The sequence below is a fragment of the Comamonas avium genome, assembly GCF_014836675.1.
Taxonomy (GTDB): domain Bacteria; phylum Pseudomonadota; class Gammaproteobacteria; order Burkholderiales; family Burkholderiaceae_C; genus Comamonas; species Comamonas avium.
On sequence record NZ_JACSQK010000008.1, the window covers coordinates 1 to 57,017 of the forward strand.

A 57,017-nucleotide genomic window follows, 5' to 3' on the forward strand; every position below is an offset into this window, starting at 1 on the left:
GGTATCCGCGTGGGTACACCGGCCATGACCACCCGTGGTTTCAAGGAAGAAGAGACCCGCATTACCGCCAACTTGGTAGCTGATGTGCTGGAGAACCCCAGCGACGAAGCCAACCTGGCGCGTGTGCGTGAGCAAGTGGCTGCGCTGACAGCGCGCTTTCCTGTTTATGCCGCGTAAGCAACGAAGCAATAAAGTGAAGCAATAAATAGCGCTGCCTGTCAGCAGGACGCATGAGACAAAGACAAAAGCCGTTGCTTGATTAGCGCAGAGGCTTTTGTCTTGATTGTTTTGCAGGTGGCTCTTTGCTTATTCGTAGCGCTTTTCCAGTGCATCCCAGCTTTCTTTGCGCACCAGATGCTGGCGCGCTTGGAACGTAGCCACCAGGCCGCTGTTTTCATGCAATGCATGCGTGGCCTGCAAATGCTGCAACGCATTTTGAATGCCAACCACAGCGCCTTGCAGCGCAGCGTTGGCATACAGCACGATGCCGTAGCCCATGTCAGCCAGCTCGGTGGTGCTGGTGATGGGGGTTTTGCCTCCAATCACCATGTTCATCAGTTGCGGGGTTTGCAAACGTTGCGGCAGAGCGCGTATGTGTGCGCTGTCTGTGACAGCTTCCACAAACAGGATGTCAGCGCCGGCATCGGCATAAGCCTGTGCGCGCTGCACTGCGGCTTCGAAACCATGAATGGCGGCCGCATCGGTGCGGGCCATGATCAGTGTTTCGGGGTTACGGCGTGCATCGCAGGCGGCTTTGATCTTGCCAATCATCTCGCTGGTCTCAATGACTTCCTTGCCGCTGAAGTGCCCGCACCGCTTGGGGTTGACCTGGTCTTCCAGCTGAATGCAGTCAGCCCCCGCGCGCTCCAGCGTGCGTACCGTGTGGTAGGTGTTGAGTGCGTTGCCAAAGCCGGTATCGGCATCCACGATCAGTGGCAGCTCGACGGCCTCACGAATGCGGGCTGTGTGCTCGGCAATGTCGGTCAGGCCCATGAAGCCTTGGTCCGGCAGGCCGAACCACATGTTGGTGACTCCGGCACCCGTTACGTACAGGGCTTCAAAGCCCATGTCAGCCACCAGCCGGGCACTGAGGGCGTTGAAAACGCCGGGAACGATAGCGCCACGGCGTGCATGGACGAGGGCTTTGAGGGTTTGCTTTGTACATTTCATTGTGGTTTGTCTCCAAATATCTAGGCTTTGGCTTGTGCCAGCTGCAGCCTGCTTTGCGCTATGCGCAGCATGCTGCTGGCTAGGCTGTCGGTGTCTGGCTGTGCCGCTGGGCTGTTGAGGAAGTCGAGCAGCAGTTCGGTTAAGGCCTGTGCTTCGGCAATTTGTGCTTTAGACAGGGTGGCAATGCGCATGCCACGCCGGGGCAGGGCTTGCAGCAAGCCTTCCTGAGCGAGCAGTTTCATGGCTTCTCGCACGGGGGTGCGGCTGACGCCATAACCCATGGCAATTTCCCCTTCGTTCAAGTCTGCGCCAGGCAGCCACTCGCGATGCAAGATGCGTGTGCGCAGTTTGTCGGCAATCGCCGTGCTCAGGGAGCAGGGTTGTAAGGGCAGGCGTTGCATGGGCAGAAAAGATCGCTGGATGGTTTTAAAAATAAGAGCTTCTAGTGCTTATTGAGTGAGCAATAGAGCCTATTTGTGTGGTGATTTTTAGGCACGCTCGGCAATCGGCACAAAGGCCTGATCGTCGGGGCCGATGTAGTTGGCGCTGGGGCGAATGATCTTGTTGTCCATGCGCTGCTCAATGATGTGCGCGGCCCAGCCACTGGTGCGTGCAATCACAAACAGCGGGGTGAACATGGCCGTGGGCACACCCATCATGTGGTAGCTCACCGCACTGAACCAGTCCAGATTGGGGAACATGTTTTTGACCTCCCACATCACCGACTCCAGCCGCTCGGCAATGTCATACATCTTGGTGGAGCCAGCATCTTCGGACAGTTGCCGGGCCACGCCTTTGATGACCACGTTGCGAGGGTCGCTGATGGTGTAGACGGGGTGACCAAAGCCAATCACGACCTCTTTGGCATGCACGCGCTGGCGGATGTCGGCTTCTGCCTCATCGGCACTGTCGTAGCGCTTCTGGATTTCAAAAGCCACTTCATTGGCGCCCCCGTGCTTGGGACCACGCAGCGCACCAATGGCTCCGGTAATGGCCGAGTACATGTCGCTGCCCGTACCGGCCACCACGCGGGCGGTGAAGGTCGAAGCATTGAATTCGTGCTCGGCATACAGGTTCAGCGATGTGTGCATGGCGCGTACCCAGCTGGCACTGGGCTTTTGACCGTGCAGCAGGTGCAGAAAATGCTCGCCGATGGAGTCATCATCGGTTTGCACCTCAATGCGCCGGCCCGAGTTGCTGAAGTGGTACCAGTACAGCAGCATGCTGCCCAGCGAGGCCATCAGCCTGTCGGCAATATCACGCGCACCGGGCAGGTTGTGGTCGTCTTTTTCTGGCAAGGCGCAGCCCAGTGTGGAGACCCCGGTGCGCATTACATCCATGGGGTGGCTGGCGGCAGGTAGTTGTTCGAGCGCAGCCTTGACGCTGCCCGGCAGGCCGCGCAAGGCTTTGAGCTTGGCTTTGTATGCTTTGAGTTCGGCACTGCTGGGCAGCTTGCCGTGTACCAGCAGGTGAGCAATTTCTTCAAACTCGCAGACCTGGGCAATGTCCAGAATGTCGTAACCGCGGTAGTGCAAGTCGTTGCCGCTTTTGCCGACGGTGCACAGCGCGGTATTACCTGCGGTCACGCCCGACAGGGCCACTGATTTCTTGGGCTTGAATGCCGAAGCGGCGGGTGCCATGTTGGCTGCAGATATTGTGGTGGTCATGGTGCGGTCTCCTTGTGGCGAAAAATGGGCAAAGCAGCGGCTTGGCCCATCGCAATGGGCGTGAAAAACAGGGGGGAAGGTCAGGTTTGTGCTCAGCGCCGCGTGAAGCGCTCTAAGCGGTGGTGGTGGTTTTGGGTGGAGGAGCGGGCTGCAGACAATCTGCAGGCACGCGCACCCAGCCTTGCATGAGAATGCGGGCGCTACGGCTCATCAGGGCTTTGGTGACTTGCCATTGGCCATTGACGCACTGCGCTTGCGCACCCACGCGCAGCGTGCCTGATGGGTGGCCAAAGCGCACGGCGTTGCGCTCTGCCCCGCCGGCGGCCAGATTGACCAGCGTACCGGGCACGGCAGCCGCAGTGCCAATGGCCACGGCAGCGGTGCCCATCATGGCGTGGTGCAGCTTGCCCATGGACAGGGCGCGCACCAGCAAGTCGATGTCTTGCGCCGCAATCTGTTTGCCGCTGGATGCGGTGTAGCCGGCTGCGGGGGCCACGAAAGCCACCTTGGGTGTGTGCTGGCGCTGCGCGGCCTCGGCCACGTCAGCAATCAGCCCCATCTTGACGGCACCGTGGGCGCGAATGGCTTCAAAGCGTGCCAGCGCTGCAGCATCACCGTTGATGGCGTCTTGCAGTTCGCTACCCGTGTAGCCCAGATCGGCTGCATTCACAAAGATGGTGGGAATGCCTGCGTTGATCAGGGTGGCAGCAAAGCTGCCAACGCCTGGCACATCCAGCGTATCTACCAGATGTCCCGTGGGGAACATGGCGCCGCCATCAGCACCTTCGTGAGAGCCTTCATCGGCAGGGTCGACAAATTCCAGTGCGACTTCGGCGGCGGCAAAGGTCACTCCATCCAGTACGAAGTCACCGGTTTCCTGCACCTGCCCATCTGTGATTGGCACATGGGCAATGATGGTTTTGCCAATGTTGGCTTGCCAGATGCGCAGGGTGGCAATGCCATTGGCAGGAATGCGGTCAGCATCCACCAGCCCCATATGAATAGCGGCGGGGCCAACGGCGGCTGACAGGTTGCCACAGTTGCCGCTCCAGTCCACAAAGTGCTGATCGATGGAGATCTGGCCGAACAGGTAGTCCACATCGTGATCCGGGCGTGCGCTGCGGCTGAGGATGACGGCCTTGCTGGTGCTCGATGAGGCATTGCCCATGCCATCGATCTGTTTGCCATAGGGGTCGGGGCTGCCCAGCACGCGCAGCAGCAGCGCATCGCGCACCGGGCCGGACTGCTGTGCGACGGCTGGCAGCTCGTCCTGGCGAAAGAACACGCCTTTGCTGGTGCCGCCGCGCATGTAGGTGGCTGCAATCTTGATCTGGGGGGCATGACTCATTGCACTGGCTCCTTGTTTTTTATAGCGGTATGCTTATATGTATCGGGCGATATGGCGTGATTTGTCTGATTTTCTGTTTCCTGGTTCTGTGCCAGAAAATCTTGGGCAAAGCGCTGCAGTACGCCTCCGGCTTCGTAAATGCTGACTTCTTCTGCTGTATCCAGGCGGCACAGCACGGGCACCTGGGTGCGTGTTCCGGTCGCGGCAACAATGCTCAGCAGCAGTGTGGCGCGGGGCTGGCACTCGCCCAGTACATCGTAGGTCTCGGTGCCGTCCAGCCCCAGCGTAAGGCGGGTGGTGCCCGGCAAAAACTCCAGTGGCAGCACGCCCATGCCAATCAGGTTGGTGCGGTGTATGCGCTCAAAGCCCTCTGCCACGATGGCTTCCACCCCCGCCAGACGCACGCCTTTGGCGGCCCAGTCGCGTGAGCTGCCCTGCCCGTAGTCGGCACCCGCCACAATGATCAGTGGTTGCTTGCGGCCCATATAGGTCTCAATCGCCTCCCACATGCGCATGACTTGCCCTTCTGGCTCGACACGCGCCAGTGAGCCTTGGACCACCTGGCCATTTACCACCGCCATTTCGTTGATCAGCTGCGGGTTGGCAAAGGTGGCGCGCTGGGCGGTCAAATGGTCGCCTCGGTGGGTGGCGTAGGAGTTGAAGTCTTCCTGCGGCACACCCATGTGGGCCAGATACTCGCCCGCCGCAGAATCGGCCAGGATGGCGTTGGAAGGCGAGAGGTGATCGGTGGTGATGTTGTCTGGCAGCAGGGCCAAGGGGCGCATGCCGCGCAGGGTGCGCTTACGGGCCAGCGCGCCTTCCCAGTACGGCGGGCGGCGGATATAGGTGGACGTGGCGCGCCAGTCATACAGCGGGCTGGCCGCTTGCTGTACCTCCTGGTGCGCAAACATGGGGATATAGACCTTGCGAAACTGCTCAGGCTTGACGCTGGCGGCCACGATGGCGTCGATCTGGGCATCGCTGGGCCACAGGTCTTTGAGGGTAATGGGCTGGCCAGCCGCGTCGTGTCCCAGCGTGTCGTTCTCAATATCAAAACGCACCGTGCCAGCAATGGCGTAGGCCACCACCAAGGGCGGTGATGCCAGAAATGCTTGTTTGGCATACGGGTGAATGCGCCCGTCAAAGTTGCGGTTGCCTGAGAGCACGGCGGTGGTGTACAGGTCACGCTCAATAATTTCCTGCTCAATCAGCGGCTCCAGCGCGCCGCTCATGCCGTTGCAGGTGGTACAGGCATACGCCACGATGCCAAAGCCCAGTTGCTCCAGCTCGCTCAGCAGACCCGCTTCTTCCAGATACAGCTTGGCCACCTTGGAGCCGGGAGCGAACGAGGTTTTGACCCAGGGCTTGCGCACCAAGCCCAGTGCATTGGCTTTTTTGGCCAGCAGGGCAGCGGCCACTACGTTGCGGGGGTTGCTGGTGTTGGTGCAACTGGTGATGGCGGCAATGATGACGGCGCCATCGGGCATCTGGCCGCTGGCCTCTTGTTGCATTGCTGAGTGCAGCTTGGCCGCGTCAGCAATGCCGCGCTCTGCCAGTGCCTGCGTGGGCAAGCGGCGGTGGGGGTTGCTGGGGCCAGCCATGTTGCGCACTACGCTGCCCAGGTCAAAGCGCAGCACCCGCTCGTACTGTGCGGTTTGCAGGGCGTCGGCCCACAGCCCTGTGGTTTTAGCGTAGTGCTCTACCAGCTTGACCTGTTGTGGCTCCCGGCCTGTCAGCGTCAGGTAGTCAATGGTTTGCTGATCGATATAGAACATGGCTGCAGTGGCACCATATTCCGGGCACATGTTGGAGATGGTGGCGCGGTCACCAATCGTCAGGCTGTCGGCCCCTTCACCAAAAAACTCCACATACGCACCCACCACCCGTTCATTGCGCAGGAACTCGGTAATGGCCAGCACCAGGTCGGTGGCGGTAATGCCAGCTCGTCGCAGCCCGGTCAATTGCACGCCCACAATGTCTGGCAGGCGCATCATGCTGGCGCGCCCAAGCATCACGGTTTCAGCCTCCAGTCCACCCACGCCAATGGCAATCACCCCCAGGGCATCAACGTGCGGGGTGTGGCTGTCGGTGCCCACGCAGGTGTCGGGAAAGGCAATGCCATCTTGCACCTGCACCACGGGGCTCATCTTCTCCAGATTGATCTGGTGCATGATGCCGTTGCCAGCGGGAATTACGTCCACATTGCGAAACGCCGACTTGCACCAGTCGATGAAGTCAAAGCGATCGGCGTTGCGACGGTCTTCTACGGCACGGTTCTTGTCAAAAGCCTCAGGGTCAAAACCTGCGTATTCCACGGCCAGCGAATGGTCCACGATCAACTGTGTGGGCACCACCGGATTGACCTGCGATGGGTCGCCGCCTTGCTCGGCAATTGCATCACGCAAACCTGCCAGATCGACCAGAGCGGTCTGTCCCAGGATGTCATGGCACACCACCCGTGCCGGGTACCAGGGAAAGTCAAGATCACGCTTGCGTTCAATGAGTTGCTTCAAGGCATCGGTCAGCAGCTCAGGCGCGCAGCGGCGCACCAGATTTTCAGCCAGCACCCGGCTGGTGTAAGGCAAACCGTCATAGGCGTTCGCCTGTAACGCATTCACGGCAGAGCGTGCGTCGTAGTAACGCAAGGTGGTGCCTGGCAGGTTTTTGCAAAAAACGGTCATGGGGTGCTTGTCTCTCATCGGTGCTCTTGATAGATTCGCAATTTACGCAAATGTGCAGGCTGACAGAAGTACTGAATTTGCGAAACATAGCGAATGACAAAGTGTGAGTTTGCAAATTTTGCAAATTTCACAGAGCTGGAGACGTGCGGCATGGCAAAAATTTTTATGGGCGTACGCCTGCGTTCCCTGCGGCAAGAGCGCGGCATGACGCAGGTGGCTCTGGCGCAGGCTCTGGGCCTGTCGCCCAGTTATCTCAATCAGCTGGAGCAAGACCAGCGGCCCTTCACCGTTCCTGTGCTGCTCAAGGTGCACAAGGCGCTGGGGGTAGACATTCAGCAGTTTTCCGAGGATGAAGAGGCCCGGCGTGTGGCGCAGTTGCGCGATGCGGTAGCGGCGTTGCCAGAGCTGCCGTCAGTGCCCGATGCCGAGTTGCGCGAGATGGCGCACAAGCTGCCACAGTTGTCAGAAGTTGTGCTGGCACTGCACCGCCGCCACCACGAAGACCAGCAAAGGCTGGAAGCCTTGGTGGATAGGTTGAGTGACCGTAACGATCTGTCGGAGCGCAACTGGCACACCGCGCCATTGCGGCAAATGCCGTTTGAAGCCGTGCGCGACTTCTTTTTTGCGCACCGCAACTATTTTGATGCACTGGACCGCGCTGCCGAGGCCCAGGCGCAGCAAGCCAGCCAAAGTGGCAGGCCGTTGAAAGACTGGCTGGTGGAGCATTTGCGCCAGCAGCATGGCGTAGAGGTCGTGGTGGATACCACCCGCGCTCCCCATGACCCGGGTGCCCACCGTCAATTCGATCCGGCCAGCCGGCGTTTGCGCTTGCTGGGCAGCTTGAACACTGGACAGCAGGCGTTTGAGCTGGCCACGCAGCTGGCATTGCTGGAGCTGGCGCCGCTAATGCAACAGGCACTGGCCAGCCATGCCTGGCAAGATGGAGCTACAGAGCAACTGGCGCGCATTGGTCTGGCCAACTATGTGGCTGGGGCCACGGTGCTGCCTTACGGCGTTTTTTTGCAGGCGGCCGAGCGCTTGCACTACGACATTGGTGTGCTGGCCACCCAGTTTGGCGTGGGGTTTGAAACGGTCTGCCACAGACTGTCAACACTGCAGCGCGAGGATGCCCCTGGCATTCCTTTTTTCTTTATCCGCGTGGACCGGGCAGGCAACATCAGCAAGCGCCAGTCGGCCACCCATTTTCACTTTTCCAAAACGGGGGGCACTTGTCCCCTGTGGAATATTTATGAGGCGTTTGCACAGCCGGGGCGCATCTTGCCGCAGCTGGCCAGCATGCCTGATGGCCGTGTGTACCTGTGGGTGGCAAGGTGCATCACCCACGAAGGGCGGGGCTGGGGTGAGCCAGGTAAAACGTTCTCGATTGGCCTGGGCTGTGACGTGCAGCATGCGCACAGGCTGGTGTATTCCCAAGGCCTGGATTTGCGCGGTCTGGCGGCGGCCACACCGATTGGCATGGGCTGCAAAGTGTGTGAACGCAGCGCTTGTCCGCAGCGCGCATTTCCGTTTGTGGGCAAACCATTGCAGGTCAATGAGAACCTCAGTGGCTTTGTGCCCTACGCATGACAACTGGGGGCAGTTGGCAGGGCGGTTGGTTGACACCCCCGGGCCAATCGGCGCGGGAAGAAAATTTGCAAATACTTGCTGTGTGGGCTGGTGCACGTGCTGCCCGCAGCGATGAGGGCATATAAAAACAATTTAGGATGGCAGCCATGCTTTCTCCGCATTTTTTTTGAAATGTATCTGAGGGGGCGAAAAATCAAAACAGGGAGATGACAAGCATGGTGGACAAGGTCGATAGCATCGTCATTGGTGCGGGGGTTGTGGGGTTGGCGGTAGGGCGCGCACTGGCCATGTCGGGCCGCGAGGTGATTGTTCTGGAGGCTGCGGATGCGATTGGCACCGGCACCAGTTCACGCAACAGTGAAGTCATTCACGCAGGCATTTATTACCCCGCAGGCTCTTTGAAGGCGCAGTTGTGTGTCAAAGGCAAAGAGCTGCTTTATGACTATTGTGCGCAAAAGGGTCTGGAGTTTCGCCGCTGTGGCAAGTTGATTGTGGCCACCAGCCCAGCACAGGTGGCGCAGCTCGAGCAGATTAGGAAGAAAGCAGAAATCAACGGTGTGCACGACATGCAAATGCTCAGCCGCGAGCAGGCCAAAGCGCTGGAGCCTGCACTGGAGTGCCATGCTGCATTGCTGTCGCCCAGCACGGGCATTGTGGATAGCCATGGCTTGATGCTGGCCCTGCAAGGCGACATGGAAAACGCAGGTGGTGCGCTGGCCTTGATGTCGCCAGTGGATTCTGCGCAGGTGCAGACAGACGGTATTTTGATCCGCACCCCCGATGGCACCGAACTGCTGGCCAGCGAGGTTGTCAATGCCGCAGGCTTGTACGCCCCCAGCGTGGCCTCGCGCATGCAGGGGCTGGATGCGCAGTACGTTCCGCAGGCTTACTTTGCCAAAGGCAACTATTTCACTTTGACAGGGCGTGCACCGTTTTCGCACCTGATCTATCCCGTGCCCGAAGCAGCGGGTCTGGGTGTGCACCTGACGCTGGACATGGGCGGTCAAGCCAAGTTTGGCCCTGATGTGCAGTGGGTGGATGACCCTGAGCCACTTGCCGTGGACCCCCAGCGCGGCCAGGGCTTTTACGCAGAGGTGCACAAATACTGGCCCGGGCTTCAACCCGGCACTCTGGCACCAGGGTATGCCGGCATTCGCCCCAAAATTTCTGGCCCCAAAGACGAGGCTGCTGACTTTTGCATTCAGGGGCCTGAAGTCCATGGCATTGCAGGGCTGGTCAACTTATTTGGGATTGAGTCGCCCGGTCTGACCAGTTGCCTGGCCATTGCGCAGGAAGTTTTGCAAAAATTGCAGCCAAAGACTTGATCTTGCGCGGCATCGACTTACTTGGTAAGCCATGCTGCATTGGCTAAGATGACAACCAGCATCGCGAGTTCGGCAGTTTTTCTGCCGCAAACTATTTCTTCATCGACATAAGAAAGGCTTTCATCATGGCATTTTCTGTTTCTGACACCGTTTCTTCTGCGCAAGCCGATCTGGAAAAGCTGGTCACCGACGTGCGCGGTTTGCTGGCCAACAAGGATCTGGACGCGATTCCCCAAATCAATGTGCTGCGCCAAAAGCTCGATGACGGTGTGTATCAGGCCCGCGAATCTGCGCTGAACGCGGCGCACGAGGCAGCTCGTCAGGCCAAGGAAGCTGCCTACGTGGCAGACCGTTATGCACACGATGAGCCATGGCGCGTTGCTGGCGCTGCGTTGGCCGTAGGTGCTTTAGTCGGCTTCTTGCTGGCTCGTCGCTAAACGACGATTTACCTTCCCCCCTTCAGCAACGTGCCCAGCAAAGGAAATCTGCCGTGAATTGGATGTCAGCCCTTGGGTTGGAAAACGTGTCTGCTCGCATGCGGGCCAATCTCAATGAAGGCGCCATGGCGGCAGAGGACCGCATGGAGCTCGCCCGCCTGGAATGGAGCGCGCAGAAAAAACGCCTGCAAACCATTTTGGTACTGGGCATTGTGATGGGTGGACTGACGATTGTTGCCCTGGTGCTGCTGTCGCTGGCCATCTTGATCCACTTCTGGGATTCTCCCGAACGCTCGGTGGTGGCCTGGGTAATTGCTGGCGTGTGGGTGGTGGCCTGGGCAAGTGCGCTGGTGGTCTTGCTGGCAGCGCTGCGCAAATCCAGCCATCCATTTGCATTGACACGTGCTGAACTGGCCCGCGACTGGGCTTTCATCAAGGAGAAGCTGTGAACACTTCTGCAGCACCTCAATCTGTGCGCAGCTCAGAGACGCCGTTGCCAGTGACTGCACTGGCTGCACTGGAGCAAGATGGGCGCTGGCTCACGGCCGGTGATGCCGAGCGTGCGGTGATGAAGCGCATTGCCATGCAGCGTGACCGCTTGGCTGCTGCCAAACTGGCCAGACACCAGTCGCAGGCCTTGCATGCCGCGCCCCAGGCGGTGCCCGCTGACGCGCCACTGCTCGAGCGTCTGGCCGTGTTTGCCAGATTGCACCCTGTGGCCACAGCGGCAGTGGCAGGCTTGGCGCTGATGATAGGGCCGCGCAAACTGCTGCGTTATGGCGGCATGGCGCTGCCGTTGATTGCCAAGTTCAAGCGCTAGCGCGGTAAACACGTGCAACACAAAAAAGCCCGGCATGCCGGGCTTTTTTTTATAGCTGTTAACGCAAGCTGGGTAACACTTTCAAAGTGAAAACATGCTGAAAGTGAGATGTGGTAAGCGCTGATAGCTCATTTTATTGAATATGCTGCAGCTTTGAAGCCGTTAGCAGCCTGCCGTGCAGCCCATCGAGGATGCGCGATATTGATACTGGACGCGCACCAGCCAAGCCGCTGCCATTGCAGCGCGTGCACCCAGCAAGGCCGGGCTTGTCGCGTATCAAAGGTGATGCTTGCCGGTGGTTAGCGCAGGGCCTTGATGGCCTTGGCTGCAGCGCTGACCAGGCCGGGGCCTTCATAGATCAAGCCACTGTAAATCTGCACCACATCAGCGCCAGCGCGAATTTTGGCCGCTGCGTCTGCACCGCTCATGATGCCGCCTACGCCAATGATGGGGTAGCCTGCGCCCAGCGCTGCACGCAGTTGTGTGATGACGCGGTTGCTGGCTGCAAAGGCGGGGGCGCCACTGAGGCCGCCGGCCTCTTCGGCGTGGGGCATGCCCTGAACGGCATCGCGGTTGAGCGTGGTGTTGGTGGCAATTACGCCGTCCATGCCGTGGCGCTGCAAGGTGGCGGCAATGACGTTGACCTGTGCTTCATCCAGATCTGGGGCAATCTTGACAAAGATGGGCACGCGGCGGCCTTGCTGCGTGGCCAGTTGTTCACGGCGCTGCGCAATGGCACCGAGCAGGCTGTCCAGCGCCTCGTCGCTTTGCAGGGCGCGCAGGTTTTTGGTGTTGGGCGAGCTGATGTTCACCGTCACGTAGTCAGCGTGCGGGTACACACCTTCCAGACAGGTCAGGTAGTCGCTGGTGGCGTCTTCAATGGGGGTGGCTGCGTTCTTGCCAATGTTCAAGCCCAGCAGCATGGGCTTGCCCTGCGCCCGCACGGTCGATTGCCTGACGTTGGCGATGAAGGCATCGAGCCCGTCGTTGTTAAAGCCCAGCCGGTTGATCAGGCCCTTGGCAGCAGGGATGCGGAACATGCGGGGCTTGGGGTTGCCCGGCTGGCCCTTGGGGGTGACGGTGCCCACTTCAACAAAACCAAAGCCCATGGCGGCCAGCGCATCAATGCAGCGGGCGTTCTTGTCCAGCCCCGCGGCCATGCCCACACGGTTGGGGAACTTCAGGCCCGCCAATATGATGGGGTCGTCCACCAGCGGTGCAGACCAGGCCAGCTGCAGCGGTGTGCCCTGGCCTTTGGCAAGGGTGTTCATGGTGAAGTCGTGGGCCTTTTCAGGGTCCATACCAAAGAGAAAGGGGCGAACGAGGGCGTAAGGGATAAGCGACATAAGGAATAATTCGAAGGATTAACTGGATTTTCCCCCATGACGACACCTACTGCACCCCTGTCCCAAGATGAACTGAAAACTTTGGTCGGCCAAGCCGCACTGCAATACGTGGTGCCGGGCGAAATTGTGGGCGTGGGCACGGGCTCCACGGTCAACAAGTTCATTGATGCACTGGCCTCGATGAAAGACCAGATCAAGGGCGCGGTGTCCAGCTCGGTGGCAAGCACCGAGCGCTTGAAGGCGCTGGGCATTACCGTGTTTGATGCCAACGAAGTCAACGCCCTTGCTGTCTACATTGATGGTGCGGATGAAATTGATGGACAAGGCCACATGGTCAAGGGTGGTGGCGCAGCACTGACGCGCGAGAAAATTGTGGCGGCGCTGGCCAAGCAGTTTGTCTGCATTGCCGATGCGTCCAAGCTGGTCGATGCGCTGGGCCACTTTCCGCTGCCCGTGGAGGTGATTCCCATGGCCGCTGGCCAGATTGCGCGCCGCTTTGAAGCCATGGGTGCTACGGCGTCCCTGCGTTTGAAGGATGGCCAGCCTTTGGTGACAGACAATGGCCAGCACATTCTGGATGTGCGTGGTTTGACGATCAGCGCGCCCCTGGCATTTGAAAGCGAAGTGAACCAGTGGCCCGGCGTGGTCACCGTGGGTGTGTTTGCCCACCAAAAGGCCCATGTCTGCTTGCTGGGTACAGCAGCAGGCGTGAAAACCATCACCTACTAATCCTTCTTCGGGCGAACACCATGCTCAACATGCTCTGGTTGAGCTTTTTTCTGGTGGCTGCGGTGGCCGCGCTGGCCCAATGGCTGGTAGGCGGGCAGCCGCAGGTGTTTGCTGCCATGGTGCAGGCGCTGTTTGCCATGGCCAAGCTGTCGGTCGAGGTGATGGTGCTGCTGTTTGGCACCCTGACTCTGTGGCTGGGTTTTTTGCGCATTGCCGAAGAGGCGGGCGTGGTGCAGTGGCTGGCCAAAGTGCTGGGGCCACTGTTTGGCAAGCTGATGCCCGGAGTGCCGCGTGGTCACCCCGCACTGGGTTTGATCACGCTGAACTTTGCGGCCAACGGGCTGGGGCTGGACAACGCAGCCACGCCCATGGGGCTGAAAGCCATGAAGGCGCTGCAAACCCTCAACCCCCGGCCTGATACCGCAACCAACGCACAAATTCTGTTTCTGGTGCTCAACGCGTCGTCACTGACGCTGCTGCCGGTGACGGTGTTCATGTACCGCATGCAGCAAGGCGCAGCGGACCCCACGCTGGTGTTTCTGCCCATCTTGCTGGCCACATCGGCATCCACATTGGCGGGATTGCTGGCGGTGGCCATGGTGCAGCGCCTGCCCATTTTCAGCCCTGTGGTGCTGGCGTATTTGCTGCCTGCGGCTCTGGGGTTAGGGGCTTTCATGGCACTGCTGACCACGCTGAGTGCCGCAGCGCTGGCATCACTGTCTGCGCTGCTGGGCAACTTCACCCTGTTTGCCTTGATTGTGCTGTTCGTCAGTCTGGGTGCGTATAAAAAAGTGCCGGTGTACGACAGCTTTATCAACGGTGCCAAAGAAGGCTTTGATGTCGCCAGGGGCTTGCTGCCCTATCTGGTGGCCATGCTGTGTGCGGTGGGCGTGTTTCGCGCCTCGGGCGCGCTGGATTATGTGCTGGATGGCATTCGCTGGTGCGTCAGTTTCTGGGGCATGGATGAGCGCTTTGTGGACGCTTTACCCACGGCCTTGGTCAAACCATTTTCTGGCAGTGCAGCGCGTGCCATGCTGATTGAGACCATGCAGACACAAGGGGTCGACAGCTTTGCTGCGCTGGCTGCGGCCACCATTCAGGGCAGTACCGAGACCACCTTTTACGTGCTGGCCGTGTACTTTGGTGCGGTGGGCATTCAACGGGCACGCCATGCTGTAGCGTGCGCCTTGGTGGCTGAGCTGGCTGGTGTGGTGGCTGCCATTGCGGTGTGTTACTGGTTCTTTGGCTGAGGCTGACTGACAACGTCACACGGCTGTCATTGGCTATTCACACAATGTTGCAGATAAGACAGGTCTGCACACATGCTTTTTCTAGCCCAGCGCTTGCGCGCACTGATCGCTACCCGGATTCTTGGCCCAGTCAGCTTCAGCTGGCGCAGTCGCCAGCAGTCATCACATGGGGTCATGCTGCTCATCGTCTTGCTGGGCCTGTGTGCGTCATGGTGGTTCACGGCCAAGCATTTGAGAGTGCAGCTGGCGCATGTGGAGCAATCGGCACGCATGCAGCAAGCGGGCTGGGCGGCGCTGGTTTCTGAAAATCTGCGTCAGGTGATCGAGAAGGCTCAGCTCATGGGCGTGGTGGCTATGCAAGGCGCGCACAGCAACAGCGCCTGGCAGCAACAGCTGACACACATGCTCGAGCGTGATCCGGTTTTTGTGCGCTTTGCCTTGTTCGACCACAACCTGCAATTGCTGGCTGGGCACGCACAGGCGCAGCAGGAGCTGCAGGAGCTGCTTGTTCACCAGCAGGGTTCCTGCGAAGAGGGCGAGGGTGCTTTGCTGCTGCACCAGCATGTGCCCGTACCCACACCAGCGAACACCGCAGCGGTGCCCTTGCTGCTTTGTGTCACCGATGGGCGGGGTGCGTCGCAAGGCTATTTGCTGCTGCACATGGATATGGGCTACTTTTTGCGTTTGCACACTGACATGGATCTGGGGCAAAGCGGCACCTTGCATCTGCTGGCTCCGGATGGCAGCCAACTAGCAGCCATGTCCGGGGGAGGCTGGCTGGCATCCAGGCCCCAATATCGGCTGGACGCTTTCAAGCAGGTCAAACAAGGGGCTGGAGCAGCCAGTTTTTTTCTGGAACCCGGCAGGGAGCGTCTGGGCAGCTACCACCGCGCAAAGTTCATGCCGCTGACGGTGGTGGTCAGCCGTGACTGGCAAGAAATCCGCCAGGCCCATGCTGAGCATGCACAGCGCCTGTGGGGGCTGGCAGTGACCGTGTCGGTGCTGATGTTGCTGGCCACGTGGGCACTGTTTCGGAGCATGGTGCGCCGCCAGCACTTGCTGGAGGGGCTGACTCTGGCAGATCAAAAGCAGCAGGCGCTGATTGCACAGCTGGAAAGTGAAAAGCAGCGAGCCCTGGAACTGGCGGCCAGTGATCCGCTGACAGGGCTGCACAACCGGCGCATGTTTTACGAGCTGGTATCCAGCCATCTGGCGCTGGCCCGCCGCAGTCGCAAGCATTACGCCTTGCTGTATCTGGATCTGGACCATTTCAAGCAGATTAACGACACCTTGGGCCACCATGCGGGAGACGCCTTGCTGCAGGCTGTGGCAGATCGTCTGCGCAGCATGCTGCGGGGCTCGGACATCATTGCCCGCATGGGTGGCGATGAGTTTGCCGTGCTGGTGACCGCCATGGATGACATGCAGGACATGGATGGCCTGGCGCAAGAGCTGGTGTCAGGGCTGAGCGCCCCTTATGACGGCATTGCTGACCAGGTGGTGCATACCTCCACCAGCATGGGCATTGCTTTTTTCCCCAGAGATGGGCATGACGTGCAGGTGCTGTGCCGCCACGCGGATACGGCCATGTATGCCTCCAAGAAGTCGGGGCGCAACCGCTTTACCTACTATGACCGCGTGAACAACGCCGACAACGAACGTCGCTACCGCTTGCTGCGGCAATTGCCACAGGCGATTGCTGATGAGCAGCTGGTGCTGCATTTTCAGCCCAAGGTGCGGCTGGAAGACTGCGCAATTGTCGGGATGGAGGCGCTGGTGCGCTGGCAGCACCCGGAGTATGGATTGATCTATCCCGGCGATTTCATTGCCATGGCTGAAGAGCATGGTCATATTCAGGCTCTGGGCGACTGGGTCATGCAAGCTTGCTGCCGGCAGATCGCGGCGTGGCGCATGCAGGGCATGGATGTGGTGCCGCTGGCATTCAATGTGTCACCCTTGCAGCTCAAGGACTGTGCTTTCCCAACGCGCATTGCCACCTGTCTGCAGCACTATGGGGTGCGAGCGTCTGACATTGAGGTGGAAGTCACTGAAAGCTGTCTGGTAGAGCCCGATGGTCTGTCTGCGCGCGTGCTCTATCAGTTGCAGAACATGGGGGTGCATATTGCGCTGGACGACTTTGGCACGGGCTTTTCCAGCCTGAGCCAAATTCGTGCGCTGCCAATTGGCACCATCAAGCTGGACAAGTCCTTTGTCAATGCACTGCGCAGCAGCCATGAAGCGGGTGTGCTGGTGACTTCCATCATCACCTTGGCGCACAACCTGAAGATGCAGGTGGTGGCCGAAGGGGTGGAGCTGATGGACCAGCTGGTGTACCTGAAAACGGCAGGCTGTGATGTGGTGCAGGGCTACTTTCTCAGCCGCCCGGTGCCCGCGCAGCAGGCAGAGGTTTTGCTCAGGCAAGGCGTGCTGGAGCCTGCTTGATATGCACAAGGCTTTGCGATGGCTCAGGGCGTAGCCCCGTGATGCAGCCATTAAGCTGCGTCGCTCCATCGCCGGCCTGCAGTTTACGGCTGCGTCTTCAGGCGCAGCAGCTGGCCGTTGCTGCGATCGGTCAGCACGTACAGCCAGCCATCCGGGCCTTGCCGTACATCGCGTACACGCTGGCCTAACTGGGGCAGCAAGGGTTCAACCCCTGTGACCTTGCCTGCCGCAAGCGTAATGCGCTCCAGCCTTTGTGCCTTGAGTGCGCCCACCACCATGTTCCCTTTCCAGCCAGGGTAGCGGTCTGAGGTGATGAAGGCCATGCCAGACACGGCAATAGAAGGTGTCCACTGGTGCACCGGCTGCTCCATGCCTTTTTGGTGAGTGATGCCAGCGCCAATGCGGCCGCCGCCATAGTTTTCACCGTAGGTGATGACCGGCCAGCCATAGTTTTTACCGGGCTCGGGGCGATTGATTTCATCGCCGCCTTGCGGGCCGTGCTCGTTCATCCAGAAAGTGCCGTCAGGTGCCAGTGCAGCGCCCTGGGGGCTGCGGTGGCCATAGCTCCAGATCTCGGGCAGTGCATCGCGGCGGCCGACAAAGGGGTTGTCCTTGGGAACGCTGCCGTCTTTGCCAATGCGCACTATCTTGCCCAGATGGCTTTGCAGGTTCTGCGCTTCTTCCTTGAAGTGAGAGCGCTCGCCCAGCGTCAAAAGCAGGCTGCCATCAGGCCGCTCCACAATGCGGCAGCCAAAATGCAGCTGGCTGGCTTTCTTGGGCTTTTGGCTGAAGAGCACTTGCAGATCTTCAAGCTGGCGTTGATCGCTGGAGAGCCGGGCTTTGGCCAGTGCCGTGCTGTTGCTGGCGTTGTTGCCGGGTTCTGAATAGCAAAAGTACAGCGTGCGGTTTTGTGCAAAATCGCTGTCCAGCACCACATCCAGCAGGCCGCCTTGGCCACCCGCGGCAATCGCAGGCAGACCGGACAAGGGCTGGCCCAGTGCACCCTTGCTGTCAATCACGCGCATGCGGCCGGGGCGCTCGGTCACCAAAAAAGAGCCGTCTGGCAGGAAAGCGACTGCCCAGGGGTTTTGCAGACCCTGGGCAACCACTTCGGGCTCAATCTCCAGCGCCGGCGCCGCTGTGGCAAACAAACTAAGCGCCAGTGCAGGGTAGGCAATAGGGTGCAAGCGCATGGTGGTGGCTCCTTGTAAGGGGGTTGCATCAACGCCAGCGCAAATCGATGGCAGAAAAAGTTGGCATTGAAGGCGCCGTGGCCTATGCCACAGGTGTATAAAACGCCTTGATTTATTCTATGCCGGCCTTGTGCGCGGCATTTTTTGTTCTTTTTCGAAGAAAGGCCCCCCATGGGAGCGCAATGGAAAGCCAAGGGCAAGGCCCTGGCAGCGGACGCCAAAGGCAAGCTGTTCGGCAAGCTGGTCAAGGAAATTACAGTTGCTGCCCGTCTGGGTGGTGGCGATCCGTCGAGCAATGCGCGCCTGCGCATGGCGGTTGAAGCTGCCCGCAAGGCTTCCATGTCCAAAGAAACATTGGACCGTGCAGTCAAAAAAGGTTCGGGCGTGGGTGCTGATGCCGTCAACTACACCAGCGTGATCTATGAAGGCTACGCACCCCACCGCGTGCCAGTGATGGTGGAATGCCTGACCGACAACCCCAACCGCACTGCACCCAATATGCGTGTGTGCTTTCGCAAGGGCCAGATGAGCGCTGTGGCGTGGGACTTTGACCACGTGGGCATGATCGAAGGCGAAGCCGAAAATGGCGCAGATGTTGAGCTGGCCGCCATTGAAGCGGGCGCACAAGACTTTGAAGCCGGCGACGAAGAAGGCGTGACCTTGTTCATTACCGACCCTTCTGACCTGGATACCGTGAGCAAGGCGCTGCCTGCACAAGGCATCAAGGTGCTGTCGGTCAAGCTGGGCTACAAGGCCAAGAACCCGGTGAGCATGTCCAGTCTGACGGCAGAGCAGCAAGAAGAAGTGCAGGACTTTCTGGCGGGCCTGGACAACGACGACGATGTGCAGCACGTGTTTGCCGGTCTGGTCGATTGATTGCCGCCTCTGCGGTTTTCACCAAAAAAAGGACTGCGCCAGGCAGTCCTTTTTTTATGCGTGCCTTAAACGCATGGCGTTTGGCGTTGTTCAAGCATGGCTTTGGCTTTGGATATTTCTTAGCCAGACCAGGCACATGCTTCAGAGCAAGGCGCAGCGCTGCACCTGCACAGACCTGTCGCAGCAAAGCTGGCGGACAGGGCTGCCTGGTTTTTCTAATCGATCAGGCCATGCTGGCGCGCCATGTGGATGGCGCGGGTGCGTGAGGAGACTGCCATTTTTTGGTAAATCTTCTTGACGTGGCATTCCACCGTGTATTTGGACAGATTTAAGTGCTCAGCAATTTCCCGGTTGGTCATGCCCTGGGCGACCAGCTGCAAAATTTCTAGCTCACGCCCGCTCAAGGGCTGCGCAGGGGCATCGGTAGCTTCTGTTGTGGCTGCAGCTCTGGGGGCTGCCGCAAACTCTTGCATGATGCGCTTGGCAATGAACGGATCAATCGGTGCGCCACCACGCAAGGTGCTGGCAATGCCCAGCCGCAGCTCCAGATCATCACGCTCCTTGAGCAGATAACCCGTCGCACCGGCGCGCAGCGCACCCAAGATCGCGTCTTCCGTGCTCCAGGCAGAGATGACCAAAATCATCATCGCCGGATCGCGTGCGCGCAGCTCTTCAATCACCGTGTGGCCGGATCCATCTGGCAAGCCCAGATCAACCAGAGCCAGCGCAATCGGCTCATGCGCATAGATTTCGCGCGCCTGGGCCACGCTTTCTGCCCAAAACAAGGCGGTCGTGTCATAACCCATGTCCAGCAAAAGTGCGCGAATGCGCTGGGTCACACTGGGTTCGTCTTCCACCACCAGTACGGGGGCAGCCAGCAAAAGTGAAGCAGGGGGCGGGGGGGGCAGAGTGTCCATAAAGCGGTATGCAGCTCCAATAGCATAGGTATACCGTGTATTGCACCGCATAGTTAGCGGTTTGCACATCACTGAAACTAGTGGTTTTGCATGCGCAGTCAAAAAAACTGGTGGTGTATGGGCCCCAGTCTAGGTGTTTTGCGGGGTGCCAACGGGCACATGCGGCATCTGTTGACGCAATCCACAATATCCTCAGTGCAAAGGGGCTGCGCAGTGGCAACCCCTTTGTTTGGGCATGCATCTCAATATTTTGAGAGCTGCTTGCGCTTGCTGTTCAATGCTTTCAGATATAAAAGTATTGAAGAACGTTGTATATCAAGCGCTAATAGCTATTAAATTTTAAAGAAGGCAGCGTGCACTTCTTTTGCCCTCGGGCCAGAGAGGGCGCGCAGGGCAGATTCAGTCGTGGTAGCGCTCTGCCAGTGCATTGGCGGCCAGCATGGCGTCGTACACCTCTTGCTCGCTGATGGGACGGCCCATATTGCCCATGGTGTCATTCTTGTCGCAGGCCACCTTGGCCACTTCGCGCCATTCGGCTTCAATCCATTCGGTCAGGCCAAAGTCGCGCAGCGCCAGCGGCAGACCCGCGGCCTTGATGATGCGAATGACTTCTTGCACCTCGGCCAATGGGGCGTTTTCCAGCACCAGCTGGGTCAGCAGGCCAAAGGCTACCTTCTCTCCGTGCTGGGCGCTGTGCAGCGCAGGCACTACGGCCATGCCATTGTTCACTGCGTGGGCTGCGGCCACGCCGGCTGCTTCAGCGCCCACGCCGCTCAGGTAAATCGTGGCCTCAATGGTTTCTTCCAGTGCTGGGGTCACGGCCTTGTTGCGTACCGCGTCCATGGTCGCGTCAATGTTCTTGCGCAAAATTTCATAGCACATCTGTCCCAAACCCAGGCCCGTGCGCGAGGGCTTCTTCAAGATCAGGTTGGTACCGCTGCAGCGCCAGGTGGCACGTGCTTCAAAGTAGGTGGCCAGTGCATCACCCACGCCCGCAGCAAAAAAGCGCGCGGGGGCCTGGGCAATGATGGCGGTGTCGGCCAGCACGGTGTCGGGGTTGTGGGGCAGGAACAGGTAGTGGTCAAAGGTGCCATCGTCCTTGTAGACGACGGCCAAAGCGGTGCAGGGCGCATCGGTGGAGGCAATGGTGGGCACCAGCACCAGCGCTGCCTTGCAGTTGTGCGCCACGGCTTTGGCGGCATCCAGTGCCTTGCCGCCACCTACCCCGATCACCACATTCGCGCCGCTGGCTTTGAAGGCCGCACTCAGGTGTGCAATTTCAGTGGTGGTGCATTCCCCCGAGAACTTTTCCACATGGCTGCGAATGCTTTGTGCGGTCAGGCTGGGTACGGTCTGGCTGTGGATGCGGCTCAGGAAGAAAGAGTCAGCCACAAAGAACGCAAAGTCACCATGCTCGGCAACGTATTCGCCCACCTGGTCGAACAGGCCTGCGCCGATCAGAAACTTCTTGGGTGAGGAGACGGAGCGTGGAATCATGGCGTGCCTTACAGAGGTTTACTAGGGTTTACCATGATGCGCGGCTGCAGAGGCTTTGCGCCGCTGTGCACTGTCAATGCTTGATCTGCATCAAAAAGTCAGAGCAATTGCCAATTGATGACATTGCGCTGGCAAAGAGCACAAAAAAAGGCTTCCTGATGGAAGCCTTTACAACGCTGTGCGTGCTGTTTACTTGGTGCCGAAGATGCGGTCACCTGCATCACCCAGACCGGGCAGGATGTAGCCGTGGCTGTCCAGCTCGCGGTCAATCGCGGCGGTGTAGATGTCTACATCGGGGTGTGCTGCTTGCAGGGTCTTGATGCCTTCGGGCGCGGCCAGCAGGCACATGAATTTGATGGACTTGGGGTTGCTCTTGGTCTTGAGCTGCTGCACCGCTGCTGCGGCTGAATTGCCGGTGGCCAGCATGGGGTCGACAACGATCACGTCGCGCTCGCACATGTTTTCAGGCATCTTGTAGTAGTACTCGACGGGCTGCAGTGTTTCGGGGTCGCGGAACAGGCCAATGTGACCAATGCGGGCACCCGGTACTACGTTGAGCATGCCGTCCAGAAAGCCATTGCCTGCGCGCAGGATGGAGACCAGAGCGAGCTTTTTGCCGTCAATCACCTTGCCGACCATTTTTTCCATGGGCGTTTCGATTTCCAGATCTTGCAGCGGGAAATCACGGGTAATTTCGTAGGCCATCAGGGTAGACAGCTCGCCGAGCATGCGGCGAAAGCTGTTGGTGCTGGCTTCCTTGCGGCGCATCAGTGTCAGTTTGTGCTGGATCAGGGGGTGGTCGATGAGATGAACAGTGCTCATGGTCGGGGTCTAGGTTGTGAGTGAAAGTGCAGCCAGCACCCAACGCGTGAAGGTTGTTGCTGTTGTTGCTGTTCCAGGCATTGGAGGTACTGCTGCACATTGCGATGCCCCGCATTTTCCTTTTTTCTGAATGAATTTGTGGAAAGTCTTTCGCTAGTCTGCATGCGCGAGGGTGTTTTTTGACCCTGCGCACATGCACGCTGGCTTTGGCGCAAGCCAAAGAACTCAATCCAGACCCATTTGCGCGAACGTGCGCTGTGGCGTCAGGCCAGGAAAGTCTCCCGCGCGTTTTTGCTGCGTGGCTTGCACCGATTCCATGACGTGGTGGTTGCTCCAGATGCCCGCTTGCAGCCAGCCCATTTGGCGCAGGCTGTCCTGCACACTGTGGTCACGCGCAAAATCGAGCGCCTGTTTGCTGCCCCATATGGCAATCGGTGGCTTGGCTGCAATGTCTTGGGCGCACTGCATGGCGGCTGCCAGCATGGCCTCCTGGGTGTCAAACACGCCGTTGATAAAACCGTATGCCAGTGCTGCCTGGGCGGGCCAGCGACGGCCTGTGTAGGCCAGCTCTTTGACCAGCCCCATGGGCAGCAGCTTGGGCAAGCGCTGCAGGCTGCCCAGATCGGCCACCATGCCAATATTGATTTCCTGTACGCAGAAAAACGCATCTTGCGTGGCGTAGCGAATGCAGGCGCAGCACACCATGTCCAGAGCGCCGCCAATGCAGCCGCCCTGTATGGCGGTGATGACGGGAATGCGCAATTGTTCGATGCGCGTAAAGACTTGCTGCATGTCCCACAAAAACTCAGACAGCGCAGCGCGGCCTTCCGGGGTTTTGTCTTGCGGTGCCAGATTGGGGTTGGCAAATGTGTCCAGAGCCATGCCAGCGCTGAAATGCCTGCCACTGCTGCTGATGACCAGTGCCCGTACATCGCCCTGGGTGGTGATGTGCGTGAGGGCCATATCCAGATCACGCCAGAAGGCGGGGTGCATGGTGTTCAGGCTCTCGGGCTGGGACAGCTGCAAATGCGCAATGTGGTCTTGCACCTGAAGCTGCATGACCGACAAGATAGGGAGGTGTGTGCTGGTAGACATATGGCACGGCACTCTAGAGAGTGGCCGTGCCTTGGGAAAGCCGCACATTCCCTGATGTGGCAGCTTTGTTTGCTATTTCTTGCTGCCAGTCAAGCTGCCCAGCACGCCGCGCAGCAACTGGCGGCCCAGCTGGTTGCTCATGTTGCGGGCGGTGGACTTGACCAGGCTTTGCACCAGCCCATCTTTCTTGCCACCACGCGGGCCGGTAGAGCCAAACAGAAAGTCGTTCAATCCCCCCATCAAACCGCTGTCGCCCTGCTGCGCTGTGGCTGAGTTGCCGCTCACGCCGCCTGTGGCTGTGGGCGCCTCTGCTGCGCGCGCTTGCAATACTTCATAGGCGGATTCACGGTCCACGGTTTTGTCATAAACGCCAGCCACGATCGAGTTGGCAAGCAAGCTGCGGCGCTGAGCGTCTTCAATGGGGCCGATCTGGCTGCCCGGTGGTATCACATACACGCGCTGGGTAATGCCGGGGCGGCCTTTTTCATCCAGAAAACTAATCAAAGCCTCGCCGACTGCCAGCTCTGTGATGGCGGCCTCAATGTTGACTTCAGGGTTGGGGCGCATGGTCTGGGCCGTGGCTTTGACGGCCTTTTGGTCCTTGGGCGTGAAGGCGCGTAGCGCGTGCTGCACCCGGTTGCCCAGCTGCGCCAGCACGCTGTCAGGAATGTCCATGGGGTTTTGCGTCACGAAATACACGCCCACGCCTTTGGAGCGCACCAGGCGCACGACCAGTTCAATGCGCTCGATCAGCACTTTGGGAGCATCATTGAACAGCAAATGCGCTTCATCAAAGAAAAAGGCCAGTTTGGGCTTTTCAGGGTCACCAATTTCAGGCAGCTGCTCAAACAGCTCGGACAGCATCCACAGTAAAAAGGTGGAATACAGGCGCGGTGACTGCATGAGCTTGTCAGCCGCCAGGATGTTCATCACGCCACGGCCCTGGGCGTCGGTTTGCATCAAATCTTCAATATTGAGCATGGGCTCGCCAAAAAACTGCTCACCGCCTTCTGACTCGATTTGCAGCAAGCCCCGCTGGATAGCCCCCACGCTGGCGGCAGAAATGTTGCCGTATTCCGTAGTGAACTGTTTGGCGTTCTCGCCCACGTTTTGCAGCATGGAGCGCAGGTCCTTGAGATCCAGCAGCAGCATGCCGTTGTCGTCGGCAATCTTGAAGATGATGTTGAGCACACCCATCTGTGTGTCATTCAAGTTCAGCATGCGGCCAATCAGCAAAGGCCCCATGTCTGAAATCGTTGCGCGCACGGGGTGACCTTGCAGGCCAAACACATCCCACAGCGTACTTGGGCAGGCAACAGGCTCGGGAATCGCAATCCCGCGCTCTTGCAAAGAGGCCGCCAGCTTGCCTCCCACACTGCCCGCTTGACTGATGCCCGTTAAATCGCCCTTGATGTCGGCTAAGAATACAGGAATTCCCGCTAAAGAGAAGCTTTCTGCAATCTTTTGCAACGTGACTGTTTTGCCGGTGCCGGTGGCCCCGGTGATCAAACCATGTCGATTTGCCATGTTGGGCAAGATGGAGCAAACGATCTCACCGCGCTGTGCAATAGGTAATGCTGGGGCCATGTTCGGGTTTCCTCTGTCAAGTTACGCTGTCAAAAGTAGAATCCGTGCCCAGTAGATTAAATCAAGACCAAAGGATTTCCTGTGGCAGGACATAGCAAATGGGCCAACATCCAGCACCGCAAAGGTCGCCAGGATGAAAAGCGTGGCCGTATCTGGACTCGAATCATTCGTGAAATCATGGTGGCAGCCCGCCAAGGCGGCGCTGACCTGAGTGCCAATCCACGTCTGCGCCTGGCTGTCGACAAGGCCAAGGCTGCCAATATGCCTGCCGACAACATCAAACGCAATATCGACAAGGCCACAGGCAATCTCGAGGGTGTCACCTACGAAGAAATTCGCTATGAAGGCTATGGCATTGGTGGTGCAGCCATCATTGTCGATACCATGACGGACAACCGGGTGCGTACCGTGGCGGATGTTCGCCACGCTTTTAACAAGTACGGTGGCAACATGGGCACGGAAGGCTCGGTGGCCTTTCAGTTCAAGCACTGCGGCCAGATCATTTTTGCCCCGGGTACTTCGGAAGACCTGGTCATGGAAGTTGCGTTGGATGCGGGAGCTGACGACGTGGTGACCGATGATGACGGCGCCATTGAGGTGCTGACCGCACCCGGGGCTTTTGAAGCCGTAAAGAACGCGTTGGAAGCCGCAGGTCTGAAGCCCGAAGTGGCCGAAGTGACCATGCGTGCTGAAAACACCATTGAGCTGCAAGGCGACGACGCTGAGCGCATGCAGAAACTGCTGGACGTACTGGAAGATCTGGACGACGTACAAGACGTCTACCACAACGCTGAAATATGAAAATTCTTGTGATTGGCGGCGGTGGCCGTGAACACGCTCTGGCGTGGAAATTGGCCCAGTCGCCCAAGGCGACTAAAGTGTTCGTGGCTCCTGGCAATGGGGGCACTGCGTTGGCAGGGGGTAAGTTGCAGAACTTACCTATCACGGATGTTGTGAAACTGCGCGAATGGGCGCAGGCGGAAGGTGTTGCGCTGGCTGTAGTCGGGCCTGAGGCTCCTTTGGCGGCAGGTGTAGTGGATGAATTTCGCGCACATGGCCTGAAGGTGTTTGGCCCCACCAAGGCTGCAGCGCAGCTGGAGTCTTCCAAAGCCTTTTCTAAGGCGTTTATGCGCCGCCATGGCATTCCTACGGCTGACTACGACACGTTCACGGATCCTGCGGCTGCGCATGATTTTGTGGAGCGCTTGGGCGCGCCCATCGTGATCAAGGCCGACGGCCTGGCCGCAGGCAAGGGTGTGGTTGTCGCAATGACGCTGCAAGAAGCCCACGACGCGGTGGACTTCATGCTGGTGGACAACAAATACGGCGTGCAGCACAACGAAGGTGGTGCGCGCGTGGTGATTGAAGAGTTCCTCTCGGGTGAAGAAGCTTCTTTTATTGTGCTGTGCGATGGCAAGAACGTGGTGGCCATGGCTACCAGCCAAGATCACAAGCGCCTGAAAGACAATGACGAAGGCCCTAACACGGGTGGCATGGGTGCTTACTCGCCCGCGCCAGTGGTGACTGCTGACGTGCACGCCCGTGCCATGCGCGAAATCATCTTGCCCACCATCCGTGGCATGGAAAAAGATGGCGTGCCGTTTACAGGCTTCCTGTACGCAGGGCTGATGATTGATGGCAATGGTCACCCCAAGACGCTGGAGTTCAACACCCGCATGGGAGACCCTGAAACCCAGCCCATCATGATGCGCTTGAAGAGTGATCTGGTGGACGTCATGCTGGCAGCCGTAGACGGCAAGCTGGAGCATGTAGAGCTGGAGTGGGACCGCCGCACCGCGCTGGGCGTCGTCATGGCTGCTGCCGGCTATCCAGAAGACCCGCGCAAGGGCGATGCCATTACCGGCCTGCCTGCTGAAGAAGACGATGCCGTGGTGTTCCATGCTGGCACTCAGCTCAACGATGCGGGTGTGCCTGTGACTACGGGCGGCCGTGTGCTGTGCGTCACGGTGCTGGCAGACAGCGTGCGCCAAGCCCAGCAGCGTGTGTATGACGTCACGCGTGGCATTCACTTTGACGGCATGCAATACCGCCGCGACATTGGTTTTCGCGCCATCAAAAGCTAAGGAATCTGCACGTGCAAGAGCAAATAACCACAGCCGAAAGCGTGCGAGCCTATTTACTGGGCTTGCAGGCGAGCATTACCCAGTCGCTGGAGGCTGTGGAAGCAGCTGCCGGTGCGGGTGCTGCCAAGTTCTTGGCAGACCCCTGGAAAAAAGGTGCTGATGAGCGCCTGCAGGGCGATGGCATCACCAAGATTTTGGAAAACGGCGTGGTGTTTGAGCGTGCGGGCTGTGGTTTTTCGCATGTGAAGGGCTCGCAGCTGCCTCCTTCGGCAACGCAGCACCGGCCTGAGCTGGCGGGTGCTCCGTTTGAAGCCATGGGTGTGTCACTGGTGTTTCATCCGCGTAACCCCTATGTACCAACGGTGCACATGAACGTGCGCATGATTGCTGCAGGCCACGAGGGTCAACCCAAGACTTGCTGGTTTGGTGGTGGCATGGACCTGACGCCTGTCTATGGCTTTGAAGAAGATGCCGTGCATTTCCACCGAACCTGTCGCGATGCGGTGCAGCCTTTTGGCCAAGGCTTGTACCCGCGCTTCAAGAAGTGGTGTGACGAGTATTTTTATCTCAAGCACCGTGACGAGCAGCGCGGCATTGGCGGCATCTTCTACGACGACTTCAGCGAACTGGGCCAGGATCAGGGTTTTGCCCTGATGCGTTCGGTCGGTGATGCATTTTTGACGGCTTATCTGCCTTTGGTAGAGCGCCGCAAGGACACGCATTACGGACCCGATCAAGTTGATTTCCAGCGCTACCGACGTGGCCGTTATGTGGAATTTAATCTGGTTTGGGACCGTGGTACGCACTTCGGGCTGCAGTCAGGAGGGCGTACGGAGTCCATCTTGCTGTCCATGCCACTGCATGCCAGCTGGAGCTACCAGCGCCAAGATGCCGTGGATACGCCTGAAGCAGAGCTCCTGAGCCAATACTTGGTGCGTCGCGACTGGCTTTGAGCCAGGCAAAACGCTATTGGCACAGGAAAACTATAATTTCAATAGCTGCCGACGACAGGGCCCCTGTGGTCGGCATTCTTTTTACAACCATAATAAAAGCCCTGTCAGCGTGGGGCAGCATATGAATGGGCCTTGAAGTCCTTCGTGCCACCGCGCTATATTGACCGGTATTTTCCAACCAGACATCGCCTGATGAGCACCTCCACACAATCGGATTCCGCAGCCAAGAAAGACGTGACCAAACTCCAGCGTGCCATCGTCGATGGCTTGGAAGACGTCAAGGCCCAAGATATTCAGGTTTTCAATACCGAGCACCTGTCACCGCTGTTTGAGCGTGTGATTATTGCTTCTGGTGCCTCCAGCCGCCAAACCAAGGCTTTGGCTTCCAGCGTGCGTGAAGCCGTCAAAAAGGCCGGTTTTGCTGTGCCTCGCCACGAAGGCGAAGAAAACGGCGAATGGATTATTGTCGATTGTGGTCAGTGTGTCGTGCACGTCATGCAGCCTACGATTCGCCAGTACTACCGCCTGGAAGAAATCTGGGGCGACAAGCCCGTGCGCTTGAAGCTGGGTGCTGCCAAGCCATCAAAGATTTTTGCCTCAGAAGACGCATCACAAGAAGCCAAGCCTGCCAAGCGCTCTGCAGCCAAGAAAACTGCAGCCGCGATTGACGGCAAGGTTGTGGTCAAGAAAGCTGCTTCCAAAAAGGCTGCTACACAGGCTGCCGCAGCAGCAGACAAGCCCGTTGCTGCCAAAAAACCAGCCGCTAAAAAGCCTGCAGCCAAATCGGCTGCTACGGCCAAGCCGGCTGTGAAGAAACCAGCTGCCAAGAAGGCCGCAGCACCTGCCAAGACAGTGGTTGTCAAGCCTATGAAGGCACGTGGTGCAGCTGGCCGTACAGCGTCTGCGGACAAGGCTCCCGCCAAGCGCGCTGCGCGGACTGCCAAGTAAGCATCAGCCATGAGACTGCTGATCGTGGCCGTAGGCCAGCATGTGCCTGACTGGGCACAGACAGCCTACGACGATTACGCCAAGCGGTTCCCGCATGAATTGAAGGTGGAAATCAAAACCGTCAAAACGGAGCCTCGCGGCTCCAAGACGGTGGTGACCTTGTACGCCGCTGAGCGCAAACGCATTGAAGCGGCCATTCCACGTGGGACCCGCATTGTGGTGCTTGATGAGCGCGGCACCAACTTGACAACCAAGGCCCTTGCGCAGCGTTTGCAGCACTGGCAATTGGAAGGCGATGATGTGGCGCTGGTGATCGGCGGGCCTGATGGGTTGGACCCTGAGTTTCGTCAGGCAGCGCATGAGCGAATCCGCCTGTCTGACCTGACACTGCCCCATGCGATGGTGCGTGTGCTGCTGATTGAGCAGCTCTACCGTGCGTGGTCAGTCAACGCAGGCCACCCTTACCATCGAGAGTAAGTTGTACCCTGTTTGAGTCTTCAAAGCCCTGCCATTTTTTGCAGGGCTTTATTTTTTGATGACGCCTGTGCGCGGTGTGCTGATTGCCCGCATGCATGGCTGCGTGGTACTATTTTTTTAATAGCTTCTGGCGCTTGAATTTCGGGTGCCAGCGTCCATTTTTATTTGAATCTGATGTCTGAATTTATCTATCTTGCCTCCCAAAGTCCGCGTCGCAGTCAACTGCTGCAGCAGCTGAATGTGCGCCATGAACTGCTGCTGCCCAACGCAGCGGCAGATGTGGTTGAAGATGCAGAGGCCATCGAGGCGGTGCTGCCCCATGAAGCACCGCACAGCTATGTGCAGCGTGTCACAGGACTCAAACTGGATGCGGCGGCTGCCCGTCTGGCGCGCCGGGGTTTACCGCTTGCACCGGTGCTCACATCTGACACGACCGTCGCTTTGGGGCAAGAGATTTTGGGCAAGCCCGCTGATGCGGCCCAGGCGCAAGCCATGCTGCGCAAGCTGTCTGGTCAAACCCATGAAGTGCTGACCGCTGTCGCTTTGCAAAGCGGCGGGCAGCGTTTGCAGGCGCTGTCGATCTCCAAGGTGCGCTTTATGGCCATGAGCGATGCGCAGATCGACGCCTATGTGGCCTCGGGCGAGCCTTTTGGCAAAGCTGGCGCTTATGGCATCCAAGGCTTGGCTGCAGCCATGATTGAGCACATCGAAGGCAGCTATTCGGGCATCATGGGTTTGCCCGTATTTGAAACTGCGCAATTGCTGCGTCAACTCGGCTGGAAGATATAAGCGCGGCATGCGCTTTGCATGCTTGCCTTATTGCACGCGATTCATCAAAAACAACAGGTACACATGCAGCAAGATATTTTGATCAACTGGTCGCCACAAGAAACACGTGTGGCGGTGGTGGAACTGGGTGCAGTGCAAGAACTACATACCGAACGCACGCTGGAGCGGGGTTTGGTGGGCAATATCTATCTGGGCAAGGTCTCGCGCGTGCTGCCGGGCATGCAGTCTGCCTTTATTGATATCGGGCTGGAGCGTGCTGCTTTTTTGCACGTGGCTGACGTATGGCACCGCCATGAAAGTGGCGATGCACCGATGATTGCGCGCAAGAACGAGCCGCCCAAACCCATCGAACACCAGGTGTTTGAAGGCCAGTCCATCGTGGTGCAGGTCATCAAAGATCCAATTGGTACCAAGGGTGCGCGGCTGTCCACGCAAATCAGCATTGCAGGGCGATTGCTGGTGCATTTGCCGCAAGACGAACACATTGGTGTTTCGCAAAAAATCACCCCCCAAGAGCGCGATGCCTTGCGTGAGCGCCTGCAGAAACTGGTGGGACTGAAAGAAAACGGAGGTGGCGGCGGATTCATTTTGCGCACCAACGGTGAAGACGCGTCTGACGAAGAGCTGGCCGAAGATATTGCCTACCTGCGCAAAACCTGGGCGCGCGTCAAATCTGCTGCCACCAGCTTGCCGCCCATGTCTGTATTGCACCAAGACTTGAATCTGCTGCAACGCGTGCTGCGTGATCTGGTGGGCGAGGTCACGCAAAGCATTCGCATTGACTCCAAGGAACAGTTCGACAAGTTGGTGGCCTTTGGCAAAGAGTTCATGCCCAGTGCAGTGCCCAAGCTGCAGCTGTACAGGGGTGAGCGACCCATTTTTGATCTGTATTCCATTGACGAAGAAATTGCCAAGGCACTGGGCCGGCGGGTGGATCTCAAATCTGGCGGCTATCTCATCATTGACCAGACCGAGGCACTGACCACCGTTGACGTCAACACTGGCGGCTACGTAGGGGCTCGCAATTTTGATGACACCATCTTCAAAACCAATCTGGAAGCCGCGCAGGCCATTGCACGCCAACTGCGCTTGCGCAACCTGGGCGGCATCATCATTGCCGACTTTATCGATATGGCACACGAAGAACACCGCGAGCAGGTGCTGGCCGAGTTGCGCAAACAACTCGTGCGTGACCGTGTCAAAACCATGTCTGGCACTTTTTCGCAACTGGGGCTGGTGGAGATGACGCGCAAGCGCACGCGCGAATCGCTGGCCCACATGCTGTGTGAACCATGTCCCGCCTGCCAAGGCAAGGGCAGCGTGAAAACCGTGCGCAGCGTGGCCTATGAAATATTGCGCGAAATCTTGCGTGAGGCTCGCCAGTTCAACCCCAAAGAATTTCGCGTAGTAGCCAACCCCGACGTGATTGACCTGCTGCTGGACGAAGAAAGTCAGCACTTGGCAGGCCTGAGCGACTTCATTGGCAAGCCCATCTCACTGAAGGCCGAGGGCGGCCTGGTGCAAGAGCAGTACGACATTGTGTTGCTGTAAGCGTGCTTCAGCGCGGCAATGCAGGCTGGTGCATCAGCTTGCTGTATTGGCGCTGTGGCTCTAACTTCCATGCTTTCAGGCTGATGGCTGCTATGGCTAAGACTGCCTAGGCACGGCTCATTCCATGCCGCTATCCGCAATCTTGCACGATGTGGCTGCATAAAAAGTCGTGCTTTGAGCAGTTGGTTTGGATCAGAAATCGTCCACTGCAGTGGTGTGCTGCGGCTCTGCCAGCATGTCTGAACGTATTGAATGCACACAGCGCAAAGTGCGCACAGCCTGCTAAGTCTGTACTCGAAGGTCTGGCTGGCAAAGGAGGACGGATTGCTGCAGTCGGTGCAGCAACCGTGCCCCCTGGCTGATGTCAGATTGATCCAGCAAACGTCACGTGATTAAACTGTGCTGCCGACTTGAATAAGCAGCACAGTTCAGCGTGAACCGAGATGGCTGCATGCACTTGGTGAATGTAATATTCATGATATTGATGGCTGGTCTTGCATGTTTACATTAAAGATTTTGAGTTGCTGTGCGAAATAAAAATAGAATTTCTGTAGATTTGAGAAAGCTGATTTTGATGCTTTCCATTCTGACTGGGCTCATTGTTGTTGTCAGTGCATTCTATGCGGCCCACAGCGTTCAGCGCCAGCAACTGGTCAAGGCATCGCTTGGTAATAATTATGTATATGCAGACAAGCTGGCAAAAACAACGGATGATTTCTTAAATTCGGCACAACAGCAACTAATGTTTTCGGCGGCTGTGCTTGCTGAAAATTTAGACAAGAAAAATATTTTAGAAGCTGAAGTAGACCGAGTCAGATTGCAAACTGATACATTCAACTCTGTGTTAATCGTTGATGTGAGTACTGAAGTTTTGGCAACCTCACCGGAGGCATTGCAAATCACAGGGCTGAAGCTGAGTACGCAAGGCGTTTTAGAGTCGATTGCTAAAAAGGCACCTGTTATAAGTGATCCTTATATCTCTACCGTAGGTAATTTGCTTGTATTTATATCTCACCCTATTTTTTCTTCAAAAGGAGATTATCAGGGGTTTATAGCTGGGACAATTTATTTAAAACAAGCAAGCGCTCTACATAGGTTGCTGGGTGAGCATTATCATAAAGATGGTTCTTATATTTATGTGGTCGACAAGAACAAAAGGCTTCTATACCATCCCAATCAAGCGAGATTGGGTAGCGTGGTTGAGTATAATGCGGTAATAAATAGAGTTGTTCAAGGGCAAGAGGGTGAGTCGGTGGTCTTGAACAGCGAGGGCATTGAAATGATTGCAGGTTTTGCAATCTCAAAAAAAGCTGAATGGGGCATCATTGCGCAACGGCCCATGAGCGCAGCACTGGTGCCTCTGGAAACATTGATGCAGCAAGTCATTTACAAAACCTTGCCTGCAGTGATTCTGTGTTTTATTTTTATTTTGTGGTCAGCTAAAAAAATATCAACGCCACTGAAAATGCTGGCTGACAGTGCACACAAGATGAATGAAGATGAGACTGAGAAAAATATACAAAGCGTCAAGTCCTGGTATTTTGAGTCTCAAGAACTAAAAAAGGCCCTGCTGCTGGGTGTTGGTTTGCTTCACAATAATATTAAAAAACTTCGTGAGGATCTTCACAAAGATCCGCTCACGGGACTTGGTAATAGAAGAAACCTGGATGCGACAATTCAAGAGTTTAAAAATCTTGAAATCAAATTCTCAATTATCACAATTGATATCGATTACTTCAAAAAAATCAACGATACATATGGCCATGACGTTGGTGACAAAGTAATCAAGAATTTAGCCAATATTCTTGCGAATGTTTGTCGTCTGAATGATGTGCCCTGTCGTATTGGTGGTGAAGAATTTTTAATACTCTTGCCTAATACAAGAAAAGAAGATGCTGCAAAAATTGCTGAAAGACTGAGAGTGAATGTGGAACAAGCCGAAATGCCAATGGTCGGCAAAATCACCATTTCTCTGGGGATCTCTAGTTACCCGGATGATTCGGTAGATGTTATCTCTGTCTTGAAGTACGGAGACGAAATGCTTTATAAGGCAAAGCACAATGGCCGTAATCGCGTAGAAGTTTTTGATGTTTGATCTAGGTGGGCGTATTCATTTGTTTAATATGAATTGAGCGCCTGAAAAATATTTTTATATTACAAAAGCAATCCAGAGCGACGATGGATGTCGCAGGATAGAAGCTGCGAAAAGTCGTTGGCCTAGCGATAACCAAATGCAGATGGATCCACAGGAGCGAAGCGCGTCACATATGCGCGGAGGATGTGCGCCTCCTTAGGCTTCTAGTTTTGGGCTGCAGCAGGGTTATTCCAGGCTTTTGCTGCTAGCGTGCATGGGTCCGTGCCATCTTCATGCTGGGCATATGCAGCGGGAGCATGGGCAGTGAACGTGTCACGTCAGGCTTGCGGTTTTGCACGTGGAAGGTTGGCCTTGGCACGTTCCCAGGTTAAGCGCACATCGGTTTGCTCTGCAGTGCGGTAAGTAAAGCTGCGGCCCATCAGCCCTCCGCTACTGGGTAAAACGGGTTGGCGCGATGTGGAGTTGGGCGTTGTGCTCATGAATCCTCCTGCCGGTGCAATGTGGTCTTGTGAATCTTGATGACCCATGGATGGCATCGTGCAGCAATTTGATGCCTCTGGATCAGCCTTGTTTGCCATGGTGCATGTCAGGATTTTTCGATCCCTCTGTGGCTGTTCAAAAACATTCACTTTGTGGCTCGAGCTAGCAGACCATTACTGTGCTGCAATGCGCCAAATGTTGTTCTGCTCTTGAGCGGCGAGCTCATCCAGGGCTGCGCAGACATCGCCCAGTTTTCCAGACAATACAAAGCGGGAATTGTCGGCATCTTTCATGCGGCGCATTAAGCGCACATTGCCTGTGCACACCTGGCGATCAACCATGTGCGCTGGCAGATCAATGAAGCGTGCCTGGTTGGACGCCTTGTGGGCGGCTGGGCTGATACGGGGCAAAGGTAGCTCGCAGTAAAAAAATTGCATGGCGATTTCCTCTGGTGGGTGGGTGAAGGGAGGCAAAAACAGGCTGCAGCAATCCCTGCGGCACACAACGCCGCATTCGCAAGGATGAAATGGGTAGAGCGGGTTAGAGCTGGAAGGCGTTGCGAATCAAGCCGACAGCCAGTCCTTCAATCGCAAAACTTTCGTTGTCATCTACCTGGATGACCGGGTAGTCTGGGTTTTCTGGCAGCAGCTCGATGCCGGTGCTTGACTTGCGCAGGCGTTTGACGGTGACTTCATCACCCAGACGGGCCACCACGATTTGGCCGTTGCGTGCTTCACGGGTTGACTGGACTGCCAGCAAATCTCCATCCAAGATGCCAGCATCGCGCATGGACATGCCGCGTACGCGCAAGAGGTAATCTGGCTTGGTGGCAAACATGCTGCTTTCAACGGCAAAGCTCTGGTCGATGTGCTCTTGCGCCAAAATGGGTGATCCGGCTGCCACGCGGCCCACCAGTGGCAGCAGCAACGGTTGCATCGCGGCCATAGGCAAGTCAAAGTGTGTGCCACGTGCAGCATTGATGTGGCGCACAGCGTCGCTGACCAGGCGTATGCCGCGTGAAGTTCCGCTGACCAGTTCTAGAACGCCCTTGCGTGCTAGTGCTTTCAGGTGTTCTTCGGCAGCGTTGGCGGATTTAAATCCCAAGGTGCGTGCAATTTCTGCACGGGTAGGCGGTGCGCCTGTGCTTGAAATAGCATCTTGGATAAGGTCCAGAATTTGCTGCTGTCTGGGGGTGAGTGTGGTGTGCTCCATGCCTGTCCTTGCTTGGGATAACTGTTTGTTTATCCAGTACCTGTATTTTTAACCAGTTTTGGGAAGGCTGCAAGTGTCTACGAGAAGAAAAATTGTGATCTTGGGTACAGGGGGAACCATTGCAGGGCTGGGTCATGCCGATGGGGGCAGCGTTGGCTATAAGGCTGCTCAGATTGGTGTTGCACAGCTGCTACAGCCCATTGCACAAGGGTGCCTGCAAGGACACTTCGCATTTGAAGTGGCGCAAATCGCGCAGCTCGATAGCAAAGACATGGATATCTGTACCTGGCAGCAACTGGCCACAGCTTGCGCCAGCTGGCTGGAGCAAGAAGACGTGGCAGGCGTGGTCATTACCCATGGCACAGACACGCTGGAAGAGACCGCCTGGTTCTTGCAGTGCGTACTGCAGTGCTCCAAACCTGTGGTGCTTACGTGTGCGATGCGCCCGGCAACGGCGCTGTCAGCAGATGGCCCTGCCAATTTGCGTGATGCGCTGGTTTGTGCCGCCCATGGTTTGCCGGGTGTCTGGGTGGCTGCTGCGGGCGAAGTGCATGCTGCGCAATGTGTGCGCAAGGTGCATCCGTATAGGTTGAATGCTTTTTCCTCTGGTGCGGCAGGGCCTGCAGGCTGGGTGGAAGAAGGGCGTGTGCGCTGGGGGACTACTGAAGCTCAGCTTGGTGGTGAAAGCTCTGCAGTGCCTGCGCGCGCCTGGAGCAGGGATGCTGCGCAGTGGCCCTGGGTGGAGATTGTCACCAGCACTGCCTGTGCACGCGCTGAGGCAGTTGACGCATTGGTGGCGGGGGGCGTCAAGGGGCTGGTGGTGGCTGGCACGGGCAATGGTTCTATCCATGAAGCCTTGCAGCAAGCCCTTCGCAGGGCGGTGAGCCAAGGTGTGCGGGTTTGGCGCAGTACACGTTGTGAGCAGGGGCAGATCGTGCTGGCCGATGGCGAGTGCGATCCCGGTGTAACGCCACTGAGCCCAGTGAAGGCGCGTATCAGTTTGATGCTGACACTGCTGCAGATACAGGTACAGGGGTAGTGCAAAGGCGGTGCAGGCATAAAAAAAGCTGCCACAAGGGCAGCTTTTTTGTGGGCAATAGCCGCAATTAAGCGCTCAGTGCTTCAAAGGCGCGTGCAGTGATTTCTTCTACGGAGCCCATGCCGCTGATTGCGCGGTACTTGGGTGCGTGTGCCGGGTCTTCCTTGGCCCATGCCTGGTAGTAATCAACCAATGGACGAGTCTGGCTGCTGTACACGTCCAGACGTTTTTTTACGGTTTCTTCTTTGTCGTCTTCACGTTGCACCAAGTCCTCGCCGGTCACGTCATCCTTGCCTTCTGTCTGAGGGGCATTGAACTTGATGTGGTAAGTGCGACCCGATGCTGGGTGTGAACGGCGGCCGCTCATGCGTTCGATGATGGCATCGAAAGGCACGTCGATCTCCAGCACATAGTCCAGATGCACACCGGCTGCCTTCATGGCATCAGCCTGGGGGATGGTGCGGGGGAAGCCGTCAAACAGGAAGCCATTGACGCAATCTGTCTGGGCGATGCGTTCTTTGACCAGGTTGATGATCAGATCATCGCTGACCAGCTGACCCGCATCCATGACTGCCTTGGCTTGCTGGCCCAGCGGTGTGCCAGCCTTGACTGCGGCACGCAGCATGTCGCCCGTAGAGATTTGGGGGATGCCGAACTTCTGGCAGATGAAGGCGGCTTGCGTGCCTTTGCCGGCGCCGGGTGCGCCCAACAAAATCAGTTTCATGGAGATCCTCGAAATGTAGAAATTCTTGGTGGAGCGGGGGCTTTTCTTGAACAAGAAAAGCAGGCAGCAACCGCTCGATATTCGTTCAAGGATAGCACGCACGCCCTTGTTTTTGACTTACAAAACGCAGAGATATTCCCGTAGATGCAGTTTCTGAACAGCTGTTTTTCGTGCTTGACAGCGGTGTGTAGCGGTGTTTGTCAACTATGCACGGCAGGAATGAATGCCATGGGTTGTCTGCATGTCTTGTAGAAGACTGGGCGGGTTGTTGTATAAAAAATGAGCAGTTAGCGCTGACGTGACTTTGTTTTGCGTATCAAAGAATTCGCAAAACATGATGGAACCAGCGCTAACTGCTCTTATTTTTCCTTCATATTTCAGAAATTTCAGAAATATGAAGGATCAGGCGTGCTGCAACAACGCGCGAACACGCTCAAGGTCTTCGGGTGTATCCACGCCAGCGCCCGGGGCGCTGTGTGTGATGTACACCGCAATCGAGTGGCCGTGCCACAGGGCTCGCAGCTGTTCCAGCGACTCAACGGCCTCGGTGGGCGCGGGCTGGAGCTGCGGAAAGCCGCGCAAAAACCCTGCGCGGTATGCGTATATGCCAACGTGGCGCAAGGGGGTGAAAGTGCTGTTTTCATCCCACCATTGCGCGCTGGCTTGGTCGCGGTGCAATGGAATGGGGGCTCGGCTGAAGTAGTGGGCCAAGCCTTGTGCGTTGCAGACAACTTTGACGACGTTGGGGTTCACGTAATCTTCAAGGCTGGCAATGGGGTGGGCAGCTGTGCCCATGCTGGCGGTGGGCGCTGCGGCCAGCACCTGTGCGACTGCATCAATCAGGGCCGGGTCAATCAGCGGCTCGTCGCCTTGCACGTTGACCACCATGTCGTCGCTATCGAGGCCCAGTTGTGTGCAGGCCTCGGCCAGACGATCGCTGCCGCTGGGGTGGTCGCCGCGCGTGAGGATGGCGTCAATGCCATGGGCCAGGCAGGCTTGCACGATGGATGGGCTGTCGGCTGCAACGACCACGCGGGTTGCAGCGCTTTTGCGCGCCTGCAGGGCTACGCGCACCACCATGGGCACGCCTGCAATATCGGCAAGTGGCTTGTTGGGCAGACGGCTGGAGGCCAGACGCGCTGGAATCAGAACAGTGAAGCTCACGGTGCTCACGCTTGCAGTTCGCTGTCGTCCAGAGTGCGGGCTTCGTTTTCCAGCAAGATGGGCATGCCATCACGCACGGGATAGGCAAGGCGCGCGCTTTGCGAGATCAATTCTTGGCGCTCCTTGTCAAAGCGAAGTGGGCCTTTTGTGACGGGGCAGACCAGAAGTTCAAGCAGTTTGGGATCCATAGCGGTGTACCGGTGGGTGTTCTTTAATGGGGTGATGATAGGCACGGCTGGGCATCCAGCAGATCAAAATAGCCTTGATCCACTTGCAAATGCAGGGGCACAGCCAGTGCCTGCGGCATGGTTTGCCAGATTTTGGCAGCGTCTTTTTCAGTGCACACAACGAGCAAATGCTCATCCGTTGGGCGTTGCCAGCTTTCAAAATTGTAGTGATCGGGTAAGCCTTCGGTGCTGACCACGTTCAGAGACTGGGCGCGCAGCATGGCAAAAAACTCTTCAGGCCGGGCAATGGCGGCCAAGGCGTGCAGCGCTTGATCTTGCAAGTCAGACAGTGCCACGCGGGTGCCATCGCTGCGTACAGCAAAGGGTGCCAGCTGGCGCTGCAGCAGAAAACTGGGGGTGCTTGCAGGCGTGCCCTGCGGCGGTTGCGGCGCTGAATGCAGTACAGCGGTTACTGGGCGCGGCCAGGGCTCGCGCAAAGGACCGGCAGGCAGCAGCCAGCCGTTGCCAATGCCTTCGCTGTTGAATACACACACCTGTACATCGCGTGCCAAGGCATGGTGCTGCAGGCCATCGTCGCATACGAGGACGTTAGTTGCCGGGTAAGCCGCCAGCAAGGCACGGGCGGCGGCGATGCGCTGGCGAGCCACAAACACGGGCACGCCACTGGTGCGGGCCATCAGCAGGGGTTCGTCGCCCACGTCTTGCGGCGCAGATTGGGCCGTGGCCTCACGGCAGTCATCGGTGCTGCGGCCGTAGCCGCGCGAGATGATGCCGGGCGTAAGGCCCCGTGCCTGCAGGTGTGCCACGGTGGCCAGAGTGACGGGCGTTTTGCCGGCGCCGCCTGCAATCACGTTGCCAATGACGATGACAGGCACGCCTGGATGCTGTGCCTTTTTCAAACCCCATTGATACAGTTTGCGCTGCATCCCAGAGAGCGCGCCGTACAAGGCCGCAGCGGGCAACAAAGCCCATGCCGCCAGGCTGCGGCTGCGCCAGATCGTGCGAAGCCTGTCTGAGCCTGTGCCCTGATGGGCTGGGGTGCGCATGCTGTGCGTCTTATTTTTTGCCAGCCGCGGCGGCGGATTGCGTGGCAAAGGTGATTTGCGTTAACCCCGCACGCCGGGCGGCTTCCATGGCAGAAACCACGGACTGGTGGGGCGCGGCTGCGTCGGCGCTGATGATGACAATGCTATCGCCACCTGCGGGGGCTGCACCAGCCAAAGCGCTGGCGATGGCATCTACGGAGCGGTCTTCCAGCGCATTTTTGTCAATGGCGTAGCGGCCATCGGCAGCAATCGAGATGACGACTTCCTTGGGACGATCGCGCATCTTCTCAGTGTCAGCCGTGGGCAGCGTAAGCTGCAGCTCGGTGAACTTGCTGTAGGTGGTGCTCAGCATCAGGAAGATAAGCACCACCAGCAGCACGTCAATGAACGGAATCAAATTGATCTCTGGTTCTTCCGTGCGGCGGGGGCGAAAATTCATGGCCATGGTGCGCTTCGCTTACTTTGTACGCAGATGGTTGAGGTGGCGCACAAACTGCTCGCTGGCCAGCTCCAGCTGCAGCAGGTAGGCATCGACCCGTGCGCGGAAGTACTTCCAGAAGATCAGCGCAGGGATCGCCACGATCAAGCCAAACGCGGTGTTGTACAGCGCAATAGAGATGCCGTGCGCCAATTGGCCAGGGTTGCCTGTACCCATTGCGCCAGAGCCGGACTGCGAGCCAAAAATTTCAATCATGCCAATGACCGTGCCCAGCAAGCCCAGCAAGGGGGCTGCAGAGGCAATGGTGGCCAGCGCGCCCAGATACTTTTCCAGGCGGTGAGCGACGGCCCGGCCCGTTGATTCCATGCGCATGCGCAGATCTTGTTCACTGCTTTTTGGGTGGGCGTTGAGCTGCTGCATGCCACTGGCCAGCACTTCGCCCAGCGCACTGTTTTGCGCCAGTTGCTGAATCACGTCGTTGGAGGGCAGGCGGTCCTTAGAGACGGCGATGGCCTCATCGAGCAACTTGGCAGGGGCGACACGTGCGGTTTTCAGGGAGACAAAGCGCTCAAAAATCAGCGCCAAGGCAAAGATGGAACATGCAATAAGAGGCCAGATGGGCCAGCCAGCGGCCTGTATGATCGACAGCAACTTTATTTCTCCCGTGCTTGTGTGTTGTTTGCTTGCAGCCATGCATTATCACGCAGCGTCTGCGCCGTGCCTGGCTTGCCAGCCTTGATTTGCGCGCATTTGGCTGGCATCAAAGCTTAAGCGCATGCCTGTGGGTTGCGCTGTTGTTTTCTGTGTCCGCCTGAGAGTCTTTCCTAATGTCTTTCTTTGATCACGCATCCGCCCTTGCTCAACCCCGTGTCTGGGACGTCGGCGCGCTGTGCCGCGCGATTGCCGACAGCCTGGAGGCGCGCTTTAACCCCGTGACGGTGCGCGGTGAAATTACGGGCTTTTCACGCGCAGGCAGTGGGCACTGCTACTTCAGCATCAAAGATGCGGCGGGGCAGTTGCGTTGTGCCATGTTTCGCCGCGCCGCCATGGCGATGGACTTCACACCGCGCGACGGCGAGCTGGTGGAAGTGCGTGGCAAGCTGGGTGTGTATGAGCAGCGTGGTGATCTGCAGCTGATTGTGGACAGCCTGCAGCGCGCCGGGCAGGGCGCTTTGTTTGAGCAGTTTCTGCGCGTCAAAGCCCAGCTTGAGGCACAAGGGCTGTTTGATGCAGCCCGCAAGCGCCCTTTGCCTGTCATGCCACGCGGCATTGGGGTGGTGACCTCGCTGGGGGCTGCTGCCCTGCACGATGTAGCCACTGCTTTGCGCCGCCGGGTGCCGCATATCCCTGTGCTGATTGCACCGTCTTTGGTGCAGGGGGGGGAGGCGCCAGCATCCATTGTTCAGGCTTTGACGCAGCTTTACGCACTGGCGCAGCGCCAAGGCCAAGCTGGTGTGCCGCCGGTGGACGTGATTTTGCTGGTGCGTGGCGGAGGCTCCATGGAGGACCTGTGGGCGTTTAATGACGAGCAAGTCGCGCGCACGATCGTGCAAAGCCCGGTGCCTGTGATTTGTGGGGTTGGTCACGAAACTGATTTCACCATTGCCGACTTTTGCGCCGACTTGCGCGCTCCTACGCCCACTGCGGCTGCAGAGCTGGTAGCGCTGCCACGCCAGAACTGGCTGGATGGGTTGACCTTGATGGAGCAGCGCATTCAGTCTGGTGTGCTGCGCCAAATTGATAAAAATGCCCAGCGTCTGGATGCCACCGCAGTGCGTCTGGGGCGGCCCAGCCAGCAAATGGCACATCAGCGTCTGCATCTGTCGCAGCTCAAGCAGCGTGCACACCATGGGCTGCTGATGAAGATGCAGCAACACCTGCACAGGCATCAAGCATTACAGACAGGTTTTGCTCAAAAAACGGTGCAACATTTAAAGGCGCAGCGGCAATGGGTGGCGCAAATGCAGCAGCGCATGGAGCTGCTCAATCCCCTGCGGGTGCTGGAGCGTGGCTACAGTGTGCTGACTACGCAAAGCGGGCAAGTCATCAGCCGGGTAGAGCAGGCTGCGGTCGGCGCGCCTCTGAAAGCGGTGCTGGCCGATGGCGTTTTGGATGTGACAGTCACTCAGCCCAAGCTTCTATAAGGCCTGACATAGCCAGGTGCTTTCGCTTTAATAGCTAAAACGCTTAACTTGTAGCTGCAATACACTTAGGTTCTTCCTACAATGGCTGACAAGGCGTGTTGTTTGCGCCAAGTCAAAATGCATGCTCAGGCCTGCTGCATTGCAGGTGGCGCTACCGCGCACTGTGCTGGACTTCTAATTATTTAAACCACGACGAGGATTCAAGATGGAACATACCTTGCCCCAGTTGCCTTACGCTATTGACGCGCTGGCTCCCCACTACAGCAAAGAAACTTTTGAATACCACCACGGCAAGCACCACAACACGTATGTGGTGAACCTGAACAACCTGATCAAGGGCACAGAGTTCGAGGCCTTGTCGCTGGAAGAAATCGTTAAGAAGGCCAGCGGTGGCATCTATAACAATGCAGCCCAGCACTGGAACCACAGCTTTTTCTGGAAGTGCATGACCCCCAATGGCGGCGCAGCACCAACAGGCAAGCTGGCGGATGCCATCAACGCCAAGTTCGGCAGCTTTGACAAGTTCAAGGAAGAGTTCGCCAAGTCGGCAGCAGGCAATTTTGGTTCGGGCTGGACATGGCTGGTCAAGAACGCCGACGGTTCCGTTGAAATCGTGAACACCGGCGCTGCTGGCAACCCCATTGTTGACGGCAAGACACCGCTGATCACGGTGGACGTGTGGGAACACGCGTACTACATCGACTACCGCAACGCGCGCCCCAAGTTCCTGGAAGTGTTCCTGAACAATCTGGCCAACTGGAAGTTCGCGGAAGAAAATTACGCAGCCTGACACTTCGCTGTCATCGCAGACCGTGAGGTTCGTCAAGCCCGCTGGTGAAAGCCCGCGGGCTTTTCTTTTGCTGCGCTGTTAGATTGCACAAAGCAAACACTAAACAATGCTTGCGTCAATCAAGTCTTATAGAAGAGTTTTTAAATAACTCTTGTACAAGAGTTGGTAAAAAGCGCAGATCAACGGTTAGAATTTTGCATCATGGGAGTCTGCTTCACGCATGCGAAATCTGTGGCTGCTTTTTGCGCAGTCCAGATGGCAGCACTGCAGCGGGCAACCCGGTCGGGAGCAGGTCATAAGTGCCTATCCACATCCCAGCAATCCATTGAGCCAAAAGCAAGAGATGACAACACAGCAATCCACCATCATCTACACCCTGACGGATGAAGCTCCCCGTCTGGCGACCAGCGCGTTTTTGCCCGTCGTGCAAGCTTTCGCTTCCACTGCTGGCGTGAATGTAGAGACCAGCGACATCTCCGTTGCTGCCCGTATCCTGAGCGAATTCAACGACGTGCTGCCAGAAGCGCAGCGCGTACCTAACACCTTGGCAGAGCTGGGCAAGCTGACTTTGACGCCCGATGCCAACATCATCAAGTTGCCCAACATCTCCGCATCGGTGGCGCAGCTGATGGCCGCCATCAAGGAGCTGCAGGGCAAGGGCTACGCACTGCCTGACTACCCTGAAGACCCCAAGACTGACGAAGACAAAGCCATTTTGGCGCGCTACTCCAAGTGCATTGGCTCGTCTGTGAACCCCGTGCTGCGCGAAGGCAACTCTGACCGCCGCGCACCTGCTGCGGTCAAGAATTACGCCAAGAAGCACCCCCATTCGATGGGTGAGTGGAAGCAATGGTCGCGTACCCATGTTTCGCACATGCACGAAGGCGACTTCTACCACGGTGAAAAGTCCATGACGCTGGACAAGGCCCGTGATGTGAAGATGGTGCTGGAGACTGCGTCGGGCAAGTCCATCGTGCTCAAGGAAAAGGTAGCGCTGAAAGACGGCGAAATCATCGACTCCATGTTCATGAGCAAGAAGGCGCTGTGCGACTTCTATGAAAAAGAGCTGGACGACTGCAAGGAAGCGGGCATCTTGTTCTCGCTGCACGTCAAAGCCACCATGATGAAGGTCTCGCACCCCATCGTGTTTGGTCACTGCGTGAAGATCTATTACAAGGACGCGTTTGCCAAGCATGGCAAGCTGTTTGACGAGCTGGGCGTGAACGTGAACAACGGCATGTCGACGCTCTACGAAAAGATCGAGACCCTGCCCACTTCGCAGCGCGAAGAAATCATTCGTGATTTGCACGCCTGTCACGCTGGCCGCCCCGAGCTGGCCATGGTGGACTCGGCCAAGGGCATCACCAACTTCCATTCGCCCAACGACATCATTGTGGATGCATCCATGCCCGCCATGATTCGCCAGGGTGGCCAGATGTGGGGTGCTGACGGCAAGCCTTACGAGTGCAAGGCCGTGATGCCGGAGTCGACTTTTGCCCGTATCTATCAGGAGATGATCAACTTCTGCAAGTGGCACGGCAACTTTGACCCCCGCACCATGGGCACAGTGCCCAACGTGGGCCTGATGGCGCAAAAAGCCGAAGAGTACGGCTCGCACGACAAGACGTTCGAGATCTCTGAAGCCGGTGTGGCCAACATTGTGGACATCGCCACTGGCGAAGTGCTGTTGACCCAGAACGTGCAAGAGGGCGACATCTGGCGCATGTGCCAGGTCAAGGACGCGCCTATCCGCGACTGGGTGAAGCTGGCCGTCACACGTGCCCGCAACTCTGGCATGCCTGCAATTTTCTGGCTGGATGCTTACCGTCCCCACGAAGCCGAGCTGATCAAGAAGGTGCGTACGTACCTGAAGGACCACAACACGGAAGGTCTGGACATCCAGATCATGAGCCAGGTGCGCGCCATGCGTTTCACCCTGGAGCGTGTCGCCCGTGGCCTGGATACCATCTCGGTGACCGGCAACATTTTGCGCGACTACCTGACCGACCTGTTCCCGATCATGGAGCTGGGCACCTCGGCCAAGATGCTGTCCATCGTGCCTTTGATGGCCGGTGGCGGCATGTACGAAACAGGTGCGGGCGGCTCTGCTCCCAAGCACGTTCAGCAACTGGTGGAAGAGAACTTCCTGCGCTGGGATTCGCTGGGTGAATTCCTGGCGCTGGCCGTGTCGCTGGAAGACATGGGCATCAAGTACAACAACGCCCAAGCCAAGCTGCTGGCCAAGACGCTGGATCAGGCAACCGGCAAGTTGCTGGACGAGAACAAGTCACCAGCGCGCAAGGTCGGGCAGATCGACAACCGTGGCAGCCAGTTCTATCTGTCGCTGTACTGGGCGCAAGCTTTGGCAGCGCAAACGGAAGACGCAAGCCTGGCTGCCAAGTTCGCGCCTTTGGCCAAGACGTTGACCGAAAACGAAGCCAAGATCGTGGCCGAGCTGGGCGCCGTGCAAGGCAAGCCCGTGGACATTGGCGGTTACTACCAGCCTGACCTGTCCAAGCTGGATACGGTCATGCGCCCCAGCGCAACGTTCAACGCTGCGATTGCATCGCTGGCTTAAAGCGAAAGAAAGCCAGCACTCCGTTTAGGGTGCTGGTTTGAAAAAGAGAGCTGCTAACGCCCTGTCAGCTTAGTTTTCAGATATAAAACTATCTGAAAACTAAGTCCAGTAAGCGTTAGCAGCTCTCTTTTTTGTTTATGGGCAAAACCAAGATCATCCAGTGGAATGGTTTTGCTTTGAATATCAGGTGAATCCAGTGGCGCTTGCCGAAATTGAGTAAGACATGCAGCTGCATCAGATGACGGTCTGTTGTGCAGTGCGGCTTCAATCGCTTGATGCCCTGCAAGATCGCCGTTGAAATGTGGTGGCGCTGCCATGCACGGATCATGGCTGGATGTGCTGGTGCGTGACTGGCTGGCTGGCCTTTGAACAATGCGGGCAGGCTTGCCCCGTGCCTACGGGCTGGTTGCTCAGTTGCTGCCAGTCTGCGCCGCCACCAGCGCCCGGTATTGGGGAATAGCCGTGCGCAAGATAGTTTGCAGTTTCTCGCTGGCCACAACCCCTGTGTTCAGACGCATGGTGGCGCAAGGGGTGTTGGTGTGGGGGCAGAAAATTTTGCCGGGAGCCACGGTCACGTTGTGCTGGCCCAGCCATTGGGCCAGATGTGTGGAGTCCGGGATACCGGCAAAGCTGGCCCACATGTACAGGCTTTCAGGAGGGCGGCAGAAAAACGTGGCGTCCAGCTCTTCGAGAAAATGGTAGGCGCTGGCCGTGGCCTCCCTGAGCTTGAGCTGCAGGTTGAGCAAATGCTTGTCGTAAGAGCGCTCTCGTAAAATCGCATCAACCGTACGCTCGGAGTACTCTGAGGTGCTGACATGGATGATGGATTTGAGGTCGGCCAGCTCGGATGCTAAATCTGCGCTGCAGGCAATAAAGCCCACGCGCAAGGCCGCCGAAAGTGATTTGGAAAACGTGCCGATATAGATGGTGCGCTGCAGCTGGTCTATGGTGGAAAGACGCAGCTTGTGACTGGGTTTGAGGTCAGCCAATGGGTCCATCTCCACCAGCAGCAGATTGTATTTTTCTGCCAGCTTGACCAGTTTGGCTGCCGTGTCGGGCGACAGGTCTGAACCCGTGGGGTTGTGGCCCACTGACTGAGTAAAGAAGATGCGCGGGCGGGTGCGGATGATGGCCTGCTCCAGCGCATCCAGATCGGGGCCCGTGGCTGTGCGGGGAATGCCCACAATGGTGGCGCCATGCACCTTGAGCTTGCCAAACAAGAAGTAATAGCCGGGGTCATCCACCAGCACCGTGGCGCCTGGCGGCACAAAGTAGCGCATGACCAGATCCATGGCCTGGTTGGCACCATGGGTGAGCACAATCTGCTGCAAATCAGCTGCGATCTCCAGGCGGCCCAGCTTGCGTACCAATTGCTGGCGCAGGGGCAAATAACCAAAGCGGTTGCCGTAGTTGAACAGCGTGCCCAGGCCGCTGCGAGCGACCTTGTGGTGTACCTTGTCCAGGCGAGCTCCAGCCAGCCAGTCAGCGGGCGGAAAACCATCGGCTGCGGGAATGGAGCTGGGGTCGCTCTTGAGCTGCTCCCGGATCAACCATGCGGTGTCGCGTGCCCTGCCCAGGGAATGGTTGGAGGTGTCCAGCTCCACGCGGATGGGCCGTTCCTTGACGTAAAAACCCGAACCACGCACCGGCTCCACCAGGCCGCGTGCCACCAGCAGCTCAAAGGCTACGACCACGGTGTTCTTGGCGCATTTGCGCAGCCTGGCCAGCTCGCGTATGGAGGGCAGCTTCTCACCCGCCTTGTAGGCTCCATGGCGTATTTCGCGCTCTATGGATTGCGCCAAAGATTCAAAGCCCGGCATGGGGTTGCTCATGTTTTCTGTTTCGTTGAACTGTACCTGTCTTAAAGGGTACAGCACGCCTAAAGTCATGGCTAGCGTGACAACACCAACATGACGGGGCCGGGCCACCGGTCTTCGCAGTCAGAGAAAACTCCAAGGAGCACAAAAATGGATTCCAGAGTCAGTGGCATGCGCGACATGCAGCCGGCAGAGCGTTTGGCCGTGCTGGCCCGTGTGGCCGAGATGGACAGCGCCGATAGGCAACTGCTGGCCGGGCCAGGGGCCCTGCCGCTGGGCACGGCCGACGGCATGATCGAAAACGTAGTGGGCACATTTGAGCTGCCCATGGGCGTGGCCACCAATTTTCAGGTCAATGGCCGCGATGTGCTGGTGCCCATGGTGGTGGAAGAGCCATCGGTGGTGGCTGCGGCATCGTTCATGGCCAAGCTGGTGCGCAGTAGTGGCGGTTTCCTTACCTCCTCTACCAAGCCATTGATGCGTGCACAGGTGCAGATGGTGGGCATGACAGATCCTCACGGGGTACGCCATGCAGTGCTGACCCACCGTGAGGAGATCATCGCTATGGCTAACTCCAAGGACAAGGTGCTGGTGGGCCTGGGCGGCGGCTGCCAGGACCTGGAGGTGCACGTGTTCGAGCACACGCCGCGCGGCCCCATGGTGGTGGTGCACCTGATTGTGGATGTGCGCGACGCCATGGGTGCCAATACGGTCAACACCATGGCCGAAATGGTGGCGCCCCTGCTGGAGCGCATCAGCGGGGCCAGCGTGCGTTTGCGTATCCTGTCCAATCTGGCGGATTTGCGGCTGGCGCGGGCCGCCGTCACCTTGAGCCCGGAGCAGCTGAGCACGGCGCAGTACCGGGGTGAAGAGGTCATCGAGGGCATTCTGGATGCCTATACCTTTGCTGCCGTCGATCCTTATCGGGCGGCCACCCACAACAAGGGCATCATGAATGGGATTGATCCGGTGATCGTGGCCACCGGCAACGACTGGCGTGCGGTGGAGGCCGGGGCCCATGCTTATGCGGCCCGATCGGGGCGCTACACCTCGCTCACGCATTGGGAAAAGAACCGTGCAGGCCACCTGGTGGGCACCATCGAGCTGCCCATGCCCGTGGGTTTGGTGGGGGGCGCCACCAAGACCCATCCGCTGGCCCGCTGGGCATTGCGCCTGATGCAGGTGGGTAGTGCGCAGGAGCTGGGGGAAATCGTGGCGGCCGTGGGGCTGGCGCAAAACCTGGCCGCGATGCGTGCACTGTCCACAGAAGGTATTCAGCGCGGCCACATGGCCTTGCATGCCCGCAATATTGCCCTGCTGGCCGGCGCTGAGGGCGAGCAGGTGCAGCGTGTGGCCCAAGCACTGGTGGCTGAGCGCAATGTCAGCGTGGATCGCGCCAAGGAGCTGCTGCAGGCAGCTTGATGCCAAGCCCGGCCAGCCACCACCCGTGCAAGCCGGGGCTGGCCGGGATTGTTGCAAGGCTTTTAGTTGCGCTTTTTGCGCTTGCGCAGATCGATCATGCCGGGCAGCAGGCGCGGGTCGCTGTGCTGGGGGAAGATGGCGTGCTTCTGGATCTTCTGCGTGCCTGTCGTGGGAATCTGCTGGGCAAACCAGAGCCAGCCGGGAGTCTTGTAATAAGCCATGTTCTGGTTGCAGAAGTCGAACAATGCCTGGGCGATCTGATCGTGGTCTTGGCCCGTGGCCTCGGTCGAGGGCTTGAGCACCACGCAGGCCAGCACCTCTTCGTCGCGTATCTCGTCCTGCACCGCCATGACGGCGGCGTTTTCCACCCACGGATGGGTGACCAGCAGTGCCTCGATTTCAGCAGCCGCAATGTTTTCACCGGACCTGCGGATGATGTTTTTGCGCCGGTCCATGAAATGGAACATGCCCGTGGCGTCGCGCACCACCATGTCGCCGGTATGGAACCAGCCACTGCGCCAGGCCTGCTCGGTGGCCTCCGGATCGTTGTAGTAGCCAGAGAAAAAATCCTGCCGGGGGCTGTGTGCGCTGTGGCGTATGACCAGCTCACCCGCACTGCCGTCGGGCACTGTCTGGTCCAGCTCATCAACGGCTCGGGCTTGCAGTCCTTGGCTGGGTCGATCTCGGCCAAAAGCGCGCGTGCCCACTTGGCGCGGGGCCTGGCAGTCCATCATGACCCTCACCATCTCAGTCATGCCCCACAGCTCCAGAAGCGGTACGCCAAACCGTTCTTCAAACGCGGCATGCAGTTGCGGCTCCACGCCGGCCCCGGCGGCAAAACGTAGCTGGTGGGCACGGTCCAGCTCGGAAGGCGGCTGTACGAACAGCATCTGCATGATGACGCCCAGATAGTGCGCAATGGTGGCGCGGGTCTGCACCACCTCCCTCCAAAAGCGGGTGGGCTGGAAACGGTCGCTCTGAATCTGGCAGCCGCCCGTGAGTAGCATGCAATAAAAGGACAGGATGGAGGCGTTGACGTGAAACAGCGGCAGTGGGTTGTACAGCCGGTCCTGCTTGCCAATGGTGGCCAAACCCCCCAGCCTGGCATAGTCCTGCCCTGCAGCCAGCTCGTAGCGGTGGGAGAGCACACAGCCCTTGGGTCTGCCTGTCGTGCCTGAGGTGTACAGAATGCTGGCGGGTGTGTCTGCGCAGACTGCGCCAGCTTCTGCACTGCGTGGGCATGGCGGCAGGGCGGCGGTGAATGCCTCAAGAGCAACCACGGGAGGCTGGTTGCCGCTGTGTAGCAGCGCGGCCTGTGTGTGTTCGATTCGGTCTTGCAAGACCACCAGCAGATCGACCTGGGCGTGATCGATCAAGTAGGCGTACTCACGCGGGCGGTAGTCCGGGTTGACGGGAACACAGCACACGCCCAGCGCATTCAGTGCCAGCTTGTGCAGCATGTGCTCAGGGCGGCTGTCCAGCAGCAAACCTACGCGGTGGCCCAGGCCGTAGCCGGCGGCCGTGTAGTGCTGCATCAGCTCGCGAATGGCATCGGCTGCTTGCTGGTAGGTGATTTCGCAGCCCGCGGGCAGGTAGTTGCGGGCTGGGTTTTCAGGGATGCACAGCAGGCTGTGGTGGCCATAGCGCTGTGCAGCGGAGAAAAGGACTTCTCCGATTGTGCTGTCGGCGTGGATGTCGATCACGGGAACTCCCAAGCACCGCAAGGGTGTCTTGTCTGCAAAAAGAGGAGGCGAGCCATGCACAGCGGCCGGGCCGCCCTGTGAAAGAAACGGGGGCTAAAAGAGGAGGGCGTGCTGTTTTCAGTGGCTGCCGAGATAGGCCGCACGCACCTTGTCGTCGCTGCGCAGGGCCGTGCTGGAGCCTTCCAGTATGATTTTTCCGGTCTCCAGCACATAGCCGCGGTCGGCAACACTCAGGGCCTGGTTGGCCATTTGCTCCACCAGCAAGATGGTGATGTCACGCTGCTTGAGGCTGCGCACAATGGAGAAAATCTCTTTGACGATCAATGGCGCCAGACCCAGCGAGGGTTCGTCGAGCAGCAGCAACTGGGGTCTGGCCATCAGGGCGCGGGCAATGGCCAGCATCTGCTGCTCGCCGCCGGACATGGTGCCGGCCATTTGGTGCTGACGTTCCTTGAGCCGAGGGAAGGCCAGGAACTGTGCCTCAATGTCGTGCTCCAGTTCGGCCCGGGTAGCCTTGCGGTGGTAGGCACCCAGCATCAGATTGTCACGCACGCTCTGGTCCGCAAAGACCTGGCGGCCCTCGGGCGACTGGGCAATACCCAGCGCCACCCGCAGGTGGCCAGGCATGCGGGTGATGTCCTGGCCCTTGAACAAGACGCTGCCCGAATGTGCCGGCTCCAGGCCCGAGATCACCTTCATCAGTGTGCTTTTTCCGGCACCATTTCCACCAATCATCGTGACGACCTCGCCGGGATAGACCTCCAGCGAAATGCCTTTGAGCGCCTCCACTGCACCGTAGCGGGCCTGCAAGTCTTTCACTTGCAAAACAGGTGTGTCATGCATGCTTGTTTTCCAATGAAGTTGCGAAGGTGGCAGGAGCGAGCTGCGCGTCATCGTCCGGTGCACCGAGGTAGGCGGTGATCACGCGTGGGTTTTTCTGTACCTGTGTGGGTGTGCCTTCAGCGATCTTTTCGCCGTAGTCGAGCACGATTACGTGGTCGGAAATGGCCATCACCAGGTCCATGTGGTGCTCGATCAGCAGCACAGTGATGCCCAGCTCCTTGATGCTTCGGATCACGCCTGTCAGCTCCTGTGTTTCCTGGGGGTTCAGGCCTGCCGCAGGCTCATCGAGCAGCAGCAAACTGGGCCGGGTGGCCAGCGCGCGAGCCAGCTCTACCCGACGTTGCAGGCCGTAGGGCAGGCTGCCCGCAGTTTCATAGGCCTTGGTGTCCAGCCCCAGGAACTGCAACACCTGCATGGCCTGTGCAGTGGCCTCGCGCTCTTGCCTTTTTGCAGCAGGAAGTGCAAAGAGATAAGCACCAAATCCTGCGCGGATATGCTGGTGCAACCCCACTTTGACGTTGTCGATCACGCTCATGTCGGCAAAGAGCTTCAGGTTCTGGAAGGTGCGACCCAGGCCCATGGCGCAGATCTGATTGGCAGGCTTGGCCAGAATGCTCTCACCGCAAAAACGTATAGCACCCTTGGTTGGCGGGATGATGCCTGAGAGGATGTTGAGCAGCGTGGTCTTGCCCGCACCATTGGGGCCAATCAGCGAATGCACATGACCGGGCTGAAGGTCGATACTGATGTTGTTGGTGGGCACCACGCCGCCATAGGCCTTGTACAGCCCCTCGGTTTGCAGCAACGGGCCCTTGACATCGATTGCACGTGCACCAGCCAGCTCGCGCAGACTGACTGATGGCAGCGGTATGTCCCGGTTGCTCAAGGCTGGCTTGCGCTTGGTGAAGAACCTGGACACCGTACCTGACAGCCCATCGGGCATGACATACAGACCAAACAGCAGCAAAGCGCCATAGGTGAAGTGCTGCACACCGGGCCAGCGTGCCAAAAAAGCGTCCAGCAGTGTAAGGACCAGGGCACCTAGCAATGGCCCATAAACCGACTTGCCTCCGAGCAGCACGATCAGCAAAAAGAAGATGGACAGATTGAACGTGATGAAGTCGGAGTTGATGTACTGGTTTTGCTGTGCCACCAAGGCACCAGCTACACCGCAGGTGACGGCACTGATCACAAATGCCAGCACCTTGAACTTGTACACGCTGACCCCCACGCTTTCGGCAGCCACTTCTGCCGTGTTCACTGCCATAAAGGCCCGGCCGAACTTGCCGCTGAGCAGCGAGCGCATCATCAGATGGGTTGCCACGCCCAGTGCCAGAACCAGCCACACCCATTCGCGCATGTCGAAGATATGTCCGTTGATGGACAGGGGCAGCACACCGTAGATGCCTTGCTGGCCGGCAAAAACGTCCTGCCATTCAGAGACCACTTTTTCGACCACAACGCCAAAACCTATGGTCACCATCGCCAGGGCCGGGCCTTTGACGCGCAAGGCGGGTAGTGCAATCAGCACGCCAAAGATACCGGCCACGACACCCGCTGCCAGCAAAGCCAGCCAGGGGTTCCACTCCATGCGGGCAGTCAGCAAGGCGGCCGTGTAGGCGCCCACCGCAAACAGGCCAGCATGGCCCAGCGACTTCTGCCCGGTATAACCCACCAGCACATTGAGACCGGCGGCAGCCAGATAGTTGATGCCGACCATGAAAACGACCTTCAGGTAAAAGCCGTTGTCCGTAATCAGTGGCAGCAGGGCGGCAATGGCGGCAAACAGGGCCACGCCAGCAAGATGTTTGTATTGCCCCATCAGACTTTCTCCACCAGACGCTGCCCCAGCAGACCTTCTGGCTTGAGCACCAGAACAAAAATAATCAGCAGGAAGATACTGATTTCTCGCAGTTCGGCCTGCCACAGACCGACCATGGCCTCCAGAAGCCCCAGCAGGAAACCGCCCAGCATGCAGCCGCGCGGGTTGCTCAGTCCGCCGACGATGGCGGCTGAGAACGCCTTCAGAGCCAAGGTCAGGCCCATGAAGACCGAGGCCGTGGTGATGGGGGCAATCAGCAGGCCGGCAATGCCTGCCAGGCTGGAGCTGACAATGAATGCCAGCACGATGATGGCGGTGACATTGATGCCCATCAGCACAGCAGCCGGGCCACTTTGTGCCACGGCGCGCACGGCCTTGCCCAAACGGGTTTTGCGCATGATGACATCCAGGCACAGCATCAGGGACACGCTGATGCACAGCACCAGAATTTCTTGCGGCAGTACGCCGGCACCGCCGATGCGAATGACGTCGTTGCCCAGCGGAGAGGGCATCACCATGGGGGAAGGGCCCCAGATGGCGAGCGCAATGTTCTGAACAATGATGCCAAAACCGATGGTGCTCATCACCCATGCCAGGCCGGGCTTGCCGAAGAAAGGGCGCACGGCGGTGTAGTACAGGAGCACGCCCAGCGCACCCATGAGCAAAAAGGTGGTGACCATGCTCAGGCCGTAGCGCGCGAGGGTGACTTCGGCAATTTCCAGTGAGCCTTGCAAATCGTGACCGGCCAGCAGCAGCAGCACGGAAACGCCTATAAAAGCCCCAGCGACCAGGAATTCTCCCTGGCCGAAGTTGAACGTCTTGGTGGTGTTGTAGGTAATGTTGAAGCCCAGGGCAACCAGCGAGTAAATGCTGCCCAAGGCTAAGCCACTGAAAATGGCCTGAAGAATGCTGGCTTGCATTTGAGAGATTCCTATCAGCCTGAAAAATGCAGATGTGCTGCCGCGTGGCAGCGGTCAGTACCGGTCTTTATGCATGGATGCCATGTCATGAAAGCGAGCGACACCGCTGCCGCTCGCTTGGGTCACCGCCAAAAGCTGCCAGGCGCGCACGCCCAGCGGCGGTGACATGATCCGTTTACTTTTTCAGGTCAGAAGGCTGCAGGCTCTTGGTGATGTCGTCCTCGTACTTGGTGACCTCACTGCCTTTCCAGCGAGCCAGATAGAAGTCCTGTACGCCCAGACCTTCGTGGTTGGCCTTGGAGAAAGGCTTGCTGTAGGTCTTGATGACACCGGGTACAGAGTCCAGATTTTCCAGCGCGGCAGCAACCTTGGGGCCATCGGTGCTGTTGGCCTGCTTCATCGCAGCGGCAATCAGCATCACCGAGTCGTAGGCCTGGGCGGCGGCAGGGAATGTGGTCAGCGTGGGAAAGTTCTTGCGAATCCGTTCGCCCAGAGCCTTGGTCTTTGCACTGGTGTCCTCCGTCGTGGAGGCCGCCATGATCAGGTTCGGAGCCAGCGCGGGGCCCGTCATTTTGGGGAACAGCGAGCTCAGATTGCCCCAGGCACCCAGTGTGGTGGGCTGGTAGTTGATCTTTTCCATGCTGCGCACGACCTGGGCTGTGCCGTCCGCCAAGCCATAGACGATCACGGTGTCGGCGCCAGCAGCCTTGATCTTGGACAGCTGCGAGGTGATGTCCGTGTCTTTGGGACCGAATTTTTCCACAGCCACCGGCTTGATGCCGTGCAATGCCAGTATGTCGGTGGCATCCTTGGTGCCGCCTTGTCCGTAGCCGGTGGAGTCGGCAATGATGGCAACCTTCTGGGTCTTGGTGCTCTTTGCTGCATAGGCACCCAGCAATGCGGTTTGTTCGCGGTCAACCATGGAGACGCGGAAAAGGTAGTTCTGGGCTTCCTTGGCGTAACGGGTTGTGATCTCCGTGCCGGTGGCAATCGGCACCACTACCGGAATTTTCTTTTGCTGCGGGATGTGCAGCCAGGCCAGGGCGTTGCCGGAGTTGGCAGGCCCGACCACAGCAGCTACCTTTTCGTTGTCGATCAGCTCTGTCATGTTCTGGATGGACTTGGGTGGCGTACCCAGATCGTCACGGATGACGCCCACCACCTTGCGGCCAAGAATACCGCCCGCTTTGTTGACATCTTCAATGGCAGCCTCAAAAGCCCAGCGTCCGGAAATTCCCAGCTCGGCCACACCGCTGCCGGACAGATCGGCGTTGTAGCCAATCTTGATGTCCTGGGCGAAGGCGCCTGCACCAGTGAACAAAGCTGCTGCCATCATGCTGTAGCCGAATTTCTTGCTTGTCTTCATGCTTGTCTCCTTGTATGTCATGCAGGGAATAAGGCTGTGCGTTTTCCTGCAATGTGTTCGGCTCTGTATGGCCGACGGTGCACTGTAAATTCACTGTACCCACGTGAGTAGGTACAGTTCGTCGGTACAGCCCTTGCCTGTGGTTAACCCTAGCCTGCAGTGAATACAGGTAGGGACCGTTTTGCTGCCGTATTCAGGGTGGCGGGGGCATCAGTGCGGCGAGTGCTGCTGCTCATGAGGGCAGGGCAGTCGCCTTGCTCGAACTCAAGGCAGGCTTCCTTAATTCCAGTCGTGGCTCCGCCAAGAGCTACTGCCTGAGGGCCGCGCAATTCAGGCAATTGATTCAATGGCTGCCCGGATCGCAGCTCGTAGACTTCGTGCTCAAAAGTGCTGGTCAGCAGCGTTCAACCGGCCTGTTGATGCAATGGATTGTGGTGGCCGCCAAACTTCGCTGGTGGTAACCACTGGACTTCTTTCACGCATGGCTTCCTGAACGAAGACATGTGGCGATCGCCGGATTGCGATGTGTAAACGAATTGCCTTGGTGTATTCACGCGTTCTTGCAAGGGCGGGCAGCTGAGATGGAGTCTGCGGCAATCACAGCTTCATAGACTGGCTAAGCCTTGTGCGCATCAGCGCCAGTAAGGCAGCTCTAGCACTTGGTCACAAGCAACAGCTGCAGCAATTGGGTGTCGGTTGCAGTTGCGGTTGCGCAGCTTGTTCCATAGCCCATCTTGAATGGGCTTTGTGGGGTAACCGCAGGCAGGTGCCTGGGTTCTTGCATGCATCAAGCATGGCGGCGAAGGTCGTGCCGCCCAGGATTTAAGGCGCTGGTGCCTTGAAAGGCGCGCCGGTGAGCTTGGCTCCCGCCTTGATGCCTTTTGCTGCAAACCAGCCCTGGTTCATCTCCAGCACGTACCGCACAGGCTTGGCGGAGCAGTGGGAGTTTTCATCCAGCGGCTGCATATCAGCCAGATTGACAATGGTTCCGTCATCAGCCACGAATGCCGCCGTCAGTGGCAACAAGGTGTTTTTCATCCAGAAGCATTGCACGCCGGGGCTTTCAAACACAAACAGCATGCCTTCGTGTTGGGGCATCGAGGTGCGGTGCATCAAGCCTGTCTGGCGCTCATGAAAGCGCGCTGCAACTTGCGTATCAATGCGGAACATGCCTGCTCGCAATTCAATACGAGGCAGGTTCAGTTGTGGCTCGCCCGCAGGCGCTTGGGCATGGGCGGCAAAGCCCGTGGCCAGCAGGGCAGCCAGTGCCAGGCGGGCGCTTAATCGGAGTGGCAGCAGGTTCATGGCGCTATTGTGCAATGTCATGCAGGTGCCTGTGTATGTCTTGGACGACTTACAAGCTCACCTAGAATGATTGTCCAACGCTGTATACACACGGCATTGGTTTTGAGTTGGAGTCAGGAGACCGCGTTTCATGAGCAAATACACCCATATTCAAATCCCCGCGCAAGGCCAGAAGATCACTGTCAATGCGGACATGACCCTGAACGTGCCCCTGCAACCCATCATTCCCTTTATTGAGGGCGATGGCGTGGGCCGCGACGTGACCCCGGTGATGCGCAAGGTGGTGGATGCCGCTGTGGCCAAGGCCTATGGCGGGGCGCGCCAGATTC

52 protein-coding genes and 2 pseudogenes (1 of these 54 running past the window's edge) are annotated in these 57,017 nt (G+C 58.1%); 25 read left to right on the top strand and 29 right to left on the bottom strand.

The window, feature by feature from the left end:
* Positions 1 to 177, top strand: a pseudogene (gene glyA, locus H9646_RS15475) (serine hydroxymethyltransferase); the annotation flags it as partial.
* A 129-nt stretch (positions 178 to 306) separates the two neighbouring features.
* Here the strand turns inward: glyA and H9646_RS15480 are convergent.
* The 5 genes and pseudogenes from H9646_RS15480 to acnD form a co-directional block, all read right to left on the bottom strand.
* On the bottom strand, positions 307 to 1,170 hold the full coding sequence (locus tag H9646_RS15480; protein WP_191724292.1) for an isocitrate lyase/PEP mutase family protein: 864 nt from the start codon (positions 1,168 to 1,170) through the stop codon (positions 307 to 309).
* A gap of 20 nt (positions 1,171 to 1,190) precedes the next feature.
* Positions 1,191 to 1,571: a GntR family transcriptional regulator gene (locus tag H9646_RS15485; protein ID WP_191724293.1), complete on the bottom strand. Its 381-nt coding sequence runs from the start codon at positions 1,569 to 1,571 to the stop codon at positions 1,191 to 1,193.
* 87 nt (positions 1,572 to 1,658) lie between these two features.
* Entirely contained in the window at positions 1,659 to 2,837 is a 1,179-nt protein-coding gene (gene prpC / locus H9646_RS15490; RefSeq protein ID WP_191724294.1) for a bifunctional 2-methylcitrate synthase/citrate synthase, read from the bottom strand.
* 112 nt (positions 2,838 to 2,949) lie between these two features.
* Entirely contained in the window at positions 2,950 to 4,185 is a 1,236-nt protein-coding gene (prpF, locus tag H9646_RS15495; protein ID WP_191724295.1) for a 2-methylaconitate cis-trans isomerase PrpF, read from the bottom strand.
* Between the two features lie 80 nt (positions 4,186 to 4,265).
* Positions 4,266 to 6,866 (bottom strand): annotated as a pseudogene (gene acnD, locus H9646_RS15500) (Fe/S-dependent 2-methylisocitrate dehydratase AcnD); the annotation flags it as partial.
* Between the two features lie 150 nt (positions 6,867 to 7,016).
* Between acnD and H9646_RS15505 the strand changes: the two are divergent.
* From H9646_RS15505 to H9646_RS15525, 5 genes are all read left to right on the top strand, one after another.
* Positions 7,017 to 8,453 carry a short-chain fatty acyl-CoA regulator family protein gene (locus H9646_RS15505; RefSeq protein WP_191724297.1) on the top strand — a complete coding sequence of 479 codons (1,437 nt, stop codon included), beginning with the start codon at positions 7,017 to 7,019 and terminating at the stop codon, positions 8,451 to 8,453.
* A gap of 215 nt (positions 8,454 to 8,668) precedes the next feature.
* Entirely contained in the window at positions 8,669 to 9,778 is a 1,110-nt protein-coding gene (locus tag H9646_RS15510) for an NAD(P)/FAD-dependent oxidoreductase (RefSeq protein WP_191724420.1), read from the top strand.
* Between the two features lie 125 nt (positions 9,779 to 9,903).
* Complete coding sequence (locus H9646_RS15515) at positions 9,904 to 10,215, top strand: glycine zipper domain-containing protein (protein ID WP_191724298.1); 312 nt, start codon at positions 9,904 to 9,906, stop codon at positions 10,213 to 10,215.
* 53 nt (positions 10,216 to 10,268) lie between these two features.
* Positions 10,269 to 10,664 carry a phage holin family protein gene (locus tag H9646_RS15520; RefSeq protein WP_191724299.1) on the top strand — a complete coding sequence of 132 codons (396 nt, stop codon included), beginning with the start codon at positions 10,269 to 10,271 and terminating at the stop codon, positions 10,662 to 10,664.
* Positions 10,661 to 11,035: a hypothetical protein gene (locus tag H9646_RS15525; protein ID WP_191724300.1), complete on the top strand. Its 375-nt coding sequence runs from the start codon at positions 10,661 to 10,663 to the stop codon at positions 11,033 to 11,035. Before H9646_RS15520 ends, H9646_RS15525 begins: the two co-directional genes overlap by 4 nt.
* Positions 11,036 to 11,334: 299 nt before the next feature.
* Here H9646_RS15525 and H9646_RS15530 read toward each other — a convergent pair whose 3' ends face one another.
* A complete protein-coding gene (locus H9646_RS15530; RefSeq protein WP_191724301.1) occupies positions 11,335 to 12,381 on the bottom strand; it encodes a quinone-dependent dihydroorotate dehydrogenase in 1,047 nt (348 codons plus the stop codon).
* A gap of 36 nt (positions 12,382 to 12,417) precedes the next feature.
* On the opposite strand from H9646_RS15530, the gene rpiA reads away from it, so the two are divergent.
* The 3 genes from rpiA to H9646_RS15545 all read left to right on the top strand — a co-directional run bounded on the left by rpiA (position 12,418) and on the right by H9646_RS15545 (position 16,802).
* A complete protein-coding gene (gene rpiA, locus H9646_RS15535) occupies positions 12,418 to 13,110 on the top strand; it encodes a ribose-5-phosphate isomerase RpiA (RefSeq protein ID WP_191724302.1) in 693 nt (230 codons plus the stop codon).
* 20 nt (positions 13,111 to 13,130) lie between these two features.
* Positions 13,131 to 14,360 (top strand): nucleoside recognition domain-containing protein, encoded by a 1,230-nt coding sequence (locus H9646_RS15540; protein ID WP_191724303.1) that lies wholly within the window; start codon positions 13,131 to 13,133, stop codon positions 14,358 to 14,360.
* A gap of 72 nt (positions 14,361 to 14,432) precedes the next feature.
* A complete protein-coding gene (locus H9646_RS15545) occupies positions 14,433 to 16,802 on the top strand; it encodes a putative bifunctional diguanylate cyclase/phosphodiesterase (protein ID WP_225214251.1) in 2,370 nt (789 codons plus the stop codon).
* 83 nt (positions 16,803 to 16,885) lie between these two features.
* Here the strand turns inward: H9646_RS15545 and H9646_RS15550 are convergent, their stop codons facing one another.
* Entirely contained in the window at positions 16,886 to 17,995 is a 1,110-nt protein-coding gene (locus H9646_RS15550) for a PQQ-dependent sugar dehydrogenase (protein WP_191724304.1), read from the bottom strand.
* A gap of 171 nt (positions 17,996 to 18,166) precedes the next feature.
* On the opposite strand from H9646_RS15550, the gene H9646_RS15555 reads away from it, so the two are divergent.
* On the top strand, positions 18,167 to 18,871 hold the full coding sequence (locus tag H9646_RS15555) for a YebC/PmpR family DNA-binding transcriptional regulator (RefSeq protein WP_191724305.1): 705 nt from the start codon (positions 18,167 to 18,169) through the stop codon (positions 18,869 to 18,871).
* 215 nt (positions 18,872 to 19,086) lie between these two features.
* On the opposite strand, the gene H9646_RS15560 is transcribed toward H9646_RS15555, so the two are convergent.
* The 5 genes from H9646_RS15560 to H9646_RS15580 form a co-directional block, all read right to left on the bottom strand.
* Positions 19,087 to 19,788 (bottom strand): response regulator transcription factor, encoded by a 702-nt coding sequence (locus H9646_RS15560; RefSeq protein WP_191724306.1) that lies wholly within the window; start codon positions 19,786 to 19,788, stop codon positions 19,087 to 19,089.
* Between the two features lie 399 nt (positions 19,789 to 20,187).
* Positions 20,188 to 21,285 (bottom strand): glycerol dehydrogenase, encoded by a 1,098-nt coding sequence (locus tag H9646_RS15565; RefSeq protein ID WP_191724307.1) that lies wholly within the window; start codon positions 21,283 to 21,285, stop codon positions 20,188 to 20,190.
* Between the two features lie 189 nt (positions 21,286 to 21,474).
* Complete coding sequence (upp, locus tag H9646_RS15570) at positions 21,475 to 22,107, bottom strand: uracil phosphoribosyltransferase (RefSeq protein ID WP_191724308.1); 633 nt, start codon at positions 22,105 to 22,107, stop codon at positions 21,475 to 21,477.
* 225 nt (positions 22,108 to 22,332) lie between these two features.
* Positions 22,333 to 23,202, bottom strand: coding sequence for an enoyl-CoA hydratase-related protein (locus H9646_RS15575; RefSeq protein ID WP_191724309.1), 870 nt, complete (start codon positions 23,200 to 23,202; stop codon positions 22,333 to 22,335).
* A gap of 72 nt (positions 23,203 to 23,274) precedes the next feature.
* On the bottom strand, positions 23,275 to 24,789 hold the full coding sequence (locus H9646_RS15580; protein WP_191724310.1) for a helicase HerA-like C-terminal domain-containing protein: 1,515 nt from the start codon (positions 24,787 to 24,789) through the stop codon (positions 23,275 to 23,277).
* Positions 24,790 to 24,870: 81 nt separating this feature from the next.
* Here H9646_RS15580 and H9646_RS15585 point away from each other — a divergent pair, with 81 nt between their 5' ends.
* The 8 genes from H9646_RS15585 (at position 24,871) to H9646_RS15620 (ending at position 33,686) form a co-directional block, all read left to right on the top strand.
* Positions 24,871 to 25,590, top strand: coding sequence for a YebC/PmpR family DNA-binding transcriptional regulator (locus tag H9646_RS15585; RefSeq protein ID WP_191724311.1), 720 nt, complete (start codon positions 24,871 to 24,873; stop codon positions 25,588 to 25,590).
* Entirely contained in the window at positions 25,587 to 26,873 is a 1,287-nt protein-coding gene (purD, locus tag H9646_RS15590; RefSeq protein WP_191724312.1) for a phosphoribosylamine--glycine ligase, read from the top strand. Before H9646_RS15585 ends, purD begins: the two co-directional genes overlap by 4 nt.
* An 11-nt stretch (positions 26,874 to 26,884) precedes the next feature.
* Positions 26,885 to 27,826 carry an oxygen-dependent coproporphyrinogen oxidase gene (hemF, locus tag H9646_RS15595; RefSeq protein ID WP_287918235.1) on the top strand — a complete coding sequence of 314 codons (942 nt, stop codon included), beginning with the start codon at positions 26,885 to 26,887 and terminating at the stop codon, positions 27,824 to 27,826.
* Positions 27,827 to 28,018: 192 nt separating this feature from the next.
* Positions 28,019 to 28,774 carry a ribosome silencing factor gene (rsfS, locus tag H9646_RS15600; RefSeq protein ID WP_191724313.1) on the top strand — a complete coding sequence of 252 codons (756 nt, stop codon included), beginning with the start codon at positions 28,019 to 28,021 and terminating at the stop codon, positions 28,772 to 28,774.
* A 9-nt stretch (positions 28,775 to 28,783) separates the two neighbouring features.
* Positions 28,784 to 29,251: a 23S rRNA (pseudouridine(1915)-N(3))-methyltransferase RlmH gene (rlmH, locus tag H9646_RS15605; protein ID WP_191724314.1), complete on the top strand. Its 468-nt coding sequence runs from the start codon at positions 28,784 to 28,786 to the stop codon at positions 29,249 to 29,251.
* A gap of 174 nt (positions 29,252 to 29,425) precedes the next feature.
* Positions 29,426 to 30,040, top strand: coding sequence for a Maf family protein (locus tag H9646_RS15610; protein ID WP_191724315.1), 615 nt, complete (start codon positions 29,426 to 29,428; stop codon positions 30,038 to 30,040).
* Between the two features lie 63 nt (positions 30,041 to 30,103).
* Positions 30,104 to 31,591, top strand: a complete 1,488-nt coding sequence (gene rng / locus H9646_RS15615; protein ID WP_191724316.1) for a ribonuclease G — start codon at positions 30,104 to 30,106, stop codon at positions 31,589 to 31,591.
* A gap of 526 nt (positions 31,592 to 32,117) precedes the next feature.
* A complete protein-coding gene (locus tag H9646_RS15620; RefSeq protein WP_318244934.1) occupies positions 32,118 to 33,686 on the top strand; it encodes a sensor domain-containing diguanylate cyclase in 1,569 nt (522 codons plus the stop codon).
* Between the two features lie 317 nt (positions 33,687 to 34,003).
* Here H9646_RS15620 and H9646_RS15625 read toward each other — a convergent pair whose 3' ends face one another.
* The 3 genes from H9646_RS15625 to lexA form a co-directional block, all read right to left on the bottom strand.
* A complete protein-coding gene (locus tag H9646_RS15625) occupies positions 34,004 to 34,165 on the bottom strand; it encodes a hypothetical protein (protein WP_191724317.1) in 162 nt (53 codons plus the stop codon).
* A 174-nt stretch (positions 34,166 to 34,339) separates the two neighbouring features.
* On the bottom strand, positions 34,340 to 34,603 hold the full coding sequence (locus tag H9646_RS15630) for a hypothetical protein (protein WP_191724318.1): 264 nt from the start codon (positions 34,601 to 34,603) through the stop codon (positions 34,340 to 34,342).
* A 103-nt stretch (positions 34,604 to 34,706) separates the two neighbouring features.
* Positions 34,707 to 35,378 (bottom strand): transcriptional repressor LexA, encoded by a 672-nt coding sequence (gene lexA / locus H9646_RS15635; RefSeq protein ID WP_191724319.1) that lies wholly within the window; start codon positions 35,376 to 35,378, stop codon positions 34,707 to 34,709.
* 73 nt (positions 35,379 to 35,451) lie between these two features.
* Between lexA and H9646_RS15640 the strand changes: the two genes are divergently transcribed.
* On the top strand, positions 35,452 to 36,417 hold the full coding sequence (locus tag H9646_RS15640; protein WP_191724320.1) for an asparaginase: 966 nt from the start codon (positions 35,452 to 35,454) through the stop codon (positions 36,415 to 36,417).
* 67 nt (positions 36,418 to 36,484) lie between these two features.
* On the opposite strand, the gene adk is transcribed toward H9646_RS15640, so the two are convergent.
* The 6 genes from adk to H9646_RS15670 form a co-directional block, all read right to left on the bottom strand.
* Positions 36,485 to 37,141: an adenylate kinase gene (gene adk / locus H9646_RS15645; RefSeq protein WP_191724321.1), complete on the bottom strand. Its 657-nt coding sequence runs from the start codon at positions 37,139 to 37,141 to the stop codon at positions 36,485 to 36,487.
* Positions 37,142 to 37,543: 402 nt separating this feature from the next.
* Complete coding sequence (kdsB, locus tag H9646_RS15650; RefSeq protein ID WP_191724322.1) at positions 37,544 to 38,314, bottom strand: 3-deoxy-manno-octulosonate cytidylyltransferase; 771 nt, start codon at positions 38,312 to 38,314, stop codon at positions 37,544 to 37,546.
* The gene (locus tag H9646_RS15655; RefSeq protein ID WP_191724323.1) at positions 38,311 to 38,493 is read right to left on the bottom strand and encodes a Trm112 family protein; all 183 of its coding nucleotides are present in this window, start codon (positions 38,491 to 38,493) and stop codon (positions 38,311 to 38,313) included. The genes kdsB and H9646_RS15655 overlap by 4 nt, the downstream gene beginning before the upstream one ends.
* A gap of 23 nt (positions 38,494 to 38,516) precedes the next feature.
* Entirely contained in the window at positions 38,517 to 39,539 is a 1,023-nt protein-coding gene (gene lpxK, locus H9646_RS15660) for a tetraacyldisaccharide 4'-kinase (RefSeq protein WP_191724324.1), read from the bottom strand.
* A 10-nt stretch (positions 39,540 to 39,549) separates the two neighbouring features.
* Positions 39,550 to 39,978 (bottom strand): ExbD/TolR family protein, encoded by a 429-nt coding sequence (locus tag H9646_RS15665; protein ID WP_191724424.1) that lies wholly within the window; start codon positions 39,976 to 39,978, stop codon positions 39,550 to 39,552.
* 18 nt (positions 39,979 to 39,996) lie between these two features.
* A complete protein-coding gene (locus H9646_RS15670) occupies positions 39,997 to 40,629 on the bottom strand; it encodes a MotA/TolQ/ExbB proton channel family protein (protein WP_191724325.1) in 633 nt (210 codons plus the stop codon).
* Between the two features lie 176 nt (positions 40,630 to 40,805).
* On the opposite strand from H9646_RS15670, the gene xseA reads away from it, so the two are divergent.
* The 3 genes from xseA (at position 40,806) to H9646_RS15685 (ending at position 45,490) form a co-directional block, all read left to right on the top strand.
* On the top strand, positions 40,806 to 42,122 hold the full coding sequence (xseA, locus tag H9646_RS15675) for an exodeoxyribonuclease VII large subunit (RefSeq protein ID WP_191724326.1): 1,317 nt from the start codon (positions 40,806 to 40,808) through the stop codon (positions 42,120 to 42,122).
* Between the two features lie 205 nt (positions 42,123 to 42,327).
* On the top strand, positions 42,328 to 42,912 hold the full coding sequence (locus H9646_RS15680; RefSeq protein ID WP_191724327.1) for a superoxide dismutase: 585 nt from the start codon (positions 42,328 to 42,330) through the stop codon (positions 42,910 to 42,912).
* A gap of 343 nt (positions 42,913 to 43,255) precedes the next feature.
* Positions 43,256 to 45,490, top strand: a complete 2,235-nt coding sequence (locus H9646_RS15685; protein ID WP_191724328.1) for an NADP-dependent isocitrate dehydrogenase — start codon at positions 43,256 to 43,258, stop codon at positions 45,488 to 45,490.
* Between the two features lie 53 nt (positions 45,491 to 45,543).
* Here the strand turns inward: H9646_RS15685 and H9646_RS15690 are convergent, their stop codons facing one another.
* The gene (locus tag H9646_RS15690; protein ID WP_191724329.1) at positions 45,544 to 45,807 is read right to left on the bottom strand and encodes a hypothetical protein; all 264 of its coding nucleotides are present in this window, start codon (positions 45,805 to 45,807) and stop codon (positions 45,544 to 45,546) included.
* Positions 45,808 to 45,900: 93 nt separating this feature from the next.
* Complete coding sequence (locus H9646_RS15695; RefSeq protein ID WP_225214252.1) at positions 45,901 to 47,322, bottom strand: aminotransferase-like domain-containing protein; 1,422 nt, start codon at positions 47,320 to 47,322, stop codon at positions 45,901 to 45,903.
* Between the two features lie 135 nt (positions 47,323 to 47,457).
* Between H9646_RS15695 and H9646_RS15700 the strand changes: the two genes are divergently transcribed.
* Positions 47,458 to 48,729 carry a hydroxymethylglutaryl-CoA reductase, degradative gene (locus H9646_RS15700; protein WP_191724330.1) on the top strand — a complete coding sequence of 424 codons (1,272 nt, stop codon included), beginning with the start codon at positions 47,458 to 47,460 and terminating at the stop codon, positions 48,727 to 48,729.
* A gap of 62 nt (positions 48,730 to 48,791) precedes the next feature.
* On the opposite strand, the gene H9646_RS15705 is transcribed toward H9646_RS15700, so the two are convergent.
* From H9646_RS15705 to H9646_RS15725, 5 genes are all read right to left on the bottom strand, one after another.
* Positions 48,792 to 50,432: an AMP-binding protein gene (locus H9646_RS15705; RefSeq protein WP_191724331.1), complete on the bottom strand. Its 1,641-nt coding sequence runs from the start codon at positions 50,430 to 50,432 to the stop codon at positions 48,792 to 48,794.
* Between the two features lie 117 nt (positions 50,433 to 50,549).
* Entirely contained in the window at positions 50,550 to 51,275 is a 726-nt protein-coding gene (locus H9646_RS15710) for an ABC transporter ATP-binding protein (protein WP_191724332.1), read from the bottom strand.
* On the bottom strand, positions 51,268 to 53,097 hold the full coding sequence (locus tag H9646_RS15715) for a branched-chain amino acid ABC transporter ATP-binding protein/permease (protein ID WP_191724333.1): 1,830 nt from the start codon (positions 53,095 to 53,097) through the stop codon (positions 51,268 to 51,270). Before H9646_RS15715 ends, H9646_RS15710 begins: the two co-directional genes overlap by 8 nt.
* A complete protein-coding gene (locus H9646_RS15720; protein ID WP_191724334.1) occupies positions 53,097 to 54,017 on the bottom strand; it encodes a branched-chain amino acid ABC transporter permease in 921 nt (306 codons plus the stop codon). The genes H9646_RS15715 and H9646_RS15720 overlap by 1 nt, the downstream gene beginning before the upstream one ends.
* A 175-nt stretch (positions 54,018 to 54,192) precedes the next feature.
* Complete coding sequence (locus tag H9646_RS15725) at positions 54,193 to 55,383, bottom strand: ABC transporter substrate-binding protein (protein WP_191724335.1); 1,191 nt, start codon at positions 55,381 to 55,383, stop codon at positions 54,193 to 54,195.
* Between the two features lie 254 nt (positions 55,384 to 55,637).
* Between H9646_RS15725 and H9646_RS15730 the strand changes: the two genes are divergently transcribed.
* A complete protein-coding gene (locus H9646_RS15730; protein WP_191724336.1) occupies positions 55,638 to 55,844 on the top strand; it encodes a hypothetical protein in 207 nt (68 codons plus the stop codon).
* 361 nt (positions 55,845 to 56,205) lie between these two features.
* Here H9646_RS15730 and H9646_RS15735 read toward each other — a convergent pair whose 3' ends face one another.
* The gene (locus H9646_RS15735; RefSeq protein WP_191724337.1) at positions 56,206 to 56,709 is read right to left on the bottom strand and encodes a DUF192 domain-containing protein; all 504 of its coding nucleotides are present in this window, start codon (positions 56,707 to 56,709) and stop codon (positions 56,206 to 56,208) included.
* A 109-nt stretch (positions 56,710 to 56,818) separates the two neighbouring features.
* Between H9646_RS15735 and icd the strand changes: the two genes are divergently transcribed.
* Positions 56,819 to 57,017, top strand: the 5' portion of a protein-coding gene (gene icd / locus H9646_RS15740; protein WP_191724338.1) for an NADP-dependent isocitrate dehydrogenase. 1,061 nt of this gene lie beyond the right edge of the window; 199 of the gene's 1,260 nt are visible here — the first part of the coding sequence; it begins with the start codon at positions 56,819 to 56,821; its stop codon lies off the right edge, out of view.

Excerpts from the sequence above, each read along its gene's own strand:
- H9646_RS15480 (WP_191724292.1), bottom strand. The coding sequence starts at position 1,170 with ATGAAATGTACAAAGCAAACCCTCAAAGCCCTCGTCCATGCACGCCGT.
- H9646_RS15485 (WP_191724293.1), bottom strand. The coding sequence starts at position 1,571 with ATGCAACGCCTGCCCTTACAACCCTGCTCCCTGAGCACGGCGATTGCC.
- prpC (WP_191724294.1), bottom strand. The coding sequence starts at position 2,837 with ATGACCACCACAATATCTGCAGCCAACATGGCACCCGCCGCTTCGGCA.
- prpF (WP_191724295.1), bottom strand. The coding sequence starts at position 4,185 with ATGAGTCATGCCCCCCAGATCAAGATTGCAGCCACCTACATGCGCGGC.
- H9646_RS15505 (WP_191724297.1), top strand. The coding sequence starts at position 7,017 with ATGGCAAAAATTTTTATGGGCGTACGCCTGCGTTCCCTGCGGCAAGAG.
- H9646_RS15510 (WP_191724420.1), top strand. The coding sequence starts at position 8,669 with ATGGTGGACAAGGTCGATAGCATCGTCATTGGTGCGGGGGTTGTGGGG.
- H9646_RS15515 (WP_191724298.1), top strand. The coding sequence starts at position 9,904 with ATGGCATTTTCTGTTTCTGACACCGTTTCTTCTGCGCAAGCCGATCTG.
- H9646_RS15530 (WP_191724301.1), bottom strand. The coding sequence starts at position 12,381 with ATGTCGCTTATCCCTTACGCCCTCGTTCGCCCCTTTCTCTTTGGTATG.
- rpiA (WP_191724302.1), top strand. The coding sequence starts at position 12,418 with ATGACGACACCTACTGCACCCCTGTCCCAAGATGAACTGAAAACTTTG.
- H9646_RS15540 (WP_191724303.1), top strand. The coding sequence starts at position 13,131 with ATGCTCAACATGCTCTGGTTGAGCTTTTTTCTGGTGGCTGCGGTGGCC.
- H9646_RS15545 (WP_225214251.1), top strand. The coding sequence starts at position 14,433 with ATGCTTTTTCTAGCCCAGCGCTTGCGCGCACTGATCGCTACCCGGATT.
- H9646_RS15550 (WP_191724304.1), bottom strand. The coding sequence starts at position 17,995 with ATGCGCTTGCACCCTATTGCCTACCCTGCACTGGCGCTTAGTTTGTTT.
- H9646_RS15555 (WP_191724305.1), top strand. The coding sequence starts at position 18,167 with ATGGGAGCGCAATGGAAAGCCAAGGGCAAGGCCCTGGCAGCGGACGCC.
- H9646_RS15560 (WP_191724306.1), bottom strand. The coding sequence starts at position 19,788 with ATGGACACTCTGCCCCCCCCGCCCCCTGCTTCACTTTTGCTGGCTGCC.
- H9646_RS15565 (WP_191724307.1), bottom strand. The coding sequence starts at position 21,285 with ATGATTCCACGCTCCGTCTCCTCACCCAAGAAGTTTCTGATCGGCGCA.
- upp (WP_191724308.1), bottom strand. The coding sequence starts at position 22,107 with ATGAGCACTGTTCATCTCATCGACCACCCCCTGATCCAGCACAAACTG.
- H9646_RS15575 (WP_191724309.1), bottom strand. The coding sequence starts at position 23,202 with ATGTCTACCAGCACACACCTCCCTATCTTGTCGGTCATGCAGCTTCAG.
- H9646_RS15580 (WP_191724310.1), bottom strand. The coding sequence starts at position 24,789 with ATGGCCCCAGCATTACCTATTGCACAGCGCGGTGAGATCGTTTGCTCC.
- purD (WP_191724312.1), top strand. The coding sequence starts at position 25,587 with ATGAAAATTCTTGTGATTGGCGGCGGTGGCCGTGAACACGCTCTGGCG.
- rsfS (WP_191724313.1), top strand. The coding sequence starts at position 28,019 with ATGAGCACCTCCACACAATCGGATTCCGCAGCCAAGAAAGACGTGACC.
- rlmH (WP_191724314.1), top strand. The coding sequence starts at position 28,784 with ATGAGACTGCTGATCGTGGCCGTAGGCCAGCATGTGCCTGACTGGGCA.
- H9646_RS15610 (WP_191724315.1), top strand. The coding sequence starts at position 29,426 with ATGTCTGAATTTATCTATCTTGCCTCCCAAAGTCCGCGTCGCAGTCAA.
- rng (WP_191724316.1), top strand. The coding sequence starts at position 30,104 with ATGCAGCAAGATATTTTGATCAACTGGTCGCCACAAGAAACACGTGTG.
- H9646_RS15625 (WP_191724317.1), bottom strand. The coding sequence starts at position 34,165 with ATGAGCACAACGCCCAACTCCACATCGCGCCAACCCGTTTTACCCAGT.
- H9646_RS15630 (WP_191724318.1), bottom strand. The coding sequence starts at position 34,603 with ATGCAATTTTTTTACTGCGAGCTACCTTTGCCCCGTATCAGCCCAGCC.
- lexA (WP_191724319.1), bottom strand. The coding sequence starts at position 35,378 with ATGGAGCACACCACACTCACCCCCAGACAGCAGCAAATTCTGGACCTT.
- adk (WP_191724321.1), bottom strand. The coding sequence starts at position 37,141 with ATGAAACTGATTTTGTTGGGCGCACCCGGCGCCGGCAAAGGCACGCAA.
- H9646_RS15655 (WP_191724323.1), bottom strand. The coding sequence starts at position 38,493 with ATGGATCCCAAACTGCTTGAACTTCTGGTCTGCCCCGTCACAAAAGGC.
- lpxK (WP_191724324.1), bottom strand. The coding sequence starts at position 39,539 with ATGCGCACCCCAGCCCATCAGGGCACAGGCTCAGACAGGCTTCGCACG.
- H9646_RS15665 (WP_191724424.1), bottom strand. The coding sequence starts at position 39,978 with ATGAATTTTCGCCCCCGCCGCACGGAAGAACCAGAGATCAATTTGATT.
- xseA (WP_191724326.1), top strand. The coding sequence starts at position 40,806 with ATGTCTTTCTTTGATCACGCATCCGCCCTTGCTCAACCCCGTGTCTGG.
- H9646_RS15680 (WP_191724327.1), top strand. The coding sequence starts at position 42,328 with ATGGAACATACCTTGCCCCAGTTGCCTTACGCTATTGACGCGCTGGCT.
- H9646_RS15685 (WP_191724328.1), top strand. The coding sequence starts at position 43,256 with ATGACAACACAGCAATCCACCATCATCTACACCCTGACGGATGAAGCT.
- H9646_RS15690 (WP_191724329.1), bottom strand. The coding sequence starts at position 45,807 with ATGGCAGCGCCACCACATTTCAACGGCGATCTTGCAGGGCATCAAGCG.
- H9646_RS15695 (WP_225214252.1), bottom strand. The coding sequence starts at position 47,322 with ATGAGCAACCCCATGCCGGGCTTTGAATCTTTGGCGCAATCCATAGAG.
- H9646_RS15700 (WP_191724330.1), top strand. The coding sequence starts at position 47,458 with ATGGATTCCAGAGTCAGTGGCATGCGCGACATGCAGCCGGCAGAGCGT.
- H9646_RS15710 (WP_191724332.1), bottom strand. The coding sequence starts at position 51,275 with ATGCATGACACACCTGTTTTGCAAGTGAAAGACTTGCAGGCCCGCTAC.
- H9646_RS15715 (WP_191724333.1), bottom strand. The coding sequence starts at position 53,097 with ATGGGGCAATACAAACATCTTGCTGGCGTGGCCCTGTTTGCCGCCATT.
- H9646_RS15720 (WP_191724334.1), bottom strand. The coding sequence starts at position 54,017 with ATGCAAGCCAGCATTCTTCAGGCCATTTTCAGTGGCTTAGCCTTGGGC.
- H9646_RS15725 (WP_191724335.1), bottom strand. The coding sequence starts at position 55,383 with ATGAAGACAAGCAAGAAATTCGGCTACAGCATGATGGCAGCAGCTTTG.
- H9646_RS15735 (WP_191724337.1), bottom strand. The coding sequence starts at position 56,709 with ATGACATTGCACAATAGCGCCATGAACCTGCTGCCACTCCGATTAAGC.